At 42.4% G+C, this 57,671-nt stretch carries 45 protein-coding genes, 1 tRNA gene and 1 pseudogene (1 of these 47 running past the window's edge); 30 read left to right on the plus strand and 17 right to left on the minus strand.

All coding sequences use genetic code 11. The annotated features are described in order from the left end of the window. The 6 genes from NFR61_RS07090 to NFR61_RS07115 form a co-directional block, all read left to right on the plus strand. Positions 1-2,313: glycine-rich protein (locus tag NFR61_RS07090; protein WP_251622098.1), on the plus strand; the 2,313-nt coding region annotated here is incomplete at its 5' end. Positions 2,314-2,485: 172 nt separating this feature from the next. Next, the gene (locus tag NFR61_RS07095; protein WP_251622099.1) at positions 2,486-3,040 is read left to right on the plus strand and encodes an NUDIX hydrolase; all 555 of its coding nucleotides are present in this window, start codon (positions 2,486-2,488) and stop codon (positions 3,038-3,040) included. Positions 3,041-3,063: 23 nt separating this feature from the next. Continuing rightward, positions 3,064-4,398 (plus strand): ATP-binding protein, encoded by a 1,335-nt coding sequence (locus NFR61_RS07100; RefSeq protein WP_251622101.1) that lies wholly within the window; start codon positions 3,064-3,066, stop codon positions 4,396-4,398. Positions 4,399-4,515: 117 nt separating this feature from the next. Then, positions 4,516-5,193 carry a TrmH family RNA methyltransferase gene (locus NFR61_RS07105; protein ID WP_251622110.1) on the plus strand — a complete coding sequence of 226 codons (678 nt, stop codon included), beginning with the start codon at positions 4,516-4,518 and terminating at the stop codon, positions 5,191-5,193. Positions 5,194-5,207: 14 nt separating this feature from the next. Then, positions 5,208-5,966: a hypothetical protein gene (locus NFR61_RS07110; protein ID WP_251622111.1), complete on the plus strand. Its 759-nt coding sequence runs from the start codon at positions 5,208-5,210 to the stop codon at positions 5,964-5,966. A 24-nt stretch (positions 5,967-5,990) separates the two neighbouring features. Beyond that, entirely contained in the window at positions 5,991-7,883 is a 1,893-nt protein-coding gene (locus NFR61_RS07115) for a dipeptidyl peptidase 3 (RefSeq protein ID WP_251622112.1), read from the plus strand. Between the two features lie 39 nt (positions 7,884-7,922). Here the strand turns inward: NFR61_RS07115 and NFR61_RS07120 are convergent, their stop codons facing one another. The 6 genes from NFR61_RS07120 to NFR61_RS07145 form a co-directional block, all read right to left on the minus strand. Beyond that, a complete protein-coding gene (locus NFR61_RS07120; protein ID WP_251622113.1) occupies positions 7,923-8,984 on the minus strand; it encodes a hypothetical protein in 1,062 nt (353 codons plus the stop codon). A gap of 11 nt (positions 8,985-8,995) precedes the next feature. After that, a complete protein-coding gene (locus NFR61_RS07125) occupies positions 8,996-9,508 on the minus strand; it encodes a hypothetical protein (protein ID WP_251622114.1) in 513 nt (170 codons plus the stop codon). Beyond that, positions 9,489-10,046: an RNA polymerase sigma factor gene (locus NFR61_RS07130; RefSeq protein ID WP_251622115.1), complete on the minus strand. Its 558-nt coding sequence runs from the start codon at positions 10,044-10,046 to the stop codon at positions 9,489-9,491. The genes NFR61_RS07125 and NFR61_RS07130 overlap by 20 nt, the downstream gene beginning before the upstream one ends. A 138-nt stretch (positions 10,047-10,184) precedes the next feature. Further along, a complete protein-coding gene (gene tpiA / locus NFR61_RS07135; protein WP_251622116.1) occupies positions 10,185-10,949 on the minus strand; it encodes a triose-phosphate isomerase in 765 nt (254 codons plus the stop codon). A 25-nt stretch (positions 10,950-10,974) separates the two neighbouring features. After that, positions 10,975-12,222, minus strand: coding sequence for a BT_3928 family protein (locus NFR61_RS07140; protein ID WP_251622117.1), 1,248 nt, complete (start codon positions 12,220-12,222; stop codon positions 10,975-10,977). A gap of 12 nt (positions 12,223-12,234) precedes the next feature. Continuing rightward, entirely contained in the window at positions 12,235-12,789 is a 555-nt protein-coding gene (locus tag NFR61_RS07145; protein WP_251622179.1) for a DUF1599 domain-containing protein, read from the minus strand. A gap of 133 nt (positions 12,790-12,922) precedes the next feature. Here NFR61_RS07145 and folP point away from each other — a divergent pair, with 133 nt between their 5' ends. Further along, the gene (gene folP, locus NFR61_RS07150) at positions 12,923-13,774 is read left to right on the plus strand and encodes a dihydropteroate synthase (protein ID WP_251622118.1); all 852 of its coding nucleotides are present in this window, start codon (positions 12,923-12,925) and stop codon (positions 13,772-13,774) included. Here folP and NFR61_RS07155 read toward each other — a convergent pair. Genes NFR61_RS07155 through NFR61_RS07170 form a run of 4 tightly spaced genes read right to left on the minus strand, consistent with a single transcriptional unit; the run spans position 13,754 to position 18,671 of the window. Next, on the minus strand, positions 13,754-14,299 hold the full coding sequence (locus tag NFR61_RS07155) for an RNA methyltransferase (protein WP_251622119.1): 546 nt from the start codon (positions 14,297-14,299) through the stop codon (positions 13,754-13,756). The genes folP and NFR61_RS07155 overlap by 21 nt on opposite strands. Before the next feature lie 19 nt (positions 14,300-14,318). Continuing rightward, complete coding sequence (gene miaB / locus NFR61_RS07160) at positions 14,319-15,647, minus strand: tRNA (N6-isopentenyl adenosine(37)-C2)-methylthiotransferase MiaB (protein ID WP_251622125.1); 1,329 nt, start codon at positions 15,645-15,647, stop codon at positions 14,319-14,321. 28 nt (positions 15,648-15,675) lie between these two features. Next, positions 15,676-17,157 carry an OmpP1/FadL family transporter gene (locus NFR61_RS07165; protein WP_251622126.1) on the minus strand — a complete coding sequence of 494 codons (1,482 nt, stop codon included), beginning with the start codon at positions 17,155-17,157 and terminating at the stop codon, positions 15,676-15,678. Positions 17,158-17,183: 26 nt separating this feature from the next. Beyond that, a complete protein-coding gene (locus tag NFR61_RS07170; protein WP_251622127.1) occupies positions 17,184-18,671 on the minus strand; it encodes a hypothetical protein in 1,488 nt (495 codons plus the stop codon). Positions 18,672-18,830: 159 nt separating this feature from the next. Here NFR61_RS07170 and proS point away from each other — a divergent pair, with 159 nt between their 5' ends. The 4 genes from proS to NFR61_RS07190 all read left to right on the plus strand — a co-directional run bounded on the left by proS (position 18,831) and on the right by NFR61_RS07190 (position 23,745). Beyond that, positions 18,831-20,306, plus strand: coding sequence for a proline--tRNA ligase (proS, locus tag NFR61_RS07175; RefSeq protein ID WP_251622128.1), 1,476 nt, complete (start codon positions 18,831-18,833; stop codon positions 20,304-20,306). Between the two features lie 9 nt (positions 20,307-20,315). Further along, positions 20,316-21,377 (plus strand): A/G-specific adenine glycosylase, encoded by a 1,062-nt coding sequence (gene mutY / locus NFR61_RS07180; protein ID WP_251622130.1) that lies wholly within the window; start codon positions 20,316-20,318, stop codon positions 21,375-21,377. Between the two features lie 123 nt (positions 21,378-21,500). Beyond that, the gene (locus tag NFR61_RS07185; RefSeq protein ID WP_251622131.1) at positions 21,501-23,072 is read left to right on the plus strand and encodes a sulfatase family protein; all 1,572 of its coding nucleotides are present in this window, start codon (positions 21,501-21,503) and stop codon (positions 23,070-23,072) included. A gap of 7 nt (positions 23,073-23,079) precedes the next feature. Next, on the plus strand, positions 23,080-23,745 hold the full coding sequence (locus NFR61_RS07190) for a hypothetical protein (RefSeq protein WP_251622133.1): 666 nt from the start codon (positions 23,080-23,082) through the stop codon (positions 23,743-23,745). A gap of 10 nt (positions 23,746-23,755) precedes the next feature. Here NFR61_RS07190 and NFR61_RS07195 read toward each other — a convergent pair whose 3' ends face one another. After that, on the minus strand, positions 23,756-26,719 hold the full coding sequence (locus NFR61_RS07195) for a hypothetical protein (protein ID WP_251622135.1): 2,964 nt from the start codon (positions 26,717-26,719) through the stop codon (positions 23,756-23,758). Positions 26,720-26,856: 137 nt separating this feature from the next. Between NFR61_RS07195 and ligA the strand changes: the two are divergent. The 3 genes and pseudogenes from ligA to NFR61_RS07205 form a co-directional block, all read left to right on the plus strand. Continuing rightward, positions 26,857-28,438, plus strand: a pseudogene (gene ligA, locus NFR61_RS11275) (NAD-dependent DNA ligase LigA); the annotation flags it as partial. A gap of 101 nt (positions 28,439-28,539) precedes the next feature. After that, positions 28,540-29,379, plus strand: a complete 840-nt coding sequence (locus NFR61_RS11280) for a helix-hairpin-helix domain-containing protein (RefSeq protein WP_478354336.1) — start codon at positions 28,540-28,542, stop codon at positions 29,377-29,379. Further along, positions 29,366-31,858, plus strand: coding sequence for an ATP-dependent Clp protease ATP-binding subunit (locus tag NFR61_RS07205; RefSeq protein ID WP_251622144.1), 2,493 nt, complete (start codon positions 29,366-29,368; stop codon positions 31,856-31,858). The genes NFR61_RS11280 and NFR61_RS07205 overlap by 14 nt, the downstream gene beginning before the upstream one ends. Before the next feature lie 47 nt (positions 31,859-31,905). On the opposite strand, the gene NFR61_RS07210 is transcribed toward NFR61_RS07205, so the two are convergent. The 3 genes from NFR61_RS07210 to lolA1 form a co-directional block, all read right to left on the minus strand. Continuing rightward, positions 31,906-32,376, minus strand: coding sequence for an Lrp/AsnC ligand binding domain-containing protein (locus NFR61_RS07210; RefSeq protein WP_251622146.1), 471 nt, complete (start codon positions 32,374-32,376; stop codon positions 31,906-31,908). 21 nt (positions 32,377-32,397) lie between these two features. Beyond that, the gene (locus tag NFR61_RS07215) at positions 32,398-33,021 is read right to left on the minus strand and encodes a hypothetical protein (protein ID WP_251622148.1); all 624 of its coding nucleotides are present in this window, start codon (positions 33,019-33,021) and stop codon (positions 32,398-32,400) included. A 96-nt stretch (positions 33,022-33,117) separates the two neighbouring features. After that, positions 33,118-33,744: an outer membrane lipoprotein periplasmic chaperone LolA1 gene (gene lolA1 / locus NFR61_RS07220; RefSeq protein ID WP_251622150.1), complete on the minus strand. Its 627-nt coding sequence runs from the start codon at positions 33,742-33,744 to the stop codon at positions 33,118-33,120. An 80-nt stretch (positions 33,745-33,824) separates the two neighbouring features. Here lolA1 and cdaA point away from each other — a divergent pair, with 80 nt between their 5' ends. Both cdaA and NFR61_RS07230 read left to right on the plus strand, forming a co-directional pair. Continuing rightward, entirely contained in the window at positions 33,825-34,613 is a 789-nt protein-coding gene (gene cdaA / locus NFR61_RS07225; RefSeq protein WP_251622180.1) for a diadenylate cyclase CdaA, read from the plus strand. A 102-nt stretch (positions 34,614-34,715) separates the two neighbouring features. Next, positions 34,716-35,567, plus strand: a complete 852-nt coding sequence (locus NFR61_RS07230; protein ID WP_251622152.1) for a DUF1731 domain-containing protein — start codon at positions 34,716-34,718, stop codon at positions 35,565-35,567. Between the two features lie 66 nt (positions 35,568-35,633). Here the strand turns inward: NFR61_RS07230 and NFR61_RS07235 are convergent, their stop codons facing one another. Together NFR61_RS07235 and NFR61_RS07240 are read right to left on the minus strand one after the other, a co-directional pair. Beyond that, a complete protein-coding gene (locus NFR61_RS07235) occupies positions 35,634-36,584 on the minus strand; it encodes a phosphoribosylaminoimidazolesuccinocarboxamide synthase (RefSeq protein WP_251622154.1) in 951 nt (316 codons plus the stop codon). Positions 36,585-36,659: 75 nt separating this feature from the next. Then, the gene (locus NFR61_RS07240) at positions 36,660-37,622 is read right to left on the minus strand and encodes a PhoH family protein (protein WP_251622156.1); all 963 of its coding nucleotides are present in this window, start codon (positions 37,620-37,622) and stop codon (positions 36,660-36,662) included. A gap of 78 nt (positions 37,623-37,700) precedes the next feature. On the opposite strand from NFR61_RS07240, the gene mazG reads away from it, so the two are divergent. From mazG to NFR61_RS07280, 8 genes are all read left to right on the plus strand, one after another. Next, the gene (gene mazG / locus NFR61_RS07245; protein ID WP_251622158.1) at positions 37,701-38,486 is read left to right on the plus strand and encodes a nucleoside triphosphate pyrophosphohydrolase; all 786 of its coding nucleotides are present in this window, start codon (positions 37,701-37,703) and stop codon (positions 38,484-38,486) included. A 31-nt stretch (positions 38,487-38,517) separates the two neighbouring features. Beyond that, entirely contained in the window at positions 38,518-38,868 is a 351-nt protein-coding gene (locus tag NFR61_RS07250) for a hypothetical protein (RefSeq protein WP_251622160.1), read from the plus strand. Between the two features lie 104 nt (positions 38,869-38,972). Beyond that, positions 38,973-40,097, plus strand: a complete 1,125-nt coding sequence (dnaN, locus tag NFR61_RS07255; protein WP_251622162.1) for a DNA polymerase III subunit beta — start codon at positions 38,973-38,975, stop codon at positions 40,095-40,097. Between the two features lie 89 nt (positions 40,098-40,186). Continuing rightward, a complete protein-coding gene (locus NFR61_RS07260) occupies positions 40,187-40,963 on the plus strand; it encodes a 3'-5' exonuclease (RefSeq protein ID WP_251622181.1) in 777 nt (258 codons plus the stop codon). A 14-nt stretch (positions 40,964-40,977) separates the two neighbouring features. After that, positions 40,978-43,374: a gliding motility-associated ABC transporter substrate-binding protein GldG gene (gene gldG, locus NFR61_RS07265; protein ID WP_251622164.1), complete on the plus strand. Its 2,397-nt coding sequence runs from the start codon at positions 40,978-40,980 to the stop codon at positions 43,372-43,374. Between the two features lie 80 nt (positions 43,375-43,454). Next, a complete protein-coding gene (locus NFR61_RS07270) occupies positions 43,455-45,347 on the plus strand; it encodes a glycoside hydrolase family 35 protein (protein ID WP_251622166.1) in 1,893 nt (630 codons plus the stop codon). A gap of 40 nt (positions 45,348-45,387) precedes the next feature. Next, the gene (locus NFR61_RS07275) at positions 45,388-46,779 is read left to right on the plus strand and encodes a type III secretion system chaperone family protein (RefSeq protein WP_251622168.1); all 1,392 of its coding nucleotides are present in this window, start codon (positions 45,388-45,390) and stop codon (positions 46,777-46,779) included. A gap of 41 nt (positions 46,780-46,820) precedes the next feature. Next, positions 46,821-47,903 (plus strand): trypsin-like peptidase domain-containing protein, encoded by a 1,083-nt coding sequence (locus tag NFR61_RS07280; protein ID WP_251622170.1) that lies wholly within the window; start codon positions 46,821-46,823, stop codon positions 47,901-47,903. A gap of 369 nt (positions 47,904-48,272) precedes the next feature. Here NFR61_RS07280 and NFR61_RS07285 read toward each other — a convergent pair. After that, a tRNA-Arg gene (locus NFR61_RS07285) sits at positions 48,273-48,346 on the minus strand. 134 nt (positions 48,347-48,480) lie between these two features. Between NFR61_RS07285 and NFR61_RS07290 the strand changes: the two genes are divergently transcribed. The 6 genes from NFR61_RS07290 to NFR61_RS07315 all read left to right on the plus strand — a co-directional run. Next, on the plus strand, positions 48,481-50,703 hold the full coding sequence (locus NFR61_RS07290) for a heavy metal translocating P-type ATPase (protein ID WP_251622172.1): 2,223 nt from the start codon (positions 48,481-48,483) through the stop codon (positions 50,701-50,703). A 63-nt stretch (positions 50,704-50,766) separates the two neighbouring features. After that, the gene (locus NFR61_RS07295; RefSeq protein WP_251622174.1) at positions 50,767-50,919 is read left to right on the plus strand and encodes a hypothetical protein; all 153 of its coding nucleotides are present in this window, start codon (positions 50,767-50,769) and stop codon (positions 50,917-50,919) included. Between the two features lie 140 nt (positions 50,920-51,059). After that, positions 51,060-52,466: a Gfo/Idh/MocA family protein gene (locus tag NFR61_RS07300; RefSeq protein ID WP_420910110.1), complete on the plus strand. Its 1,407-nt coding sequence runs from the start codon at positions 51,060-51,062 to the stop codon at positions 52,464-52,466. A 115-nt stretch (positions 52,467-52,581) separates the two neighbouring features. Further along, positions 52,582-53,724, plus strand: coding sequence for an acyltransferase (locus tag NFR61_RS07305; protein ID WP_251622183.1), 1,143 nt, complete (start codon positions 52,582-52,584; stop codon positions 53,722-53,724). Positions 53,725-53,741: 17 nt separating this feature from the next. Continuing rightward, the gene (locus NFR61_RS07310) at positions 53,742-56,087 is read left to right on the plus strand and encodes a glycoside hydrolase family 95 protein (RefSeq protein ID WP_251622176.1); all 2,346 of its coding nucleotides are present in this window, start codon (positions 53,742-53,744) and stop codon (positions 56,085-56,087) included. A 154-nt stretch (positions 56,088-56,241) separates the two neighbouring features. Next, positions 56,242-57,671, plus strand: partial view of an ABC transporter permease gene (locus tag NFR61_RS07315; protein WP_251622178.1) — the 5' portion only. Its footprint extends 919 nt past the window's final position; the window shows 1,430 of its 2,349 coding nt (coding positions 1-1,430); it begins with the start codon at positions 56,242-56,244; the stop codon falls past the right edge of the window.

Genomic DNA, 57,671 nt, shown 5'->3' on the forward strand with positions numbered 1-57,671 from the left:
TATGTCGCCATCCATGCCATTGAGATGGCATATATCCCCTATGGCAGTTACTATCTTGGAGATAACTATTCCGCATACAGTTTTGCAAAATCGGGCATATCTCCCTGCCTTATTGACTCGGAGGATGCGGTAACCCTGAATACAGTTAATCCGACGTCTACTTCAGTCACACTACCCGCTGCTTTCCCCAAAGGGTATAATGGTTTCTATATCATGAAGTATGAGACGAGCCAGGAGCAGTATATGGAGTTTTTGAATTCCCTCACGTTGGAGCAGCAGAAGACACATGTGGCCAACAATGATTTTGCCAATATGCAACGTGGAGACTATGTTTTCGGGGATATTGCCACCCCTACGCGTCGGAATGGTATTGTCTTTATCGAGCAAAAAAAAGAAGGAGTGCCTGCTGTATTCGGCAACAACCTCAATCCGGCAAACGATCTCTTCTCCCCAGATGATGGGCAGACACTTGCTTGCAATTATCTCTCTCCCTATGACATGCTGGCCTATTGCGACTGGAGTGGACTGCGCCCCATGAGTGAACTGGAATATGAAAAGGCGTGCCGACGCCTTTATCCCCAGATTCCGGAAAAGGGAGAATACGCCTGGAACAGCAATAACGGCGTCAATCCCCTGACCGATGAAGACGACCTACTTTACCCTGGTGACGAACGGGAACAGTCCCTCAATGAAGATCACAATGTAAACAGCGATTATTTTCTCAATGGGCCTGTACGATGCGGACTGTTTGCCACTTCTTCCACCAGTCAAATCCAGGCTGGCGCTACTTGTTGGGGCGTCATGGAAATGAGTGGTAATTTAGCTGAACTATGCTATATCGCATCAACAGCCGCAAAGAATTTTGATTACAGTATTCCCTATTCCCACGGAGATGGAGAACTGACTGCCGACGGCTCGGCAGATACTGATGTAGACTATTGGCCGACCGCTGCTGGAGCTTTTGGAACTCGAGGCGGAGGCTATAATAACCCGGATAGCCTGCTGCGAGCTTCCAACCGCACAAAAGCTCAAGGAACTACTCTTTCTTCCATTACTTCAAGATCTGCTTTTCACGGATTTCGCGGAGTACGTTCTGTGGAAAAAGCTACAGGACTCGATGGTGGTACTATTTTGTGTCCCAATAATACAACCCGTGATACCATCTGTGCTAATGTGAGTGTAAAATTAACGGGTGTTCTGCCGAACAACAACGTCGGGAAACTTTCATACTCTTGGTACTACAGTTCCGATAACGGAAGTTCATGGACATTATTTTCAGGGAGTACAGGAGCCGACTTGCATGTTTCTTGCCCAAATACGACGACGACATACAAAATATATAAAATGAAGCGGAAAGTCACTTGCGCCGTAGGCGTGGCTGAAGCCATAGCTACCCTCTATGTCGCTCCTAATCCTTGGCCAAGTTCAGTGGAAACTATTACCAATAAGCCCCCATTATTCACGTCCTTCACGGTTGATTCCAGATGGGGTAATATGCCGCAAACGCATTGGAAATTGGATACACCTCCCGCAGGAATATCCATTTCTAACCAAGGGCTTGTTACGGGCTTGACCGCTAATTCTGTTTTCTGGACAAACGTAACGGTATCATCCGATAAGTGCCCGGGAATAGAATATACCAAGAAACTCGTCATACAACGTGAATTCTCCTCCGGCACCTCAACTTCCATCATGCTTGCACCAGGTGAATACGTCATGGAATGTTATGGTGCACAAGGAGGACGCGGTAGAACGAACTGGACGTTGAATCATTACGGAGGATACGGAGCCTATACCAAAGGCACAATACAATTATCCAGTAATCAAGTATTTTATGCCTACGTAGGGGAACAAGGACATAATGATGGTATATGTGCAGGGGGAGTGGGAGGTTGGAATGGCGGAGGAACTGGAGGACGTGATAAAAACTGTGACAATAACCAGGAACCTGGAGGCGGAGGTGGAGGTGTTTATAAGTATGATGGTTATTCAGGAGGAACCCTATCCGCTACAGGAGGAGCCAAACAGAATTCCGGTTATGCTTTCGGATATGGACAGGATGGTGCTACGTATAATGGTGGTTCCGGAGGAGGAGGATATTATGGAGGTTATTCTCAACAGTCCGATAGTGGTTACGGCTATGGCGGTTCTTCCTTTATTTCCGGTTACAGTGGATGCGACGCAGTAAATTCAAGTGGAAGCCACACGGGGCAATCCATACATTATTCCGGATTGCAATTTTACAATGCAAGCATGACGGCGGGTACAAGGTCCGGCGACGGTTTGGTCAGAATCAGCCCCGTTGTTCCTTAATTTAAAACAACGATTTCCTTATGGGTAAGGAAAAACATTGACGAAAACACGCTATCAGGAAAGCAAAGGGTACCGATATATTCGTATATCGGTACCCTTTTTCTTTTGTTGCTTGATTGGGGGTATTTTGTACCTTTGCATGAGAAATGAAAATTTAGCGTGGATAAATATTATGGAAGAAAAGGAAATAAAAAAGTGGAAGTTATTGTCGTCTGAATATCTTTTTCAGGAGCCGTGGCTGACGGTGAGGCGGCAGCGCATGGAACTGCCTAACGGGGCGATTGTGCCGTCTTATTTCGTGCTGGAATATCCGGCGTGGGTTTGTACGATAGCCCTGACAAAGGAGGGGAAGATGGTGATGGTTCGCCAGTATCGGGCGGGTATAGAGAAAGTGTTGTTGGAACTGTGTGCGGGTGTGGTCGATGCGGGGGATGCTTCTTTGACGGATGCGGCGAAAAGGGAGTTATTGGAGGAAACGGGATATGGCAACGGGACGTGGAAGCTGTTTATGACGACATCTGCGAATCCGGGAACGCATGCCAACCTGACCTACTGTTTTCTGGCGACGGATGTGGAGAAAGTCGAAGAGGCGCATCCGGAACGGACGGAGGATTTGTCCGTGGAATTGTGTGAACCGGAAGAGGTGTTGGAAATGTTGCAGAACGATGAAGTACTGCAATCCATGCATGCGGCTGTACTGTGGAAATACTTCTATAACCGGAAATAGTTTTTTGAAAGGAAAGGGAATATATGAATGAAAATCAGAATATAGAATGGAAAGAGAATTGGCGGGATGAATATTTGAAATGGATATGTGGTTTTGCCAATGCTATGGGCGGTAAGCTGTACATAGGTATGGACGATAGCGGGAAAGTTGTGGGGGTTGCCGATGCCTCAAAACTACTGGAAGATATTCCCAATAAAGTACGCGATGTGTTGGGTATCGTTGTGGATGTAAACCTGCTGGAAGAAAACGGACAGAAGTATCTTGAGATAGATGTGCCACCATATTCTAATCCGATTAATTATAAAGGTCAGTATCATTATCGCACTGGTAGTACAAAGCAAGAGTTGAAAGGAACTGCATTAAATCAATTCATTTTGCAGCGGACAGGTAAGCACTGGGATGAATTCCCTATAGAGAGAGCCCAAATAGAAGAATTGTCGGTAAATGCGTTAAATCGTTTTCGTAAAGAAGCTGCAAGAAGTGGACGTGTAGACAAGGGTGTCTTGAATGATACGACAGAACACTTGTTGAGTGATTTACGTTTGATTGATGATGATACCAGGCATTTGACGCGTGCAGCTTTGTTGCTGTTCCATCCCGAACCAGAAAGGTTTGTTAATGGTGCATATATTAAGATTGGTTTCTTTCGGGATGATAAAGGTAATTTGGAGTTTCAGGATGAAATTCACGGTCCTTTGATGGAACAAGTGGATAAAGCGATAGATTTGATAAAGACTAAATATTTAATTTATCGTATTTCTTATGAAGGTATTTCCCGGCGCGAAACTCCGCAGTTTCCGCTTGAAGCATTGCGGGAGTCGTTGATGAACAGCATTGCCCATAAAGACTATGCTAGTGCCGTACCTATACAGATAAGCGTATTCCCCGACCATATAACATTTTGGAATGCCGGGCAGCTGCCGGAAAATTGGACAATGGAAAGACTTTTTGAAAGTCACCCCTCCTCTCCGTATAATCCATTAATCGCCAATGCTTTTTTTAGAAGTGGGGATATTGAAAGTTGGGGACGTGGTTATAAACGTATTATGGATGCCATTGAGGAGTATAAACTCCTTCCGCCCATTTTAGAAATGCTCAATGGATTAATGATTACTTATTATACAGATGTGCGTTCACAGTTAGCGGCACAGAATGTGGAGGAAAAATATATACCTATTATCGAATATGCTGTAAAGAATGGAAGTGTAACCAATTCTGATGTACAGAATATTTTAGGGATAAGTAAGTCTACAGCCTCTCGTGTATTTCAACAATTAACGGATTGGTTAGATATACAAGGTACAACAGGGAAAGGGACTTATTACATCGTAAAGGGCTCACAAAGGGTTCATAAGTGAGACCGTTTTATTGGTGTATTCTTGTATTTATATGAAATACAAAGTATTGTAAAAGATACAAAGGGCTCACAAAGGGCTCATGGAAAGTGCGTGATTAGGAATATGAATGAGTAAAATATGAAGACAGAACGGGAGCAATTAGAGTATTTGCGGAATTTCGTGACGGACGAGAAGAATGCGCTTTTTGACCGGCTGATACGGGAGCGGACTGATTATGTGACGCTGGTGCTGGAGGATTTATACCAGTCGCACAATCAGAGCGCGGTAATGCGTACGGCGGATTGTATGGGAATACAACATGTGCATATTATAGAAAACCGGAATAAATATGATACTTCGTCTACGGTGTCGCAGGGTGCACGGGAATGGCTGACGCTGCACCGGTACCGCGGTGAAAAGAATAATACGCCTGCTGCTATCCGGCAACTTCGGGCGGAGGGGTATCGTATTATTGCAACGACGCCTCATACGAATGATGTGTTGATTGATGATTTGGATTTGGAAAAGGGAAAAATGGCCTTCTTTTTCGGTACGGAACTGACCGGCTTGTCTTCTGATGTATTGGAACAGGCAGATGAGTTTGTGAAAGTGCCGATGTATGGCTTTACGGAGAGCCTGAATGTGAGCGTATGTGCGGCGTTGCTGATGTACAGCGTGATGCAGCGATTGCACAAGGGAAAGCTGGCGTGGCGGATGGATGAGGAACAGAGAGTGAAAGTGGCGCTGCAATGGTACAAACACTCGATAAAGGCGTCCGGTGAGATTTTACAGCGTTTTGAGGAGACGGATAAATAAAATTACAGGAAAGTATGAGAGGATTTATTTTCGGGATATTGTTGTTTTGGTGGGGAGGAGCAGGGGGGCAAAATGCCGTGCAGGACAGTATGGCGGTATGTATGCAGAAGATTACCGAGGTATCCGGTGATAGTCTGCGATTGGCATATAGTGATAGGTTGGCGGAGTGGATTGGAAAGCTCGGTGTGGGAGAATACGACGCGACGCAGGGGATTAAATATTTGGGATACAAGCCCTGCCGGAATGCGAAAGCGGAATTGTTTTCCTGGAGTATACCTTTGTCCAAGGGAGCGGCTTATTACAATTATTTTCTTTTTGAGGATAAGAAAAAGAGTGTATTGCTGAAGTCATTACCGGGAGACGAGACGGGGGTACCTCCTTATCTTTTTTATGATTTTTGGGCATTTGATTCCAATAAGCGGGAGTATTTCGTTTTGCTGGGTTGGGGAGAGACGACAAAAATCAACAGGAAGGCCATTTTGATTGCCGAGTTCACGCCTTCCGGTAAGGTTAATTTTAACCGGCGTTTGCTGAAGCGGGGAAATTCCCGGAGTGCTGCTATGAGTTTCGAGTATGGCAAGGGAATGAGTATGATGTTGAAACAGGATAAGAACGGGAAACGTATTATTTTTGACCATCTTTCTCCCGGTGAGGAAAAATATGAGGGAGCCTGGATGTTTTACGGTCCCGACGGGACTGTGAATGCCTTTGAGTTGAAGAAGGGAGAATGGCAATGGAAAGAAAAGCTGAAGGACAGAGAACTGGTGAATTAAACGGATAGGAATCAAAAGAGATATATGCGGTTTGAGAATTACGTTGCGGAGCAATTCGACGATATTCGTATTTTGCGGTATCAGGTGCCGGCATTTGAACGGCTGGCGTTAAAGGAGAAATTGTTTGTTTACTACTTGAGCCGGGCGGCATCGGCGGGTCGGAATATTCTGTGGGATCAGAACAATAGGTATAATCTGGCGGTACGGGAGGTGTTGGAAAAAGTATTGCGGGAGTATAAGGGAAACCGTGATTGCGATGAATTCCGCGCTTTTACGGTATATGCGAAAAAGGTATTTTTTGCCAACGGCATACATCACCACTACTCAATGGACAAGTTTACGCCGCTTTTTTCACCGGATTATTTCCGTATGCTGTTGGAGGAAACGGGGCAGGCGGATAAATACGGGGCTCTGGAACGCGTATTGTTCGACGCTGGATACATGGCGAAGCGGGTGGTATTGGATGAGGGGAAGGACTTGGTGCAGGCTTCTGCGAATAATTATTATCAAGGGGTGACTCAAAAGGAGGCAGAACGTTTTTATGCGGGCAGGGAACAGCACGGCGATACTCCTGTGTCGTGGGGATTGAATTCGACGTTGGTGAAAGCGGAGGGCGAAATAAAAGAGGAGGTTTGGAAAGTTGGAGGAAAATACGGGGAGATTATAGAAAATATTGTCTATTGGCTGGAGCTGGCGAAAGCGTATGCTTACAATGAGCGGCAGGCTAAGATAATAGAGCTGTTGGTAGCGTATTACCGGACGGGAGATCTGGCGCTGTTCGATGCCTATTCGATAGAGTGGCTGCAAGAGAAAGAGGCTCCGGTGGATTTTATCAACGGATTTATCGAGGTTTACGGTGATCCTCTGGGACTGAAAGGCAGCTGGGAATCCGTGGTCGAGATTGTGGATGAGGAGGCCTGCAGGCGTACTGAGAAATTGGCGGAGAACGCGTTGTGGTTCGAGCGTCATGCGCCCGTGGAGGAACGCTTTAAAAAGTCGGTCGTATCGGGAATAACGGCGCGTGTCATGCAGGTGGCGCAGCTGGGAGGCGATTGTTACCCGGCGACTCCTATCGGCATCAACTTGCCCAATTCCGAATGGATACGGGAGCGTCATGGAAGCAAGTCGGTTACCTTTGATAATATTACCTATGCGTATGACAGGGCTTCCCTGAATTCGGGCGTGACGGATGAATTCGCCTATTCGGAGGAGGAAAAGGAATTGGCTCGCCGATACGGTTATCTGGCAGGCAACATACACACCGATTTGCATGAGTGTCTGGGACACGGTTCCGGCAAGATGCTGCCCGGCGTGACGACGGATGTCCTGAAAAACTATTACTCCACGCTGGAGGAGGCGAGGGCGGATTTATTCGCTTTGTACTACATGATGGACCCGAAACTGGTTGAATTGGGGATTATGCCTTCCGCCGAGGTCGGAAAGTGTGAATACAACAGTTACATCCGGAACGGACTGTTGGTCCAGCTGACAAGAATAAAACCGGGCGATAAGCTGGAAGAGGCGCACATGCGCAACCGGCAGCTGATAGCGAAATGGGCGTATGAACAGGGACAGGCGGCAGGTGTGATAGAGAAAATAAACGAGGAGGGGAAAACCTATTTCGTTGTGCGGGATTACGGCGCTCTGCGGGAGCTTTTCGGCAGATTGCTGGCAGAGGTGCAGCGTATCAAGTCGGAGGGGGATTATGAGGCTGCCAGAAAGCTGGTGGAAACGTACGGCGTGGAAGTGGACAGACGGTTGCATGAAGAAGTGCTGCGGCGTTACGGCAAACTGAATGTGCCTCCTTATGCCGGATTTATAAATCCCGAATACCGTTTGGTAAAAGAGAACGATCGCATCGTGGATGTCGCGATAGTTTATCCGGAGGATTACCTGCAACAGATGCTGGCGCAATAAAAAGAGACACCGGAAAAACCTCCGGTGTCCGCATGGTTTTTATCTTTCAAAGACAATATCCGCGAAATGATTGGAAATTGTAATTTTAGCCGAGGGAGAGGAGGAAGGACCTGCCACTGTCCCCGTAATGTTTTTGGCGAACCGGTCGTTTTCATCATTGAAGGTAATGTTATGAAATTTTAAATCGCCGCATTTTATATTTCCGTAGCGGGTATATAGTTTAGCCCAAAAACTGTGTTGAGGCGTGACAACCAGAGTTATGGGGGTATAAGAGGCTTGGATATTGATTTCAGAGAAATCAGGCGCTATTTTGTTAATTCTTAATTTCCCGTATTTGATATCGGAGGCAATGAAACTCTGTTTCAATTCCTCAATCGTGAAATTGGAATAACCCGTAGTCATTTTCAATGAGCCCAGACTCTTGATTTTAAAATTGTCGTATTTTGAGTCGAGTTGTATTTTATTGACACTGCCTATTTTGCTGTTGGAATAGCCGCTGGTTAATTTCAGGACATCCACTTTTGTAAGTGTTAAATTGCCGTATTTGATTTCCAGGTCGATTTCTTTGGCTTCGTCGATGTTGGCATTGCCGTATTTGACCTCGATGCTATTCGATTCACCCAGTAATTGATTGGCCGTCAGGTTTCCGTATTTCAAATCGCATTGGAAAGAGCGGTCGGTACGGTTTAAAGTGATGTTGCCGTATTTGTTGATTAAATTCAGATACACATCAGTCGGAACATTTATGGTGTAGTGGACTGTCGTTCCGCAGTTATTGCAGCTGCTGAAGCTTTTGTCTTTAAAAACGGTCGTCGCAGAGATTTTTTTCCCGTTTTTATTGAAATCGATGGATACTCTGTCTGCCAGTTCCTGGGCTATCTTGGCTTTTTCTCCCTTTCCCGTGATTTCGACAGTAAATGCAACTTTGTTTTTTCCCCATTCTGAGATGGTAAGATTCCCGTACTTGTTATTAACCATGACCTCGTCATTGGCGGAAACGGGAAATTCTTTGGTAATAGTCCGCTTTACTTCTTCGATAGCCCATACCGAGAAGGAGAGAAGCAAAAGGATTGCAGTGAGAATAACATGTTTTGTTTTCATGATTTTTTTATTTAAAGGTTATTATTTCTATGAGGTACATCTTCTATGATGGAATAAATGTGCTGCAATGTTTCCATTCGGCTCTGGTAATGCAAAACGATAAGGGAGATTTGCTCTTCCGTTGTCAGGGAACCATTGGCAGTCAGAGACTCGTCGCTGTCTTTGAGGATAGCGCACAGGTCTTCCATGACTTCCTGCCGGTTGGAAATATCCAGTTTATTCAGATTGTCCTGAATCTTATCGATTTCTTCTTTTAATTGGAGTTTATAATATCCTGCCACCTCTGCTACCGATTCTGTTTCGACAGGCGAGACGCTTTGCATGCGGGTGAATTGGAATATCAACGTAACGGCCAGCATAGCGGCGATGGAAGAAGTTGCTATCCACCGGTAAAACTGACGGGTACGCCGTTGCTCGTTACGGGCTAATTTTTCTTCAAAGCGTTCAAAGTGTCCGACAGGCGGGACGGCATGGTCGAATGCTTCCCGATTGCGGTTGATTTTATCAGTTAAGGAGATTTTCATGGTTGTAGTGTTCTTTAATGAGGTTAATCAATTTTTGTCTGGCTCGTACAAATTGAGAGCGGATAGTTGAAGCCGATAAATTCAGACGTTCTGCGATTTCTGCGTATTCCATGCCTTCAATCAGATGAAGCGATAGAATCATGCGGTAGCCTTCCGGAAGTAGTTGCATCATTTTTTCAATGGCTTCCAGGCGGATTTCGTCCTGTAAATACTCTTCCGTTTCCGATTCCAGTGTGGCGGAATATTTGTCATCCAACTCTATGAATTTGATTTTGCGTTTTCTGTAAAGGTCGATGGAGCTGTTGATGGCTATCCGTTTCAGAATCTTTTCCATACTCAAGGTATCTTCTTCTATGAGTTCTGGTTTATTCAGGACTTTTAGAAAGCTCTCCTGCATGATTTCTTCCGCTTCCTGTTGATTCCCTAAAATGCGGAGACAACTGTTGTATACGCTTTTGTAAAACATCATATAGAATTCCAGTTGCGCCCGTCGGTCTCTTTTACGGCATCGGTTTACTATGACTTTATAACTGTTCATCGTTCGTTCTTCTGTCTGTATGACGTAACAGTATGTCGTTTTGCTGCATGCAAGATTAAAAAAATGAAGTAATTTGAATAAAATAAATAATCCGGCAAATATCGACTTGCCGGATTATCTTTTAATTATTTGAAAGTCTTAGTGTTTTGAACGGGCAGCAACAATAAGGCTGAAGTCTTCGGCTTTCAGGGATGCTCCGCCGATTAATCCGCCGTCTACGTCCGGATTGGTGAAAAGTTCGTCAGCATTTTTGGCATTACAGCTTCCGCCGTACAGGATGGATGTATTTTCGGCAGTTTCTTTGCCGTATTTCTCTGCCACCGTTTTACGGATGAAAGCATGCATTTCCTGTGCTTGAGCAGAGGTGGCCGTTTTACCCGTACCGATAGCCCATACCGGTTCGTAAGCGATAATCACATGAGCGAATTCTTCATTGGAAAGATTGAATATACCGTTTACCAATTGTGATTTTACCACTTCAAAATGTTTTTCGGTTTCTCTTTCTTCCAATACCTCGCCTACACAGAAAATAACATCCAATTTATTTTCCAACGCACGAGCCACTTTTTTTACCAGAATAGCATCCGTTTCTCCGTAATAACTTCTTCTTTCGGAATGTCCCAGGATAACATAGCGGCTTCCCGTAGAAGCAACCATGGCTGCGGAAACCTCACCCGTGAAGGCACCGGATACTTCTGTCGCACAGTTTTGTGCAGATACGGCAATAACCGGGTCTACAACTTTGGCAACTTCAGCCAAATGAATAAAAGGAGTGCCTACGATTACTTGCACGTTTTGAGCATTCAGAGCTTTTACTTTGGCATTTACCTCTTTGGCGAGTTCGATACCCTCCTGAAGAGTTTTATTCATTTTCCAGTTTCCTGCAACAATTTTTTTTCTCATGATGATTATGTATTAATGTTAAATATTAAACTTTCGCTTTTTTGTACTTCCGTATCATATAGAGAAACAATACGGACAAATAAAGTAGAATCAAGGTATAGACAACATATTTGTCGGTAGTATTCCGGTGTTCGTTGAGACTGTATGCCAACAAGTCTTTATCTCTAAAAACATCCAGTTCAGGTATGTCGCGGTCGCCCCATTTATTGATAACGGAACCCTTTTTCAACAGCACCAGTCCCGGATTAGAGCGGACAATTGTCTTTAACTGTATTTCATCCATACTGCAAAACTCGTATGGAATATGATACAAAGATGCTAATTGTTGAATCTTATCACTGTTGGAAGCGGTCAAACCGTAGAAACGGTAACCCTTCTCACGGGCATAAGCAGATAATTCATTGAGTTTATCCAAATTGTCAGTGGAAACTTTATCCAGATTATATGCAACCACCAGGAAAGTATAATTTTCATCTTCAAGCACTTCATCGGTAATATCGCCGAGACTCGGGTGTTCCATGACAAAATCGTGAATCGGGGCTTTGAAACCTTCTTTGATTAACTTCTGCTCGGAACTGTGGAACTCCCAGTTAAGTGTGTCTTGCCACGGATAATTGGTTTCATCGAATTCCTTAACCTCGCCTGTATTTTTGTTTTTGTAATTGAGCGTAATTTTATATTCGTCGCGGGGAGCTCCCTCCGGAACAACCATACCTTCCGGAATGTTTTTGCCTATAGCGTAAGGGCGGAAATCAAGGATAGGCAGATGACGGTAACAATAGAATTCTATGCAAAGCATGAAAATAATTGTGCCTACCAGCAATACCGTCTGTTCCAAAAAGTTGAAAATGGATTTATACCGTTCGCGTTTGAAAAAGATAATCAGTACCATTGCCAGCAGGACAACGTTTTTCCAGAACGTTTCCCAATTGGACAAAACCCAAGCATCTCCGAAACAACCGCAGTCTGTCACGGGATTCTTAATTGCCAAGACTAGTGTTAGCGGAGTGAATATCGCCATAAAGAATAATGCGCCCCATGCTGCCCATTTCGTTTTGATATTGAGAAAAAGGCATATACCGATTAAAAATTCGGCCAGTGATAAAACGAAAGAAAAGAATAAAGCGGAAAAATTCATCCATCCCATGCCGAAAGCATTGAAATAATCAATGAATTTATAGTTTGAGCCTAGCGGATCAACTCCTTTTACAAAGCCGGAGAAAATAAAAACTATTCCGACAAGAATTCTGCAAATATTCATTAAAATCTTCATCTTTTTCGTTTTTTATTTATCTAATGTATTCTCTTTCTCAATAACAAGCCGGATTAAAGCAAATACGGCATAGTTTATCATATCATAATAATTCGCATCGATGCCTTCCGAAATCAGCGTATCTCCCTTAAGGTCTTCAATCTGCCGGGTACGGTTGATTTTCATGAGAATCAAATCCGTATACGAACTTACACGCATGCTTCTCCACGCCTCATCGTAGTCGTGGTTCTTATTCTCCATGAGCTTGCGGGCTTCATGGAAATAATGCAGATAACGTTCCGCGATGACCTGTTGGTTATCATCGGCATTGGCTCCCATTTCCAGTTGAATAAGCCCCATGATGGCATAATTGATAATACCGATAAACTCCGGAACGATGCCCTCGTTTACCTTCGTTATGCCTTTCTCCTCAATACAACGGATACGGTTTGCCTTGATAAAAATCTGGTCAGTAATGGAGGTCGGGCGCAAGATACGCCAGGCCGTTCCGTAATCGTGCATTTTCTGCATAAAGATGTTACGGCATACCTCAATAACCGCTTCGAATTCTTTAGGCGTTTCCGATATAGGCTTGGATTGGGTCATCTTTTGAACTTTTGAAACAAAGGAACTATGAAATATCAAAAACTAATATTTATTTTGAAGCCGTAAAAGTAGCAAAAAAGGAATCGCAAGTCAATATAAATCGCAAAATTTACGTATGATGAAAACGCCGCAATTGGGATCCCGTCTGTTGGATATCTCCAGGCCCGTCGTAATGGGTATATTAAACGTAACGTCCGATTCTTTTTTTGACGGGGGACGCTATGAAACGGAAACGGCAATCGTTGCACGTATTCATCAAATAGTGGAAGAAGGAGCGGGCATCATAGACATCGGTGCTTATTCCACTCGTCCCGGAGCGACGGATGTGGATGAGCGGGAAGAACTTACCCGTCTGGATGCCGCTGTGGAGTTGGTGAGGAAATACTTCCCGGAAGTGCCGGTATCCATAGACACCTTTCGTGCCGGGGTGGCCCGTGACATCAACCGTTGTTTGGGGCCTGTCATCGTAAACGACATATCGGGCGGGACTATGGATCCGGACATGTTTGGATTTATAGCGGAAACCGGTTTGCCTTACATCATGATGCACATACAGGGAACACCGCAGACAATGCAGAAAAATCCGGAGTATCGGGATGTTGTGGAAGATGTATATCATTTTTTCGAGAAACGCATACAAGTGCTCAATGCGGTCGGATTTGATAATATCATCATCGATCCCGGATTCGGGTTCGGAAAGAATTTGCAGCACAATTATGAGTTGATGAATCGGCTGGAGGTATTCGGAAAACTGGATTATCCGCTACTCGTCGGAATCTCTCGGAAATCCATGATATTCCGCTTGCTTGGAACATCGCCGGCAGAGGCCTTGAACGGGACAACCGTATTGAATACCGTCGCTCTGTTGAAAGGTGCTTCTATTTTGCGGGTGCATGATGTAAAAGAAGCCGTGGAAGCGGTAAAAATAGTTGCACAAATGGGGGATTTACCGTTTCAGCCGGTTTAACAATGGACGGGTAAGTTCCCACAGAACAATACCGACACTGACCGCAATATTAAACGAATGTTTCGTACCGAATTGGGGTATCTCCAGACAACCTTCCGAGCGGTCAATCACTTCTTGCTGCACGCCTTTTACCTCATTCCCGAAAACAATGGCATACTTGTCGGAATCATTTATCCTGAACTGCTCGAGCGAGCAGCTGTTCTCCGTCTGTTCCGCAGCAAAGATTCGGAATCCTGCTGTTTTGAGTTTCTCAACAACTTCGGTTGTATTTTGAGCATATTCCCAGGCAACGGAATCCTCAGCACCTAAAGCTGTTTTATGAATTTCCCGGTTGGGCGGGGTAGCGGTAATGCCGCACAGATAAATCTTTTCAATGCGAAAAGCATCCGAAGTACGGAAAACAGAGCCTACATTATTCAGACTCCGTATATTATCCAGCACAATAACCAATGGTAACTTCTCAGCTTCTTTAAACTCCTCCGTACTAATCCGGTTTAATTCATTACTTTCTAACTTGCGGAACATTTTCGGTAATTTAAGGAATTTAGCTTTCTTCTTTTACTCCGAGCAGGGTAGCAGAGGTACAATCTACCACTTTCACACGCACGAATGTGCCCGGTTTAATATCTTTGGCAGGAAAAACAATAACCTTATTCTGACTGCTTCGTCCAAACATTTCTTCTGTATTTTTCTTAGAAATCCCCTCGACCATGACTTCAAAAGTTTTGCCAATATCCCGCTTGTTACTTTCCAGTGATAACCGGGTCTGTAATTCGATAAGCTCCTGTAATCTCCGTCCTTTGTCTGCTTCACTGACATTATCAGGGAGGCGTTTGGAAGCCGTTGTTCCGGGACGTTCCGAATATTTGAACATATAAGCCAAATCGAATTCTACTTCTTTCATTAAATCCAGTGTTTGCTGGTAATCGGCTTCACTCTCATTGTGGAAGCCTACAAATACATCGGTAGAGATACCACAATCCGGAATAATTCGACGGATTGCGGCAATTCGTTCCAGATACCACTCCCGCGTGTATTTTCGGTTCATATCTTTTAATACGGAATTGCTTCCGGATTGGACGGGTAAATGGATAGCTCTGCAAATATTGGGATGTTGGGCGATAGTTTCCAGAATTTTGTCACTCATATCTTTCGGGTGAGAGGTTGCAAAACGGATGCGCATTCCCGGAACGGTACGAGCCGTTAAATCCAATAAACCAGGGAAATCGACTTCCGTACCTTCCCCTTTGTATAAATAAGAATTGACATTCTGGCCTAACAGCGTTACTTCCTTATAACCTTTGGACTGCAAATCGATAACTTCATTGATAATGCTTTTGGGACTCCTGCTGCGTTCCCGGCCACGAGTATAAGGCACGATACAGTAAGTGCAGAAATTATTACACCCCCTCATGATAGAAACGAAACCCGAAATCGCGGTCTCGTCAATGCGAGACGGGCAAATATCCTTGTAAGTTTCCGTCTCGGAAAGGGTAATGTTAATGGCTTTTTCGCCCCGTTCGGCTTTCTCGATAAGCAACGGTAAATCCATATAGGCATCCGGACCGACAACAAGATTTACATTCTTCTCTTCTTCAAACAACTTTTCTCCCAATCGTTCCGCCATACAGCCCATAATGCCGATTAACAAATCCGGCTTTCTTTTCTTGATTTCCATAAAGCCTTCGATTCTTCCGCGCACTCGTTGTTCCGCATTTTCCCGCACGGAACACGTATTTACGAGAATCACATCCGCTTCATTTTTTTCCTGGGTATGAACAAATCCCTGGTCTTTCAGGATAGCCGCCACCACCTCACTGTCCGCCACATTCATCTGGCAACCGTAGGTCTCGATATAAAATTTTTTTGCCATAATCTCTTTTTACGGCTACAAAAATAATCTAAAATCTTATACCAAGTGTAATGCGGGCTTCATGATTATTATATTTATTGCTTACAGCCTCCGAGACAACATCATATTGGGCGTCATCCGGATCGAGGTAACTGTAAAACAACGTCGTATCTTTAGAGAACTTATACAGATAAGCCACATCGCAATAGAACTGGCCGAAATTCAGACCGAAACCGGCGGAAACCGTCTGTAATTTATGTAGGTCCTTATCGTATTTATACGGACTGGCATAACAGGAATAGCCGCCCCGCAGGCTGAACAGGCTGTTATAGCGGTACTCGGCACCGATTCGGACATTGTGTGTACTTCTCAGATACCGTTTAATATCATTATTTGTACCTGTACCGGCTTCCGAATCATAGAAATCGTAATTCCCGTCTCCGTTGCTTAACTTGGCGGAAGTGTAATCGATATACTCATAATCGACGCTGAGAATCGCTTTCTGCTGAATAACTGTTGCGATGCTTAACAAAGCCCTCCACGGCGTACGCAACTCATAATCGAATTTGTATTCGTAAGGTTCACTTAAATAATTGTAATAACCTTCTGCATCCGGTGTCTTATAGGATGAAAACATGTCGCAATAAAACCGGTCGGTCATCGAATAATAAGTCGGAGTATGTATAGCTGCTCCTAAACGCAATTCGGGAATAGGACGGTAGATAACGCCGAATTTTACATTGGTACCGACACCGGTCGTCTTTAATTGCTCCATGTAGTCAAAATAATTGAGTTCATAGGGATTGTCTTTATCTGGTGTTTCCGTATACATCGATTTGGATTTGTAATAAATGGATTGCAGACCGATAGACAAGCCGAGATACAATTTATCCTTGTAGTTGGTACCGACCGAAAAAGTATATTCTCCCTGGTAGCCGTCTTCCTTAATGGTTTTCCATTGGTTGGCACCGATAAAGGCGGGAGAATAAAAACCGGTGGCATCGTCCATCAGAATAACATTCGATTGGGAAGCGATGTCCTCCATGATACTGGGTGCAAAATCATATTCAATATCATAATTGGCTCGATGCGCGATAGCCTGCGAAAATGAAGAAAGGGAGTGGGCGACATACTGGTCTGTATGCCGGTTGAAATTATTCATATTCGTATAATTAATACCGAAATTGAATCCCCGCCAGTCGAAATCGGGACTGTAAAAAACGATAGCGGCACCCAAATCTCCCAATTGAAACGAATTATCGGTCGCAGACCGACCGTCCGATTTCGTATTTGAAAGCAAAGAAGAAAGCGTAAGGCTTATTTCTGATTTCCGGAAAACACCGATACCGGCTGGATTGGAAGAAAGTACGGACAAATCACCGCCTAACGCTCCGAAAGCACCGCTCATCGCAGTGGAACGTGCCGTACCGAAATTCGTGGATTGTGAAAATCGCACCACATCCGTTGTCGTTTGGGCAAATCCCCCGATAACAAGGAACAATAAAATCGTCAGGAAATATAGCGTTTTCATATCTTTATATATTAAAACCATACATTTTATCTTCTGCCACCGGAACGGTTCGTCGTACGGGCTGGAGTTGTTGCGCGTGAGCCACCCGAATTAGACGGAGAATACACCTTCGGTGCGGAATAAGTACTCCGGCTCTGATTATAAGAACGGGTAGAATTCCGATTATAGAAACTATTAGTACCATTGTTTCCCGAACTGCTGTTATTGTATGTCGGACGGGTATTCGTTGTCGGGCGTTGGTAAGTTTTTATATTTCCGTTTTGATTGGTCGCGGCCTTATTATTGGTAGTCGCGGGGCGGGTATAACGGCTGGCGTTATTCGTCGAGCCTGTCGTACTGCTGTTGGGACGGGTTACGGTCGGACGACTGTTGCTGTTAGTAGGTCGGGTCGTTCCGGGACGTACTGTTTGGGTATTCGGGCGTACAGTGCCGGTACCCGGTCTGCCATTATTATAATTCGGTCGGGTAACGGTCGTATTATTCGGTCGGGTTGTTTGGCTACCGGGATGAACATTACTACCGGGACGGCTGTTGTTATAATCGGGACGTGTAGTATTGCCGGGACGATTGACACCGGGGCGCAATCCCACGGAACTGTTGCCGTAACTCGGACGGAGATTACCCGGCCTATTCGGGCGGTTATTGGCGGGCGGAGCCCAATTTGGGTGATGGCCTGCATAATGCGGGTAATACGGGTGCGGATGATGCCAATGAGGATAATAATGGGAACCCCACCAGGGACGGTTCCAGTTGTTCCAATAGGGTGAGTAACCGTACCAACCGTCATACCACGGACGATAAAATCCCGAATTCCAGCCGAAACCGAAACTCCAGCCGGGACGGCTCCAACCGAAACTCAAACCGACATTGAAATGGCTGTCGAAAGCCCAACTGTCATAAAACGGTTCATTCCATACCACCGTCCAGATATATTTCGGGTAAGTGCCGAACAAAAAAGTATTGTATAGCTGGACATTACTTGAAGTGGGAAACCACCAGTAACGGCCGTTATCAGTATAAACATTCCATTCCGGACTGAACGACAGATTCATGGCAATATCCTGACCGTTGGCCACAAAACCGAAACCTTCCGGATATTGGCTGATAATGCGCGCAGCCTCCTGCAAATCGCTATTGGTGCCATTGAAGCCACCAATCCAATAGCCCGTATTCTCATACAAAATTGTCGTTTGTGCCGACATCGGGTCCAGGAGAACACTTTCCGCATGAGCGGCGAGCTCGGAAGTACTTATCTGTTCCGTCCTCACTCGCTGTCGGTTGATGACAACAGCGCTGTTATCTTCCGGATAACGCTCGGAATAACTTTCCCGATTGGCTTGGGCATACATATCGATATTCTGCCCTGTAACACTTTCCACCTCTTTAACCATCAAAGGTTTTTTATTCGGAGCATAATAGATGTCATCTTCAATAGATGTACTCATGGTTTGCATGGAAGAACAAGACCAGGCAAAAAACAGTGTTAATACGGATACATAACAACGTGTTCTCATACGCAATAGATTTTATTCAATAAATAATATATCAAAAACCGTACCACAATATGTAACGATAGCTGATACATTGCATTGTTCTGATAAAATTAGCTATTTAAGAATTAGAATCATATTTTTTTGCCTAAATTTGCACCTGTTTTATCAAAAAATAAGAAGATGGCTAAGTTTTTAACATCAAGAAACGAAGATTATTCGCAGTGGTATAATGAATTAGTGACGAAAGCCGGATTGGCGGAACCCGCAGCCGTAAGAGGATGTATGGTCATCAAACCCTATGGCTATGCAATTTGGGAAAAGATGCAACGGCAACTGGACCAGATGTTTAAGGATACGGGACACGTAAATGCCTATTTCCCGCTGTTGATACCGAAATCTTTCTTTGCTAAAGAAGCTGACCATGTAGAAGGATTTGCAAAAGAGTGTGCGGTCGTAACCCATTACCGTTTGAAAAATGACCCAAACGGGGGAGGGGTTATCGTAGACCCGGATGCGAAACTTGAAGAAGAATATATCATCCGTCCCACATCGGAGACAATTATATGGAATACATATAAAAATTGGATACAATCATATCGTGATTTACCTATCTTGTGCAACCAATGGGCAAACGTAATGCGTTGGGAAATGCGTACACGCATGTTTTTGCGTACGGCGGAATTCCTTTGGCAGGAAGGCCATACTGCTCATGCAACACGGGAAGAGGCCTTGGCGGAAGCAAACAAAATGGTGAGAGTATATGCCGAATTTGCCGAAAAATGGATGGCTGTGCCCGTCATCATGGGGAGCAAGAGTGAAAATGAACGCTTCGCGGGCGCTTTGGAAACTTTTACTATCGAAGCATTGATGCAGGACGGAAAGGCATTGCAGGCCGGGACATCCCATTTCCTCGGACAAAACTTTGCCAAAGCCTTTGACGTCATGTTTACCGACCAGACCGGAAACCGGGATTACGTATGGGCGACTTCTTGGGGAGTATCCACCCGTTTGATGGGAGCCCTGATCATGGCACACTCCGATGACAACGGACTGGTATTGCCTCCGAAACTGGCACCGATACAGGTTGTGATAGTGCCCATTTACAAGAGCGAAGAAGGATTGCAGCGCATTACGGCAAAAGTGGAGGGTATTGTGCAGGCACTGAAAGCAAAAGGAATCAGTGTAAAATATGATGACCGCGATACGCAGAAACCGGGCTGGAAATTTGCCGATTACGAATTGAAAGGTGTACCCGTGCGTTTGGCTATCGGGGAACGCGATTTGCAGAACGACACGGTAGAGGTGGCAAGAAGGGATACATTGACCAAAGAAACCGTAGCTGTTGCCGGTATAGAGGAATATGTAGTTAAGTTATTGGAAGACATACAACAGAACATCTATAAAAAAGCCGTAGCTTTTCGGGATTCCAAAATCACCAAAGTAGACTCCTACGAAGAGTTTAAATCCTTGTTGGAAACCAAAACCGGATTCTTCTTGTGTCATTGGGACGGAACACCCGAAACGGAAGAACGCATCAAAGCGGAAACCAAAGCGACCATTCGCTGCATCCCGTTTGATTCACCGGAAGAAGAAGGAAAATGTATGGTTACGGGCAAACCTTCCCGCCGGAGAGTATTGATAGCAAAAGCATACTAAACTCGGTTTGTGAAAAACTTCTTTTCCGGTATATTGCTCCAATGGTATGAGGAAAATCGTCGGGACTTACCGTGGCGGAATACCACAGACCCTTATTTGATTTGGATTTCGGAAATAATCCTGCAACAAACCCGAGTGGTGCAGGGAATGGACTACTACTTCCGTTTCGTAGAGCGTTTCCCCGATATACAATCGCTGGCGGAAGCCGACGAAGACGAAGTGTTGAAATACTGGCAAGGCTTGGGCTATTACAGCAGGGCGCGGAATCTGCATGCCGCGGCGCGGGATTTGATGACCCGTTTCGGCGGGTGCTTCCCTGAATCTTACGACGAAGTCAGGTCACTGAAAGGAATAGGAGCTTATACGGCGGCCGCAGTTTGTTCCTTTGCATGGCGTTTACCGTATGCCGTCGTAGACGGGAACGTATATCGCGTATTATCCAGAGTATTCGGCATTGACACCCCGATTGACAGCCACGAAGGACAAAAACGTTTTGCCGAATTGGCCTCCTCCTTATTGGATAAAACGCATCCCGATTTATATAACCAGGCAATCATGGACTTCGGCGCTATCCAGTGCCTGCCGCAGTCACCCGATTGTCTTTTTTGTCCCTTTCGGGACAAATGTGAGGCTTACCTGCAAGGAAAAGTGGCGCAACTGCCTGTAAAAGCCGGAAAAACCACCGTCAAGCCCCGTTACTTCAACTATTTGGACATACGCTGCGGCGACCGCTTATTGCTTTCCCGCCGTTCTGCCAAAGATATCTGGCAAAACTTGTATGAATTTCCCCTCATAGAGACCGAACGGGATATGGAGTGGCAGGAATTGGTGAAAGAACAGCAGTTTCTAGAACTATTTCAACATATTCCGGAAGTAAAAGTGCAGCGGCAATACCCCGTTTTCAAACATGTACTTTCCCACCGGATTATTTATGCCCGATTTTATACAATTGAAGTGTCGAAATTTACCTCTGCCTTTTCTGCTTATCTCGAAATCTCTGAATCTGATTTGGAGAAATATGCTTTTCCCCGTTTGATTACACTTTATTTGGAAAAATCTGATCGGCAATAAATAATAGAAACTTGATGTTTTTTTGAAATCCGTAGGTAACTTGGGGGATAAATTTTGTTGATTTTGAATATTATTATATTTTATTAATTTTGTCCGTAATCTATTTAAATAACACATAAGCTAATGGCATTGAATTATTCTTACCTTTTACCGGTAGCAGGATTGGTTACCTTGAGCGGTTGTACACAGAAGAAGGCTGCGGAGAGGAAACCTTTGAACATCGTCTATATCATGACGGATGATCATTCGTATCAAACGATGAGTTGTTACGATAAACGCTATGCCTATACGCCCAATCTAGACAGAATTGCGAATGAAGGCGTGAAATTTACTAATAGTTTCGTCTGTAATTCATTGTCGGGACCAAGCCGTGCGGTTTTATTGACCGGAAAGCACAGCCACAAGAACGGCTATACGGACAACGAAGGAGGAAAGATTTTCAACGGCGAACAACAGACTGTACAGCAACTATTGCAGCAAGGCGGCTATCAGACGGCAATGATCGGTAAGTGGCATCTGGGAGGAACGCCGACATGCTTCGACTACTGGACGATTCTGCCCGCGCAGGGAGACTATTACAATCCGGACTTCATCACGCCGGAGGGAACGGTAAGACACGAGGGGTATGTGACGAATATTATCACGGACTTGAGTATTGATTGGTTGAGGAATAAGCGTGATACGACGAAACCGTTTTGCATGTTTGTCCACCACAAGGCGATCCACCGCAATTGGATGGGGGATACTGCCGATTTGGCCCTTTTCGAGGACAGGACTTTCGAGATGCCGGAGAATTTTTGGGATGATTACAAGGGACGTGTGGCGGCTGCGAAGCAGGAGATGAACATCGACAAGGATATGACGATGATTTATGATTTGAAGATGTTGGATGACAAGGTGGAGGATCATTACCGTTCGCTGTATATCCGGGATAACGGTACGCAGGGAACGTACGGACGGATGAACGCAGCACAGCGGGCAGCCTGGGACAAGCATTACAAACCCATTATCAATGAATTCAAAAAAGCCGGTTTGAAGGGAAAAGCTTTGGCGGAATGGAAATATCAGCGTTACATGCGTGATTATCTGAAGACGGTAAAGTCGCTGGATGACAATGTAGGCCGTTTGTTGAAAGAGTTGGAAGAGGAAGGATTGTTGGAAAATACGTTAATTGTATATGCTTCCGACCAAGGATTTTATATGGGAGAGCACGGATGGTTTGACAAACGCTTTATGTACGAGGAATCCATGCGTACGCCTTTGATTATGCGTTTGCCGGAAGGATTTGAAGGAAGAGGAGAAATACCGCAGATGGTGCAGAATATTGACTATACGCCGACGTTCCTGGATTTGGCCGGACTTCCCATCCCGAAAGATATTCAAGGCGTGTCGTTGGTACCGCTGTTGAAAGGTGAGAAGGCGGCCAACTGGAGAAAATCGTTGTATTACCATTTTTACGAATATCCCGCGGAGCACATGGTATGTCGCCATTACGGCGTGAGAACGGAGCGTTATAAACTGATACATTTTTATAATGACGTAGACAAGTGGGAGTTATACGATTTGCAGGAAGATCCAATGGAAATGAATAATCTGTACGGTAAACCCGGAACGGAAGAATTGACCAAAGAACTGAAAGCGGAATTGGAAAGACTTCAGGTATTCTATGATGATCCGATAAGGAATATAAAGTAGAGTGAATGTGTATGAGATAATCGCTTTTTACAGGGAGACGGAACGGGAGGTGCAGATACAGGCGGAAAGATTTGCCGGCTTGTATGGTTTTCATGTGAGATATGAAAAGTATCCTTCCGTAGCCTCTCAAGTATCAGTGTTGGTGGGAGAAGATACGGTCGTATGTTTATTTGAGCGGGGAAGACTGAATTTTCATAAGCTGTTGAAGTATGTATATAGCGTGAAGAGACCGGCGTTGATTTATAGTGGGGAAGAAATGGGAGAGGTATATAATTGCTTGAGATTGCCGGTGGGCTATCTGACGGAAAATAAGGAGAAAGCGGCATGGGCTAATTTTTTTCTTCATAATAATCGTCAGGCCAGAGTGGAGGTATGGGTTCCGCGAGAAAGAGATGAACGGATTGCCGGAATGGTAGAGGATAATTTGATTTTTATCGAGAAGGTGTTTACAGATTCTGGTGTCGTTTATAAAACAGAAATGGCAGGTGTCTCTTTTGAAAAGTTGGTGAAATCTTTGTTTCAGACATCCGAGAAGGCAATGATTTTTTTAATGTTGCCTTTTCGGGTGTTTTCATTTTTTGTGCCTTATTATCTGCGATTATACAAGCGTTATGCCCGTACGCCTATATTGTTGATTCCACGGGATGAGACGCTTTATATTCCGTGTCATTAGCAGTTTGAGACTATATACTGAAGTTTAAAGTAAAAAGAAAGTCGGCGAAAATAGCTTTCGTTTGGGTTTCGTATCCGATTCTTACTCCCGTATTGACAGGAAAGGGCAGGCTGAGTACGTGGAGGGCTGCCGTTAGTTCCGCTCCGTAAGAGTAAAAGTTTTGTTTGTAGTTTCTTGTTTTCTCATGTGTCATGTCAAAAAACACGCCCCCGTTTATGGCTTTGATGTATAACAAAGAACCGATGTGCTGGTCGGGGTAGAAAAGCGGGAGTTTATAACCGCTTCGCAAGGTGGAAAATTCGTTCCCGTAGATTTTGATACCGCGGGGTGCCTGTATTTTTTTGCCGTAGGCAATGTTGTTCGGTCGCTTTTGGTAACCGGCATAAGTATATAAAGAATGATTGCGACGGAATCCGGGAAAATAGAAGTTGCCTGAAATCCACCATTCATGTCCTAAGTTCGTTTTTTTCAGCGGTGTATGTGCGAATCCGCCTTGTAGCATTTGTCCCCAGTGGGGATTGAGTTCTTGTGCGGTCATGCGGGTCTGGTTGCTGAACAATAGCCCGTATTCCAGTATCTGATAATAGTTTGCCGGTGTGGAGTACTGATAGTTTGCTGGATTTGCCGGGTATAGGTAGCCGATATTGTCTTGAACGCGGACTTGATAAAGTTTGCGTGTATCGGTATTGTGTAGGGCTTCTATTTTGTATCGGACGTATGGTGTGAGGTAACGATTGTAGTTTTGGGCAGAAATGTTGAACGGGAATTGTATGCTTAAACTTCCTTGTGTGTAGTTGGAGCGGTTGTATAAATAGAGGGTGTCTGTTTGTTGTGTTTGAAGATTGGGAGTGTTAAAGAGAAAGGTGTAATAGTCGTATTTCCCCGTTTTGAAGTCCAGATTGAAAACGGGCCACAAGGCTTTGTAATCGGCGTTCAGCATCCATGCTCCGTGATTGTAGTCAGAGTCGGAGATGTAGCCTGTGGCAAGAGAAAGGGTACTTAGTTTGTTTTGTGAGTACACGACTAATCCGATATTGGCTTCCAGTTCCTGCGTATTGATGTAAAGCGGTCCCCAGCTGTGCGGGTTTATCAGGTGGGTGAATTTGTTGTATTTCCGTGTGGTGAAGGTTGAGTCGTAGGTGCAGTTGAGCCGCCAGCCTTCTTGTAGGAAGAGAGTGTCGGCTAAACGGTAATCGGAGTAATGAGGGTTTTGTCTGTTTAATTGTCTTAGAGAAATGCTGCCCGGTTTGTATCCGTTTGCGGTATAGAATGAGAAGTATAATGTGTTTTGTTGTAAGTTTACAGCCGGGAAGCGGATGCCGAAGGGAGCATTTAGGATATTTTGTACCTTGCCTGTGTACAGATTTTTTTCGTAGAGGGCATTGTTACCGTTGTAAGAAGCGCGGTATACGAGGAGACTGTCATACAGTACCGGGTTGTCGAGTTCGTACCATTGAGGTTCGGTTAATTTTTTGCGTGCACCTGTTTCGGGATGAATGCTTTCGATGTGTACGCCCTGCGGACTTTGCACGATGGTAATGATTTGGTTGTCGTGAAAGGACGGATGGATGAATAGTTCGTTTTCTCCAGCATTGATTCGTCGGATTTCTTTTTGCAGGTCGGAGGTAAGTAGGATGATGGATGCCCGGTTTGCGTTATCCGCTTCGACGACACCGATATATTCTCCGGCGATAAAGGGTGAGAAGCGGTTGTTTGGGCTTTTGTGATAACGGTATTTTTTGTGTTTAATATCGTAACTGCAAAGGGTATTGCGCCCGCCATTCGCCCAACGGGTATGGGGTTTATATTCTGTCCATAACAGTTGGTGTTTGTGGTAAGTGAATTTGTTGTCGTTTAAATTACCGGTGGGTGTAAGCTGTTTTTCTGTTCCGTTGTTCAAAAGGACAAATGCTCCTGTTTGTTGCATACCTTTTTTGTAAACGACCAGTCCTCCGTCTTCAGTCGGGATGGGATAATAGTAGTTGGTATAATCGGCATCCGTTGTGGGGATGGTGTCGAAACGGTCGGTGATGTGCTGTGTTTCGTTTTTCCATATTTGTTGCAGCTCCGAGAAATTGTCGTGATACAGTGTGCGTTTGGCGTTGCGATAAGTGTTGGCTTGTTTGACTTCTTCGGGATGAATGAACAGGGAGTAGAAAGTGGAATCCTGCCATAATTCGTCTCGATGATTTTTTAGCGTTTTTTTCAGGCTAGTGGCAAAAGAGGTGATGCCTAAGGGGTATTGTCCGATGCGGGTAAGGGCATTCGACCAGATGTCGGGTCCGTAGTTGGCACGGGAGTTAGCTACCATGAAATATCCTAAGTTATATCGGTTGGGAACATAGTCTTTATAAGAACCCAAGGTAGCTTTGTAATAGGAATATATGCCTTTTTCCACAATTTGGGCTTTCATTTCGTTGAGAAACTCAGGGGAGCGTCCCCTTCCCAATTGCCCCAGGGCGGTTTCATAAGTGACGGCATCGCCTTCCATGAACCATAGAGGCAGATATAAGCCGGCGACGGCGATAGTGACTTGTTCACCAAAGATGTAGTATAGAATCTTTGTTAGGTCTTGATTTATTTTGTCAATCTGAACGACATGCCGAAATTCATGAATGCACAGATGTTCCAGCCATGTGTCTGAGGGAACTTGTGAAGGCATTGTGTAAAGTTCTGTGCGTTTGGGTGCCCAGGCAACTGTTCCGTTGGATATTCCACCGTTGGGGTGAAGAATCATTGATACTTTTGCCGGTTTGTGTGCAAGGCTGTTACTATGTGTGTACAATGCCTGATAGATATTGGCTATTTTTTGTGCATTGGTTTCAAAATAATCGGGATAGATGATTTGAAAATCGATGGTTTTTATTTGTTTCCAGCGTAAAGAAGCAGGATCTTGTCCAAAGTTTGTAAATTGCGTTTTTCCGCAAAGACTGAGAAGTAACAATAATACGGATACCGTAATTTTTTTTCCCATAACGATATGGTTTGTTTCGTAAGATGTTTCAAAGGTATGATTATTTTTTTTATAGGTGTGAGGGAAAGTATAGTTTTTACAAGATTGATTTTTTATTAACTTTGCGATAACTGTGTGAGAAGAGAATAATTTTACGAATGATGCAAGCAGAGGTTGAAAAGATTTTGGCATTAAGAAAAGCATTGGAATACCATAATTACAGGTATTATATAGAAAATGCTCCGGAGATTTCCGATATAGAATTCGATGGGATGATGCGGGAATTGGAAGTGTTGGAAGAACGTTATCCGGATATGTATGATCCAAATTCTCCGACTCAACGAGTGGGGCAGGATTTAAACAGGGAGTTTACTCAAGTGGCGCATAAATATCCGATGCTGTCGCTGGGGAATACGTATAGTGAAGAGGAGTTGAGGGAGTTTGACAATCGGGTGCGTAAGATTGTGGGAGAGGTGGATTATGTATGCGAGTTGAAATATGACGGTACTTCCATTAGTCTTACTTATCGGGATGGGGAGTTGTTGAGGGCGGTGACTCGAGGGGATGGAGTGAAAGGAGATGATGTGACGGCAAATGTGCGGACTATTCGTACGATTCCGTTGAAATTACAGGGGAATTATCCTGCGGAGTTTGAAATAAGAGGGGAAATTTTGATGCCTTTTACCGTTTTTAATCATTTAAACCGAGAAAAAGCGGAAGCAAATGAACCATTGTTTGCCAATCCGAGGAATGCTGCTGCCGGGACGTTGAAGTTGCAGAATTCGGCGCAAGTGGCGAAACGCCGTTTGGATTGTTTTCTTTATTATTTGCCGGGGGAGGAATCGGTTGCTGCGACTCATTACGGGAATTTAATGAAGGCGAAAGAGTGGGGATTTCATATTCCTCCGTATGTTGAACTATGTAAATCGATTGATGAGGTTTGGGGATTTATTGAGAAGTGGGATAAAGAACGGGTAAATTTGTCCGTCCCTATTGACGGAATTGTGGTGAAGGTGAATGAGCTGGAGAAGCAACGGATGTTGGGATATACGGCAAAGTCTCCGCGTTGGGCGATTGCTTATAAGTTTCGGGCGGAGCGGGAAGCAACAACATTGATGAGTGTGAGCTATCAGGTCGGGCGTACGGGAAGTATTACGCCCGTTGCCAATTTGGAACCGGTACATTTGGCCGGTACGACAGTGAAAAGAGCTTCGTTGCATAATGCGGATATTATTGCCGAACTTGATTTACATGAGCACGATACGGTATTTGTGGAGAAGGGGGGGGAGATTATCCCTAAAATAGTGGGGGTGGATGTTAGTCGTCGTGAAGAAAGTGCTTTGCCTGTATGTTTTATTACTCATTGTCCGGAGTGCGGGACGGAGTTGGTAAGGGTAGAGGGCGAAGCGAATCATTATTGCCCGAATGAGGATAAGTGTCCGCCACAGATTGCGGGGAAGATAGAGCATTTTGTAAGTAGGAAGGCTATGGATATAGAGGGAATGGGGGAAGAGACGATAGATTTACTGTTGAGTAAACATATTATACGGGATGTGAGCGACATTTACCGGCTTCCAGAGAAAAGGGAGGAGTTGATAGGGTTGGAGAAGATTGTTTATCCGGATAGTTTTGAAGTGACGAGTATTCCTCTTGCTAAGGTGATTTATGGGTTTGAAATAGGGTTAAAGAATATTTCTTCTAGAACGGCAGTGATGTTGGCAGAACATTTTGATTCATTGACGGAGCTGGGGGAGGCGGATAAGGCTGTGTTGTTGGCATTGCCGTGGGGGGAAAAGGAGGATAAAGAGAAATCGGTGAACCGGATATTGGAGTATTTCAGTATGCCTTTTAATGATACGTTGGAGCGCTTGAAGGAAGCGGGGAGAGTGTCAGATATACCTTTGGATTATGTGATTTATGCACTGAATATACCGGGTATAGATTGGCATAAGGCTGATTTATTGGCTTCTAGTTTTGATTATGTTTATGAGTTGGCGGTGGCTTCGGAAGAGGCAATTGGGGCTGTGAATGGAATAAGTGAAGAAGATGCCCGGCAGGTTGCCCGTTTTTTTGCAGGTCATGATAAATTGGTCAGGAAATTGAATACGCTGAATGTTTATCGGATGCAGGAAAAGTCGGTGGATAATTTGATGATGGGGATTGAGAAATCGAAAAATGCCGGTTTTTCCGCATTGTTGTATGGGTTGGGAATTCGTTATGTAGGGGAGACCGCTTCCCGTAATTTGGCGAAAAGTTTTAAGAATATGCGTAACCTCATGGAGGCGGATTACGAACAATTGACGGAAGTGGAAGATGTCGGGGAGCAAATGGCCAATAGTATTTTAAAATATTTTGCGAAGGAAGAGAATCAGCATTTGTTGGAGCGATTGCTATCTTCGGGACTTAAAGCAGAAGTGGAGGAACAGGTCGGCGGAAATAATGTTTTGGAAGGTAGGACGTTTGTTATTACGGGAACATTAAGTCGTCCCCGGGAATATTTTAAAGAGTTGATTTTGAATAATGGAGGTAAGGTAAGTGATTCGGTATCCTCCAAGACAAGTTTTTTATTGGCAGGTGAAAATGCCGGCAGTAAGTTGAAAAAAGCGGAGAAGTTAGGTATAACAGTAATTTCAGAGGCTGAATTTTATTTGATACAAGGAGGAGAAAATGGGAACAAGTGATACGAAAAGGTTAAAGCAGATAGTGACCAGTGCCGGAGAGGAGGCAAAAAGATTGGGAAATTCAAAAGTTTATCCGGAGCATTTATTTTTAGGTTTGTTGCGGTTGTGTCACGGTAAGGCTATTGATATTTTGGAGTCTTTGGGAGTAGATTTTTATGAGGTGAAAGAACGTATAGAAGAAAAGTTGCAGAAGAAAGGTGTGAAGATTGAATCTTTGACTGAGATTGATTTTACAGTGGCTGTAAATGGTGTATTGAAGCGGGGGATGGAAGAAGCTGAGAAATTGGGAGATGAACACGTGGATTCAGAACATGTGATGTTGGCTATTTTACGTAATAAAACGCTTTTTATTACGAAGTTGTTTAGGGATATGGGGGTCGATTATAATAATTTTTGGGAGCAGTTGTTGAGGCAGAAAACGACGATGGAGTTGGATTATAATGAGAATTCGGATGATGACGATGGGGCAGAGGATGAAAACTCGTTGTTTAATCCATATCATCGGGAGATGGAAAGTAAGTCGGGAACGCCCGTATTGGATAATTTCGGTATTGATATAACGAAGGCCGCTGAAGAGGGAACGCTTGACCCGGTTGTCGGACGGGAGAATGAGATTGAACGTTTGGCGCAGATATTGAGTCGTCGCAAAAAGAACAATCCTGTTTTGATAGGGGAGCCAGGTGTAGGTAAGTCGGCAATAGCAGAAGGATTAGCGATACGGATTGTGCAAAAAAGAGTATCCCGGGTGTTGTTTGGTAAGCGGGTGATTGCATTGGATATAGCGGCGATTGTGGCCGGAACGAAGTATCGCGGACAGTTTGAGGAGCGCATGAAGGCTATTTTAAATGAATTGGCTAAGAATAGGAATATAATTTTGTTTATTGATGAGATTCATACGATTGTCGGTGCCGGTGGTTCGGGAGGAAGCTTGGATGCGGCGAATATGTTAAAACCGGCGTTGGCACGGGGAGAGATACAATGTATCGGAGCGACGACATTGGATGAATACAGGCAGAATATAGAGAAGGACGGTGCTTTAGAGCGTCGCTTCCAAAAGGTGTTGGTCGAGCCGACTTCTTTTAATGAGACGGTAGAGATTTTGAATAATATCAAGTCCCGGTATGAAGAACATCATAATGTGTATTATACAGAGGCAGCGATTAGGGCGTGTGTAAAATTGACAAATCGTTACATATCGGACAGGGCTTTGCCGGATAAGGCGATTGATGCTATGGATGAAGCCGGTTCGCGGGCTCATATAAAGAATATTCATGTTCCTCAGATTATTGAAGAATTAGAGGCTTCTGTAGAGGAGATTAAGGTAAAAAAGAAGGAAGCAGTTGTTCAGCAAAATTTTGAGGTGGCAGCGGCGTTTCGGGATCAGGAACGGAAACAGTTGTCTCGTTTGGAGGAGGAGAAGGAGAAGTGGCAGAAGGAATTGAGTGATAATCCTATTGTTGTGGATGAAGAACATGTGGCGGAAGTGGTGGCTATGATGACTGGTGTACCTGTGAGACGAATTGCCAGAACGGAAGGAATGAAGTTGTTGCAGATGCATGATGAATTGGCGGGGAGCGTGATAGGTCAGGATGAGGCGATAGAGAAATTGGTACGGGCAATTCAGCGTAACAGGGCTGGTTTAAAAGATCCGAATCGTCCGATTGGTTCGTTTATCTTTTTGGGACCGACGGGTGTAGGTAAGACGCAATTGGCTAAGGTTTTGGCGCAATATTTGTTTGATTCTCCGGATGCTTTGATTCGGATTGATATGAGTGAATATATGGAGAAGTTTGCCGTATCGCGTCTGGTGGGGGCGCCTCCGGGATATGTCGGATATGAGGAGGGGGGACAATTGACTGAGAAAGTAAGGAGAAAACCTTATTCCGTTGTGTTGCTGGATGAGATTGAAAAAGCGCATCCTGATGTGTTTAATATTTTGTTACAGTTGCTTGATGACGGTCAATTGACGGATAGTTTGGGACGGAAAGTGGATTTTAAGAATACGATTATTATAATGACTTCCAATATAGGCAGCCGTCAGTTAAAGGATTTCGGGCGAGGTATCGGTTTCGGAATGGGGAATAGAGGTGAGGATAGTGAGTATGCTAAAAGTGTAGTACAAAAGGCGTTGAAAAATACGTTTGCTCCCGAATTTTTGAACCGAATAGACGATGTGATCATATTTAATTCTTTGAAGAAAGAAGATTTATATAGAATTATTGATATTGAATTGACCGGTTTGATAAAGCGGATGAAAGATTTGGGATATACAGTGAAGGTTTCCGATGCTGCTAAAGAGTTTTTGACGGAGAAGGGGTATGATCCACAATTGGGCGCGAGACCTTTGAAACGAGCTATTCAGAAGTATTTGGAGGATGTGTTGGCGGAGGTTATTATAAAGGGGAATTTATCCGAAGGGGAGGTCGTGGAGATTGATTGCGATAAAGAACATGAAAAGGTTATAATTGTGGAGAATTAAAATAAAAACCGGAACGTTTTTACCGTTCCGGTTTTTTATGGTTGGTTCTATTTTTCTTCAGGAAGAGGTTCGACTTCTTTTTCAATAATTTGGTCAAGCGAGATAAATGATTCGGTTTTCGCTATGCCTGGAATATTTTGCAGTGTGTTTATCAATACGTCCATCAGGTGTTGATGATTGTTGCATCGTAGTTTCAGTAAAAATGCATAATGTCCCGTTATGAAATGACATTCTGTGATTTCAGGGATTTTTTCCAGCTCTTTGACTACGGATTTGTATTGATGTGCAGTATCAAGAACGACACCGATAAAAGCGCATATTTTAAGTCCCAGTGCTTTGGGTTTTACGATGAAACGGGAACCTTCTATAACTTCGGCATCTTCCATTTTTTTTACTCGTTGATGAATGGCAGCTCCGGAGATACCACATTCCCTTGCTATTTCCAAAAAGGGTATTCTGGCATTTTTTACTAAGTAAGAAAGAATTTTTCTATCTATGTCATCTATTTGATATTTCATGGGATGTGGGTTTATGAAGGTTTATCTGAAATTTAATATACTGTATAATTGTTTCCTTTGTTTATAATAGGCTTTTCCTTCTTCGTTCGTAATGGTTTTCGCTAAATTGTCGATAAGATTGGTGAAAATCGTATTAAAGGTGAAACCTTCGGGAGGATAAATTTCCGGATTATGTATGTCATTTAATTTAGCGATGAAAACTCTTGCCAGCATTTCACTGGAAATATCTTTTTTGTACATGCCTTGTTGCATGCCTTTTTCGATGTTGATTTTGATTTTTTCGTAGATGAAGTCAGCACGTAAGTTTTTGTGTTTTTCAAAAATTTCCGGATAGGCTTGTGCTAACGTCATGGTAATGGATGGGGTGACATCAAAAAAACGTTCATTGATTTCATTACTTACAAGTAATAGAATATCTATCGCGTTCCAACCATCAAAATTATATTCATTGAAGATTTTTTCAAAACAGACTCTTTCATGGGTGAATATTGTTTCTACGACTTCTTCTTTGCTTGAGAAGTTTTCTTTTAATTCGGTAAGTGTCAGACCTGTCTTGGCTAAATGCTCTTCTGTAAAGTCTTTTATTCCATAGCGCGAGATATAGGTTCTTAGTTTTTCTGCTAATTGAAATTTTTTCTTGTCCATCCTGTTATGAGGGAATTTAAGGTTTTGAAATGTTATCGGCTGCTGCCTTTAATGCAATGAGATACCGGATGAAAAGTTTTGACATGTTCTTAAGTTTTAGCGTAAGTCTATAATTTCAACATCAGGATATTGTGTGGCATCAAATGTGAAAAAGGTATTTTGGGGAATCGGATTAGCTTGTTTAAGATGCTTGATGGTGATGATTAGGTTATTGCCGTCTTTTCCGAAGGATTCAACTTTTTGTATGGAAGAATCAGACGTTTTAACCCAAATGCCTATTTTTATAAAGTTCTTTTCCAGGTTGTTAGGATAGAGTTCGATATAGGCGGTTCCATTTGTATTTGATAATAGTTTTTGTTTGAAGCCAATATTGTGAATGTTGAATATTTTGGTAGGATTTAGCATTTCTTCTTCTTCGTCAGAAGGGTTCTTGATGTTTACTTCCTGAGCTTCCGGTATATAGGTGAAAATATTTTTCCCGTCATAATAGTTAATAACATCCATGACTTCTAGTTTATATAAATTGCCTTTCATATAGGCTTTCCCTTTGTGTTCTTCACGGATGTTTTCTTCTTTGTTTTCCATGGTTAGACAGAAGTCAATCTCTACAGCAGAATAAGCTTTAATCTTGTTTGCCGACTTATCCAAAATATCTTTGGCTGTATCTTGAGCAAGAACAGGGGTAAGTATAAATGAAAAGAGAAGAATGATAAAATAACGCATAATCTTTAATTTTTAGACAAACAAAGATAGTTATTTTCCTGTTTTTTCTTTAGTTTTGTCATATAAAAGTAAGATGTTTGATGCTGTTGTTTTTTATTAAGTTCGGTTTTTTTGATGTATTGGATATATTGATTGTCGCTTTTATTTTTTATCAGATTTACAGGTTGGTAAAGGGAACGGTGGCAATTAATATTTTTGCTGGGATTTTTATTTTTTATTTGGCTTGGTTGTTGGTAAGGGCTTTCAATATGGAATTGATTTCGTCTATATTGGGGCAGTTTATTGGGATGGGAGTGATTGCTTTGTTGATTGTATTTCAGCAAGAGGTGAGGCGTTTTTTATTGTTGGTCGGAAGCAAGTATAATTTGCAGAATATTTTTAATTTGAATGGAATTCTTGCTAAACCGGAAATTAAGGAAGATGTTTCGGATGCTATTGTAGAGGCTTGTGAACGTTTTTCAGCATCCTATACGGGAGCGTTGATTGTTTTTGCCCAAAATACGGAGTTGTTTACTTATGCTCAGACTGGTGTTTTATTGAAAGCGCAGGTAACGGACGAATTGATTGAAAATATTTTCTTTAAGAATACGCCATTGCATGATGGAGCGGTGATAATAGCGGATAATAAGATTTTGGCTGCCCGTTGTATTCTTCCGGTATCGGATAGAATGGATATTCCGGGGAGCATGGGGTTACGGCACCGTGCCGCTTTGGGGCTGAGTGCGGTAAGTGATGCGATGATTGTCGTTGTGAGTGAGGAAACTGGAAAAATTACTTTTTTTAAAGACGGTAATTATAAAGTGCGAGTGACACCTGAAGAGTTGAAAAAGTTTTTGAGTAAAGATTTTGCAGGATTTGTCGTAAAATAGCTTGCGTGTGAAATAGCTTTTCTTTTATTTGTACAGAGTTTATGTTGTCTGATATAACTTTTGCTTTCTTTTGGCGTTAAAGAGGGACAAAAGTTAGATTGGATGAATGTTTTTGTTACCGGATTGCATGGCTTTGTAGGAAGTAAAGTGAAAGCAGAATTTGAACGGGGAGGGCATAAGGTATTTCCTGTACTGAGGGAAGATTTGTTATTGGGAGGGGAAAGGCTGGATAGAATTGCCAAATGGGCGGATGTTGTTGTGAATTTGGCGGGAGAAGCGGTGACAGGGAAATGGACTGAAAATAAAATGATTGATATTTTGGAATCCCGCAGGGTATCTACTCGTAATTTAGTAGATTCATTAAATAGATGTTCGAAAAGGTTGAAGTTGTTTATTAATGCTTCCGCTGTCGGAATTTATCAGGCAAATAGGTTTTGTGATGAAGACTCGTTGGATATTGGCAGTCATTTTTTGGCAAAGGTTGCAAATGCTTGGGAGGAGGAGTTGAATAAATTGGAAGGTGCTCGAAAAGTTGTGTTGCGTTTGGGACTTGTTATTGCATCAAATGGTGGTATATTGAAGAGATTGATTCCATGGATAAAGGGAAGAGTTGCTTTTGTTTTGGGGAGTGGAGATCAGGAATGTCCAATTATCCATGTCGAGGATGTGACGGGTTTTATGATGTATTTGCTGAAACATCAGGAGTTGGAGGGTGTTTATAATATGGTTATACCTAATAGTGTTAATTTTCGAGAGTTTGTTAAGGCTCTTACAGCAAGGAAAGGACTTGTTATTCGGGTGAAAATTCCTGAATGGCTGTTGTGTTTGATTGTGGGGAATGCTTCAACGGTATTGACTCGTTCTGCTCATGTAATTCCATGGCGGGTTATGGAATCGGGATATGAATATAAATGTCGTACGGTCAGGGAGGTGATAGAGGAATTAAAAAGTTAAAAGAGTGAAAAATGGAGGTATTCCTTATTTTTCAACTCTTTTACTCTTTTTAATTTGTTGTTTCTTTTAATTTTTCAATTTTTTTAAGCATTCTGCTACATTGTTTTCTATGCGTTGAAGAATGTTGGAACTTTCTCCTTTTATAAATTTCTGTCCGGTGATATTTTCATATAATTCAATATAACGGTCTGTAATCCCGGAGATGATTTCTGGTGTCATTTCCGGAACTTGTTGACCGCTCAGTCCTTGGAATCCGTTGTCCATTAACCATTCTCTGACAAATTCTTTGGAAAGTTGTTTTTGTTTTTCGCCTTTGTTAAAACGTTCTTGATAGCCTTCTGCATAAAAATAGCGGGAAGAGTCGGGAGTATGAATTTCATCAATGAGGTATATTTTACCGTCTTTTTTTCCGAATTCATATTTAGTATCTACTAAAATTAAGCCTTTTTCAGCGGCAATTTCAGAACCTCTTTTAAAGAGTGCTAATGTATATTTTTCTAATTGTTCGTAATCTTCTTTGTTTACCAAACCTTGAGCGATGATTTCCTCTTTGGAGATGTTTTCATCATGTCCCGCATCAGCTTTGGTCGTCGGCGTGATAAGCGGAACCAGAAATTTTTGGTTTTCTTTCATGCCTTCCGGTAGTGTATGACCACATAGGGTTCTGCCGCCTTCTTTATATAAGCGCCATGAACTTCCTGTTAAGTAACCTCGAATGACCATTTCTACTTTAAATGGTTCGCATTTATGTCCGATGGTAACCATGGGGTCTGGGGTTGCAATTTTCCAGTTGGGGACGATATCGGAGGTGGCGTCAAGGAATTTAGAGGCGATTTGGTTCAAAACTTGTCCTTTATAGGGGATGCCTTTAGGAAGAACGACATCGAAAGCAGAGATTCGGTCGGATACTAACATGACTAAATATTCGTCATTGATGTTGTATACGTCACGAACCTTTCCTTTGTATATACTCTTTTGACCGGGGAAATTAAAGTCGGTTTTTACAATAGCTTCCATGCTTAATTAGGATTACTTGTTAGAATGAATGGTCAAAATTAATAAATTTCCGTTTAAGAATAGAGGGTAACCGTTTTATTTTTCTTCTTCAGATGGTATGTCTAGTGCTTTTTCATAAGCGTTTACGATGTCTTTTACGAGGCGGTGTCTGATAATGTCTTTTTTGTTGAATTCAATAAAGGCGATTCCTTTGATTTTGCGAAGGATTTTAAATGCCTGAATGAGTCCGGATTCTGTACGTCGAGGCAAATCGATTTGGCTCATATCTCCCGTTACAATAAATTTGGCACTGGTTCCCATACGGGTAAGAAACATTTTAAGTTGGTTGCGGGAGGTATTTTGTGCTTCATCAAGAATAACAAAGGCGTCGTTTAAAGTGCGTCCGCGCATGTATGCCAAGGGTGCGATTTGTATGGTTTCGTTTTCTAAATACTCTTCTAGTTTTTTAGCTGGAATCATGTCTAATAGCGCATCGTAGAGCGGTTGAAGATAGGGGTCTACTTTTTCTTTGAGGTCACCTGGCAGGAATCCGAGGTTCTCACCTGCTTCTACAGCCGGACGGCTTAAAATAATTCGTTTTATTTCTCGGTTACGTAGAGCACGGACAGCTAAGGCGATGGCAGTGTACGTTTTTCCGGAACCTGCCGGGCCGGTAGCAAACAGAAGGTCGTTATTTTTTGAAAGCTCAACGAGTTTTCGTTGGTTTTCACTTCTGGCACGAATGGCTTTTCCTCCGTTGCCGAATAATATGATAGAATCTGCATCTTCAGGATCTTCAATAACATTGTCTTCCAATATAATTCTTTTTATATTGGCAATTGTCAGCATATTGTAACGATGATAGTGCTCGAGTAATGCTGTGATTTTACCGTAAAGAATTTCCTGATCTTTCTCTTCTCCCTGTATGACAATTTCGTCTCCTCTTGCTGTAATTTTCAGTTTGGGGAAATAGGCTCTCAGTAGATTGAATTTTGAGTTATTAACTCCATAAAAATCAAGAGGATCAATATTCCCTATACTAATTCTTTTTTCAATCATGAAACTTCAAATAAATCCTTTATTTTTGCAGGTGCAAATTAGTAAAAAAATGATATTTAACGAGGGGCTTTGTAGGTTATGAAGAATTTAGATCAAAAAAAAGAGGCTTTTGGTGAATTGCTTGATATTATTGCCATTTTGCGGGAAAAGTGTCCCTGGGATAGGAAGCAGACGATGGAATCTTTAAGAAGTTTAAGTATAGAGGAGGTATATGAGTTGGGGGAGGCTGTTTTGAATCATGATTTACTTGAAGTGAAAAAGGAGCTAGGAGATTTGATAATGCATGTGGTGTTTTATGCTCAATTGGCTGAGGAGCAGGGGGAATTTGATATGGCAGATGTGTTGAATGATATTTGTGAGAAGTTGAGATATAGGCATCCTCATATTTTCGGAAATATTCAAGTGGAAAATGAGGCAGATGTTTTGAGGAATTGGGAACAGTTGAAGTTAAAGGAAAAAGGACGTAAGCATCAAGTATTAGAGGGGGTACCTCGTTCTTTGCCTGCTTTGGTGAAAGCATATCGGATGCAGGATAAAGTGAGAGGAGTGGGGTTTGATTGGAAACAAAGAGAGGATGTATGGGATAAAGTGAGAGAAGAGTTGAAAGAACTGGAAGAAGAGATTAAACGGGGCGAGCAGGAAAGGATGGAAGAGGAGTTTGGGGATTTTATGTTTTCAATTATAAATGCAGCGCGATTATATGGTATTAATCCGGAAAATGCGTTGGAAAAGACTAATAATAAATTTTTAAGGCGGTTCTCTTATATTGAGAAACAGGCAAAAAAGACAGGTAAGAATTTGTCTGAAATGACGTTGGAAGAGATGGATTACTATTGGAATGAAGCCAAGAAAAGTGAGTCATAAATTTTGTTGAAAAGATAAAATATAGAAGCGTATGGATTTAACCGGGAAATGGAAATATAGAGAGGATTATGGGTATGGTACTGCAGAAGGAGAGTTGTTTCTGACACAGAATGAGGGACATTTATCTGGCAAGATTGTTTTTACGGATAATGTAGCTGATAACGATAAGTATATGATTCAGGAATTTGTAGAGGGAAAGCTTGAGGATATGAAAGTGCGTTTGGATGCGTATGAATTTGATATAATTCATTCCGAACATGATATCCGTTATGAATTGGATCGCTGGTTCGGTGTTTTGGTGGATGAAAAAACAATAAAGGGAATCAGTGAGGATGAGCAAGGTATCGGAGGTGTTTTTTTGTTTGAGAAATTGGATGTTTAGATGGTTAGGGTTTAAAAAAACGGGTTAAAATTTCAGCAGGAGAAAAAAATACATTAATTTAGGCGTTTGTTTCAATAGAATATAATAATGTTAAAATATAACGTATGAAATTTGTTGTATCAAGTAATGCAATGCTTACGCGTTTACAGGCGGTAAGTAAGGTGATAGGTGGAAAATCGGTACAGCCGATATTGGATAATATTCTTTTGGTAGCTGCCAATGGTCTGTTATATGCTACGGCATCGGATAAAGAAACGACGATGGAGGCAAAGATTGAGTTGGAGAACTTAGAGGAGGAAGGCAGAATAACTATTCCAGCCAAAATTTTGTTGGATATGTTGAAAGAGTTTCCGGAACAGCCACTTACGTTTGATATAAATGAATCGACGAATGAGGTAAAGATTATTTCCGAGAAAGGAGAATTTTCTGTAAGAGGAGAAAGTGCAGAAGATTATCCGGTACAAGGAGGTGCAGAAGGGGAGAATATTTCATTTTCAACGAAATGCGGTTTGATGTTGGATGGTATTGTGAAATCTATTTTTGCAACGGCTAATGATGATTTGCGTCCCGTAATGAATTGCATCTTGATTGAAATGAACGATGACAATTTTACTTTTGTGGCGTCAGATGCTCATAAGCTCGTCAGATATAAGCGTTTTGATGCCAAAAGCGATAACGGTCAGCATGTTTTAATACTTCCGAAAAAACCGGCATTAATGCTTAAGAATATTTTGCCGAAAGATGATGCGGAACTGGAACTTTCTTTTAATGAAAAGATGGTTTGTTTTGTTTTCGGTGATTACCGGATGACTTCAACTTTGGTAGAAGGACGTTTCCCCAATTATAATTCGGTTATTCCGCAAAATAATTCAAAGAAAGTAATTATAGAAAAGAAAGAATTGTATAATTCTTTGCGGCGGGTTTCGGTCATGGCTAATCAAGCGAGTAATCTGGTGAAGTTTGATTTATCGGGGGGAAAACTTATTATTTCCGCGCAGGATGTGGATTACTCTATGTCAGGTCATGAAACGTTGACTTGTCAATATGAAGGCGAGGAAATAGCAATTGGTTTTAAATCTCCGTTTGTGTTGGAGATTTTGTCAAATATAGAATCGGAGAATGTAGTCTTGGAATTATCGGATCCTACTCGTCCCGGTTTGTTTTTGCCTTTTGAAAATGAGGACAAGGACGAAGATTTATTGATGCTATTAATGCCGATGATGGTATAATTTATATTGAAAGTTTGAAAAGTCGGGAAGATCATGGTATTGTGCTCTTTCCGGCTTTTTGAGTTTGAAGGAATTTATTATTGAATGCAATGAAATTAAGTTTAGCTAATCCGATTATATTTTTTGATCTGGAGACGACAGGAGTAAATGTCGCTAAAGATCGTATTGTTGAAATTTCTCTTTTAAAAGTATATCCTAATGGTAAGGAGGAACAAAGAACGCTTCGTGTGAATCCGGAAATGCCTATACCCAAAGCAGCTTCTGAAGTACATGGTATTTATGATGAGGATGTAAAAGATTGCCCTTTTTTTAAGGAGATTGCTAAAGATTTGGCCCATTTTATGGAAGGATGTGATCTGGGTGGTTATAATTCCAATCGTTTTGATATCCCCTTATTAGCGGAAGAGTTTCTTCGGGTTGGTGTGGATTTTGATATGCGTAAGCGCAAGTTTGTAGATGTTCAGACTATTTTCCATAAGATGGAACAGCGAACCCTTTCTGCTGCTTATCGTTTTTATTGTGAGAAATGTTTGGAAGATGCTCATTCTGCCGCCGCCGATACAATGGCTACTTATGAGGTATTAAAAGCCCAGTTGGAAAGATATGGAGATAAACTTGAAAATAATGTCGAGTTTTTGAGTAAATTCTCTACTCAAAACAATACTGTTGATTTTGCAGGCTTCATTGTCTATAATGAAAAAGGGGAGGAAGTTTTTAATTTTGGAAAAAATAAAGGTGTTACAGTTGAGAAAGTATTAAAAGAACAACCCGGGTATTTTGCTTGGATATTGAATAGTGATTTCCCATTGTATACGAAAAAGGTATTGACAGAGATAAAGTTGAGGGGGAGCGGTTTGTTAAAATAAGAAAGACGAATAATATGGGAGAATTGATAAGAAAAGAACTGAAGAGTTTTTTTGCTGCGTTGTCCGGATATGTGGTATTAGGGTTCTTTTTAGTGGTAAATGGTTTGTTTTTATGGGTAATACCGGGAATGTATAATATTCCTGAAAGTGGGATGGCAGATTTGCAACCGTTCTTTTCTTTGGCTCCGATGCTTTATTTGTTTTTAGTGCCGGTAGTTTGTATGCGGCTTTTTGCAGAAGAGAAACGTGCTGGTACATTGGAACTTTTGTTTACCCGTCCAGTTTCAATAGCTAAGATTGTATGGGCAAAGTATTTGGCTGGTTTCTTTTTGGTTATATTGTCTATCTTACCGACATTGATTTATCCGATTAGTTTGTATTTTTTATCTCAGCCGGAGGGGAATATTGATACGGGAGGAATTATTGGTTCTTATATCGGATTAATTTTTTTATCGGGAATTTATGTGGCAGCAGGAGTTTGGGCTTCTGCAGTAACGGATAATCAGATTGTAGCTTTTCTTTATGCTATGGTTTGTTCTTTTTTGTTGTTTGCCGGATTTGATTTTATTAGTGAGGTTGGTTGGTTTGAGAATTATCAAAATTTATTGCAGCAGATAGGGATTCATTATCATTACGAACCGATGTCTCGGGGGGTAATAGCTTTGAGTGATATAGTTTATTTTATTTCGGTTATTCTTTTCTTTCTTTGGCTGACAATTCGCCGTTTTCATACGACTCGTTGGAGGTGGATATATGTTTTGCCATTGCTAATTATTGTGAATATTATTGCGAGTGGATTGTATTGGCGAGTGGATATTACGAATGATAAGCGTTATACACTATCTGATAATACAAAACAGTTGTTAAGGCAACTGGATAGAGGAGTAGGTGTGGATATTTTTTTGGCGGGTAATCTGCCGGCTGGAATACAGAAGTTACAGTATGCAACAACTCGAATGCTGGAAGAGTTCAGAAGAATTACTGGAAATAAATTGCGTTATACATTGGTGGATCCAGCTGATATACGCGATGTAGAGGAGAAAAAACAATTGGTGCAATATTTGGCAAGCAGGGGTATTATGCCTGTGAACCTAAATAGAACAACAACGGATGAGCGTTTACAGCAACAGATTATTTTTCCTGGATTGATTGTTTATGATGATAGCACAGAGGTAAGTATCAGTTTACTTCAAAATGTTCCGGGATATGCTCCGAATGATAATATCAATCATTCTATTGAAGCTTTGGAATATGAATTGACTAAGGCTTTGCGTCTTCTTACTCGTACAGAGAAAAAATCGGTTGCATTTCTTACCGGGCATGGGGAATTGCCTTATGAGGAGATTGTGGATATGGCAAAAACTTTGCTGTATTATTACAATGTGGATATTGTGAGTGCTGATTCATTGGCGTTGGATTTAGAGCGTTATAAAGCATTGATTATTGCAAAACCTACCAAAGATTTCTCTGAAAAAGATAAATATGTAATAGACCAATATATTATGCGGGGAGGCCGGGTTTTGTGGTGTGTGGATGAGGTGGACGTACATGATGATGTGTTGATGAAACAAGAGACGTCCTATGCTGTATATCGTCCTTTGAATATTGAGGATATGTTGTTTAAGTATGGGATAAGGATTAATCCCGATATTTTATTGGATGGAAATTGTGTATTGGTACCGGTGATAACAGGTATGAATGGTACGGAGCCTCAATATACTCCGGGACCTTGGTATTATTCGCCTTTGCTGCTTCCTTCGTCTTTGCATCCGGTGACGGCTGGACTTCAGCCTGTTCGGATGAATTATGCCAATACAATTGATACAGTAGGAGGGAAAGATGGTTTGAAGAAGACAATATTGTTAGCCTCTTCCAAATATTCGGCCTCGATGAAAACTCCTTGCCCGATAACTTTGTCAATTACGGAAGAAAAAATGACAGAAGAGCGATTTAATAAAAGCTATTTGCCTGTAGCGGTAATGATAGAAGGGGAATTTTCTTCGTTGTTTCGTTATTCCCATCGGGTAGATAATGTGTTGGAAGATACTTTTCTTCCTCGTAGTGTGTATAATAAGATGATTGTTATTTCCGATGGGGATGTTATTGCCAATCGACAGCATGGTATTGGCAAAAATGCACGTGTTGTTCCGTTGGGATACGATGAATATAGTGGAAGGGTATATGGAAATAAGGATTTTCTTTTGAATTGTGTGAATATGTTGTGTGATGATGAAGGATGGATGCAATTGCGGGGACGTAGCTTAACAATGTATTTAATCGACAAAACTCGGTTGAAGTCTGAACTTTTAGAATGGCAGATAATCAATTTGTTTGTTCCCTTACTTTGTGTGCTGACAGGGGGAGGACTTTTATTTTTCTTCCGTCGAAGAAAATATCGTGCTTCTGTTTAAAAGCTGAAGTAATTGTTTCCGAATAGGGGAAAATAGTATTATGTTTGTGGGTAATATTAAGCTTTTGAAATTTTAGTTATATGAGAAAAAGAATTATTGCTGTGTGCATCTCGTTGTTATTGTGCTCAGTTTTTGGGTTTTCACAGGAGAAATTTACCTTTGAAATTAAAGATGGACATTTTTATCGTAATGGTGAAATTATTCCGATTTTATCGGGAGAGATGCATTATCCCCGGATTCCTCATCAATATTGGCGTCATCGTTTACAGATGATGAAAGCAATGGGATTGAATACGGTGGCTACGTATGTATTTTGGAATTTACATGAGCCGGAACCGGGTAAATGGGAGTTTGATGGAGATAAAAATTTGGCGGAATATATCAGGATTGCCGGAGAAGAGGGCTTGATGGTCATACTTCGTCCGGGACCTTATGTTTGTGCGGAATGGGAATTCGGCGGTTATCCCTGGTGGCTTCAAAATATTGAAGGCATGGAAATTCGCCGGGATAATCCGGAATTTTTGAAGCGGACGAAACTATATATAGACCGGCTTTATCAAGAAGTAGGTTCATTGTTGGTAAGTAAAGGGGGACCCATAATAATGGTGCAGGCAGAAAATGAGTTCGGTTCTTATGTAGCACAGCGGAAAGATATACCTTTAGAAGAACATCGTAGATATAATGCTAAGATTAAACAGCAATTGGCAGATGCCGGTTTTGACGTACCGCTTTTTACCTCTGATGGCAGCTGGTTGTTTGAAGGTGGAGCTACTCCCGGTGCATTACCCACAGCAAATGGAGAGGGAAATGTTGAGAACTTAAAAAAAGTTGTGAATGAATATCATGGCGGTCAAGGTCCTTATATGGTTGCCGAGTTTTATCCGGGATGGCTGGACCATTGGGCAGAACCTTTCCCGTTAGTTAGTGCGACACGGATTGCCAGACAGACGGAAAAATATTTGCAGAATGATGTCTCTTTCAACTTTTATATGGTACATGGGGGAACTAATTTCGGTTTCTCTAGTGGGGCTAATTATGATAAAAAGCATGATATCCAGCCCGATATGACCAGTTATGATTATGATGCGCCGATTAGTGAAGCTGGTTGGGTGACTCCTAAATTCGATTCGATAAGGAATGTAATACAGCGTTATGTGAAATATGAAATCCCCGCAGCCCCGAAAGCATATTCTGTGATTGAAATACCATCGATTCGTTTGACAAAAGTAGCGGATGTTCTGGAAATACTCAAAAAGCAGTCACCGATAGAGGCAGTGTCTCCTTTGACGTTTGAACAATTGAACCAAGGATATGGTTATGTGTTATATTCCCGTCGTTTTAATCAACCGTTAAGCGGTAAGCTGGAAATACCGGGCTTGAGAGATTATGCTGTAGTATATGTCAATGGGGAAAAAGTTGGAGAATTGAACAGATATTACAAGAATTATTCCATAGATGTAGATATTCCTTTTAATGCTACCTTGGATATCTTGGTAGAGAATATGGGGCGTATTAATTATGGAGAAGAAATCGTGCGGAATACCAAGGGTATTATAAGTGCGGTAAAGATTGCAGATAATGAAATTACGGACAGTTGGGAAATGTATAAACTACCTTTGGATAAAATGCCGGAATTAGAGCGTTTGGATAAAGAAGATGTTTATGCGAATAAGCCACAGACGGAACAGAATTTAAAAGGCAAACCGCTTTTTTATGAAGGTTCTTTTGTTCTGGATAAAGTTGGTGATACCTTTATTGATATGGAAGGGTGGGGAAAAGGACTCATTTTTGTTAATGGAAAAAATATTGGTCGTTATTGGGGAGTAGGACCTCAACATACATTGTATATTCCGGGTGTGTGGCTAAAAGAGGGAACTAATCAGTTGGTTATTTTTGAGCAGTTGAACAATGATTGGAAGACGGAAGTAAAAACCGTGAAAGTACCGGTTTTGACGAAATTAAAGAATAATTAAAAGATAACTTATTGTAGTCTTATAAATTAGGTGTAATGCTATGAAAAAAACTTTAACTTTTACATCTCCGATTATTGCGTCAACGGAGAGTAAATTTAATGTTGAAGCTTTTGACGTTAGTGTTGAAGCTTTTGAAAATCATGAATATCTCAAATCATTTTACGCACTGTTGGATTATATCAACGGAGAGTTTCGTACAAAGTATGGCAATGTGCAGGGAAATGAGTTTAAGATACCTCATGGTTCTATAGTTGTGAATATTAAATTGGACGACGAAAAACTTTTGATTACGGCTCCTTTTGTTGCATTGCCGGAAAAAGGGCGGATTCCGTTATTGCGTCAGGTGGCGGGATTAAATTTTAATGGTATGGATTTGGCAATGATTTACTTGCGTGGAGAGCACCTATCTTTTGAATACAGTTGTCCCATTCAGTTGATAAATCCTTACAAAATTTATGGTGTGCTGGATGAAATTTGTCATACGGGAGATAAATACGATGATGAGTTTGAAACGAAATTCGGGGCTAAACGGATTTACGAGCCGAAAATTACTCCTTATGGTAAAAAAGAGGTAGATCGTATATATGAGGCTTTACAATTGAGTTGTAAAGAGTGTTTGGATGCTGTGAAATATTTTGAGCCGGCAAGAAAATACGGCTACATCTGGAATATCATAGATACGACCTTGATGAAGTTTATATACTTTGCACAGCCGCAAGGACAATTGTTGAATGATATACAAAAAGCAATCTTTAATATGGACAGGGATGACATTCCTTTGCCTGAAATTACGGAACAAGGGAAAGCGTTTGTGGAAAAATTGCAGGGAATGACAAAAGAGGAGTTGGCAAAAGACTTGTATTTTGTAGAGACATTCATTTCTCCGAAGCGCTCGTCTAATTTGCAAAACATCCGGGATAATTTTGAAAGCAGCTATAAGAGAATTTCTGCTTATATGGATGAGGGCGATTATATGACAGCTTGCATCATGATGTTGTATAAATTCTATGAAATGTATTATTACAACGATCTTCAGGAAGATGTCAACCGAGTTGTTGTAAGTGCTTTGAAGAAAACATCGGCATTACCTTGGGAAGAAGCTGCGGAAGAGCTGTATAAAGCAATGGAAGCGATTATGGAAGATGAGTTGGATGAATATGATGAGGATGAGGACGACGAAGATGATGACGAGGAGGAGGAAGAAGATGACAATGATTCCGATGGTTTGGATATGGAGACGTATATGAAAAACGTTCAGGCAATGCAACAGCAAATAATGCAGAATATGCAGCAGGCAATGCAGGGAGAGGGAATGCAGGAATATTTGCAAAAAGTACAGGAATTGCAGCAACAGATGCTAAAGGGAGAAATCAGTACGGAAGAGTATACGCTTAAAGTGCAGAAACTGGCAGCCAAGCAATTCGGTAAGTAAAATTCAGAATATATAAATGATTTACGTTAAATTATAGGATAATGGATCAGAACTTATTTCGAACAGTATATAAAGTCAATCATGCCGGAGGATCGGGAAGTTGTTTTTATCTGAAAAAATATGATTTGTTTATGACGAATTACCACGTCGTAGAGGGATTTCGTCAAGTGGCCTTGGAAGATAATGACAAAAACCGTTATTTGGCAAATGTTATATTGGTAAATCCTTTGCTTGATGTTGCGTTATTAACGGCGGAAGGTGATTTTTCTTCATTACCTGAAGTTGCTCTTGCAACGAAAGACGTCACATTAGGGCAGAAAATAAATGTTGCCGGCTATCCTTTCGGAATGCCTTTTGTTGTGACGGAAGGAACAGTGTCTTCTCCCAGGCAGTTGATAGAAGACAGATATTATATTCAGACCGATGCAGCTATTAATCCAGGCAATAGCGGAGGGCCGATGTTCAATCAGGAAGGGGAAATAGTAGCAATTACCACTTGTAAATTCAACAATGCCGATAATATAGGATTCGGAACTCCGGTTTCTTCATTAGGGGAAGTTTTGGAACAAATAGACGGGATAGACAGGAGTTGTTTTAATGTGCAGTGTCCGAGTTGTGAAGAATACGTAACGGATGAGGATGAATATTGTCCTTCTTGTGGAGAAAAACTTCCGGAAAATGTATTTCAACAAAGGGGACTCACGGACTTGGCGAAATTCTGTGAGAAAGCCATTGAAAAAATGGGAATTAATCCCGTGTTGGCACGTGTGGGATACGAAAACTGGGTATTTCATAAAGGAAGTTCCGAAATTCGGATATTTATTTTCCGGCGTTCTTATTTGATTTGTACTTCCCCTTTAAACAATCTGCCTAAAAAGAATCTGGAACCGGTATTGACTTACTTATTGACTTCCGAAGACATCAAACCTTATCAATTGGGCTTGGACGGTAGTCAGATTTATTTGTCTTACCGTATTCATATCTCGGACATCTTTTCGGAGTTTGCAGATGAAATCCAGAAAAATATAACCGAAATGGCTTTTAAAGCTGACGATATGGATAATTATCTTGCAGACAATTTTGGTTGTGAATTTTCCGAATATGCCAAAAAAGATGCTATTTGATAGAAAATACCTTGCGGTATTCGGATATATAAAAGCAAGCGACCTAATGGTCGCTTACTTTTTATCATAGATACCGTAATGATTTAGTAACGATTTCTGATTGTTTGTAAAAGAGCTTAAAATAGCGGTTTTAAAAAAGCTATCGTTTTTGTACCGAAAACCTATCGTTTTTGCATCAAAAACCTATCGTTTTTTATTCGGAATTGATATGTATGCAATTTACACGCTTTTTGAAGGCTTTTTCCACTCCATCGATTTTGCAGGTGAAAGATTCCTTATTTTGCCAAAAACAGAGGGATTGTCCTAAAACAAAAATCCCTAATAATCAATTATTATTAGGGATTTTCTTTTCTTTGCTTCTTCAAAAAGTGATCCAGGCGGGATTCGAACCCACGACCTACGGCTTAGAAGGCCGTTGCTCTATCCAGCTGAGCTACTGGACCGACACTTTTACGGTTTGGCGGTGCAAATATAGGGTATTTTTGCCGGAATGCAAATTTTTGTTTTGATTTCACGTATAAAATTATTGATTAATTTTGCGAGAAAAGGATTGTGATAATAATATAAAGAATAGTTCATGGAAGGAAATACAGAAGCAAAAAAGATATTTTATGTGACCGGCATGATGTGTGCCGGTTGTGCAACGACAGTGGAAAACACTGTGGCGGCTCAAAAAGGGGTAAAAGAAGCACGGGTTAATTTTGCAGCTTCAAATATAGCAGTGGATTATGATGCAACTATAGTCTCTCCGGAAAAATTGCGGGAGGCGGTACGTGAGGCAGGGTATGATTTATTGATAGAGGAAGAAGACAATGATAGAATGCGTGACATACAGGAACGAGAGTATCGTCAATTAAAAAAAAGAACCATCGGAGCGATATTGTTGGCATTCCCAGTATTTATTATCGGGATGTTTTTTATGCATCGGCCTTATGCTAATTGGATTATGTTGGTATGTACGTTGCCGGTACTGGTGATTTTCGGACGTGACTTTTTTATCAATGCGTGGTCGCAATTAAAGCACGGACGGGCGAATATGGATACATTGGTCGCTGTGAGTACGGGAATAGCTTTTCTTTTTAGCTTGTTTAATACGGTTTATCCGGAATATTGGACGAAGAGGGGATTAGAGGCGCATGTATATTATGAAGCCTCTGCAGTAATCATTGCTTTGATATTATTAGGCCGCTTATTGGAGAGCAAAGCGAAAAATAATACCTCCTCTGCCATTCGTAAATTAATGGGATTACAACCTAAAACGGTAATTCGGATTACAGACGACGGCAGTGAATTAGAAATACCGGTCAAGGCCGTACAACCGGGGGACATCTTATTGGTCAAACCGGGTGAACGTATACCAGTAGACGGAACGGTGACTACCGGAGAATCGTATGTAGATGAAAGCATGATAACGGGAGAATCTCTTCCGGTAGAAAAAATCAGCGGGGAAAAAGTATTTGCAGGAACTATGAATCAAAAAGGAAGTTTTCGTTTTACGGCAGAACGGGTCGGGAACGAAACAATATTGGCTCATATCATAAAAATGGTACAGGAAGCACAGGGAAGCAAAGCGCCGGTACAGCGTTTGGTGGATAAAATCGCCGGAATCTTTGTTCCGACGGTCATAGGTATTGCGATACTGACCTTTATCATTTGGATGCTTGTCGGGGGGAATTTTGCATTTACCCATGCGTTATTGACCTCCGTGACGGTATTGGTCATTGCTTGTCCATGCGCTTTGGGATTGGCAACGCCGACGGCAATTATGGTGGGTATCGGCAAAGGAGCGGAGAGGAATATTCTGATTAAAGATGCGGAAGGGTTGGAACTACTGTATAAAACGACAGCAATTGTTTTGGATAAAACAGGAACGATTACCGAAGGACGCCCTGAAGTAACGGCATTAGAATGGAAAGAAGGGATAGAAAATGAAAAATACGCTTCGGTATTATTGTATTTGGAAAGCCGGTCGGAACATCCATTGGCAGATGCGGTTGTTGCCTATTTATCGGAAAAAAGGATAGGGGTGTTGGTGGATGGCACCTTTGAAAGTGTAACAGGGCAAGGCGTGAAAGGCATTATAGAAGAGAAAGAATATTGGATAGGCAACAAGCGGTTGATGGAAGAAAACGGCATAACAATAACGGAAGAACAATTAAAACAAGCCGACGAATACCGAATGAAGGGAAACACAGTTGTTTACTTTGCCGGAGAACGGCAACTACTTGCTCTGATTGCCATTGCTGACCGGATAAAAGAAAGCTCTGTTGCCGCTATTCATAAACTCCGGCAATTGGGGATAAAAGTGTGTATGCTTACCGGTGATAACGAGTTGACCGCCCGAACTGTTGCCACCCGTTTGGGAATACAAGACTACAAAGCGGAAGTCATGCCGTCGGATAAAGCTGATTTCGTAAAAGCCTGGCAGGCGCAGGGAGAAATTGTCGCAATGGTCGGAGACGGAATCAACGACTCTCAGGCATTGGCCCAGGCGGACGTCAGCATTGCAATGGGGAGAGGATCGGACATCGCTATGGATGTAGCCAAAATAACGTTGATGACCTCTGATTTGAATGCTATACCGGAAGCCTTGAGACTTTCCCGCCGGACGGTAAAAACCATTCGGCAAAATCTGTTTTGGGCATTTATTTACAATATTATCGGCATACCGGTGGCAGCGGGGATATTATATCCGTGTTGCGGATTCTTGTTAAATCCGATGATTGCCGCCGCTGCTATGGCATTTAGTTCCGTATCGGTTGTTACCAACAGTTTGCGCCTGAAATCATCGAAAATGTAACATTCCGGAGAAAGATTGCGTTTCTTTGAAAAATACAAAGGCTAATATTAAAAATACGCAATCATGGAATCGGAAACTAACAAACGAAAAAGTCAGTCACTTCGGAAAGAAGTAACAGAAAATCATGCCATGGGAAATGATGTGGAACTTTTGCACTCGCAGGGAGACGAGCCCGATCTGAAAAAGTATTTGAGAGACAAAAGCGAAAAAGAGTAAAAATCCTTTTTAAAACTTACTCTTTGTAAAAAAATTTACATAGATGGAGCAATTGATGAAAAAATGATATATCTTTATCCCCGCAAACGGTTGAGATAAATACCCTTGTTTTTAATTCATCAATTTATAAATTACTATCTATGTTGAAAATTTTTAGTTTTTTCGTAGTCGCTTTAATGTTGGCTGCTTGTAATTGCGGTCAACAGGCGGATGCAGCTGGAAAAAAAGTTAAACCGTTAACGGTTGCCACACCCAAGCGTCCTGCCGGACAGACAGATGTTGTCGGACTTACCACCCCGAAACTTGATACGGTGAGAGTCGGATTTATCGGCTTGGGAATGAGAGGTCCGGGAGCAGTCAAACGTTTTACTCACATTCCGGGAACCAAAGTCGTTGCTTTGTGTGATATTCGTCCGGAACGGGTGGAATTTTGTCAGAATATATTGAAAGAAGCAGGACTTCCGGAAGCAGCTGCTTATTCAGGAGATGAAGACGCTTGGAAACAATTGTGTGAACGTGACGACATTGATTTGGTTTACATTGCTACCGATTGGAAGCACCATGCACCGATGGGGGTATATGCCATGGAACACGGAAAACACGTAGCAATAGAAGTGCCTGCAGCCATGACATTGGATGAAATCTGGTCTTTGATTAATACTTCCGAAAAAACTCGTAAACATTGCATGCAATTGGAAAACTGTGTGTATGACTTTTTCGAGCTGACCACACTTAATATGGCACAACAGGGACTGTTCGGAGAAGTACTTCATGTGGAAGGTTCTTATATCCACAATTTGGAAGAATTTTGGCCTGAATACTGGAACAACTGGCGTATGGATTACAACCAGAACAATCGGGGAGATGTTTACGCTACGCACGGTATGGGACCGGCTTGTCAATTGTTGGATATGCACCGCGGAGACCGTATGGACTACCTCGTTGCTATGGATACAAAACCGGTAAATGGTCCTGCTGTAGTGGAAAAAGCTACCGGTAAAAAAGTAGAAAACTTCCAGAACGGTGACCAGACTACCACAAGTATCCGTACGAAAAACGGAAAAACGATGTTGATTCAGCACAATGTAATGACTCCTCGTCCGTACAGCCGTATGTATCAGTTGGTGGGAACAGACGGATATGCCAGCAAATATCCGATACAGGAATATTGCTTGAGACCTGCCCAGGTAGATTCAAAAGATGTACCCAATCATGAAAATCTGAATGCGCACGGTTCTGTTCCGGCAGACGTAAGAAAGGCATTGATGAACAAATACAAACATCCGATACATAAAGAATTGGAAGAAACGGCTAAAAAAGTCGGTGGTCACGGTGGTATGGACTTTATCATGGATTACCGTTTGATATATTGCCTGCGCAACGGATTGCCTTTGGATATGGACGTTTATGATTTGGCAGAATGGTGCAGTATGGCAGAATTGACCCGTTTGTCTATTGAAAATAATAGTGCCGCTGTTGAAGTACCCGATTTCACCCGGGGCGGATGGCAAAAAGTGAATGGATATCGTCATGCTTTTGTAAAATAAATTTTTGCAAAAAACTTGACTATTGATTTTTAGGGGAAAGAGCCCGGCTATATGCCGGGCTCATTTTGTTTCTATAAATAAGTATGTTAATTTTAACCCCGTAAACTTCTAAAATATAATCATGGAGGCAAAAAATAATATCGGCTGGGTGGACCTCTTGCGGGTATTGGCTTGTTTTTTTGTGGTCTTTTCCCATTGTTGCGATGCTTTTGTTGCTCAATTTGATGTAAATCGTCCGGCGTTTCTGACGGGAGTATTTGCAGGGAGCTTCATGCGGCCGAGTGTACCGTTATTTGTCATGATGACCGGTGTACTGTTGCTGCCTTTAAAGCCCGGAACCACTCTTACCGGATTTTATCGTAAGCGCATCGGGCGCATATCGTTTCCTTTAGTGGGATGGTCGCTCCTCTTGCCGGTATTGACATACCTTTACTTCACTTGTCTTAATCCGGAAACGCAAAACCCTTTGATAACCATCGGTGATTATACTGCTTCCACCTTGTGGGTACGGTTGTATACTTTTATATTTAACTTCAACTTCGATACCGTCCCCTTATGGTATCTCTACATGCTTATCGGGCTGTATTTGTTCATGCCGTTGCTGAACAGCTGGTTAGTGCAGGCGACTCGCAAAGAATTGAAAACGGTATTGGTGATTTGGGGAGTGTCCTTATTGCTTCCTTATATCAAAATGTTTGCTCCCGTCTTGGGCTATCGCGGTAACTTTGGACACATGGGAATATGGGGTGAATGCGATTGGAATGCTTACGGCACATGTTATTACCTTTCCGGCTTTATGGGCTATTTGCTCTTAGCTTATTATTTGATGAAATACCCCTTAGACTGGAGTTGGCGAAAAACACTTCTGATAACCCTGCCGATGTTTGCGGTAGGCTATTTGATAACCTCTGTCGGTTACGTAATTACTCAGGAATATTTCCCCGGCAACTATGCATATCTGGAAATAATATGGTATTTTACGGGAATAAACGTATTCATGATGACCTTCGCACTCTTTGTCATTGTGCAGAAAATACGTGTACCCTCTTTGCCGTGGTTATCCCGGTTGGCAAGCCTCTGTTTCGGGATTTATCTGTGTCACTATATTTTTATATTTGTGGATTACGACTTGTTTAACCTTGCCGGCTGGCCTTATATAGTGCGCATCCTTTGTATGGCCTGTACAACCTTTGCGGTTAGCTCCTTACTTGCGTGGGTACTTTCTAAAGGTAAATTTACCGGACGTTTTGTAAAATAAATAACAGAACCTATAAGATGAAGAAACAAATTGAATGGATTGTGTACTTTCTCTTGCTCTCTAGCTTTTCCGCTGTAGCGCAAGATTGGGTACTGGAATATGACAAACCGGCTAGAAATTGGATGAATGAGGCATTGCCCATTGGAAATGGCTATATGGGAGCCATGTTTTTTGGCGGTCCGGTTACGGACGAAGTGCAGGTTTCGGAAGAAAGTTTCTGGGCGGGAGGTGTCGGAGCGAATAAGAAATACAGAGGAGGAAATAGGCGGGAGAGCTGGAGGTATTTGGATACAATCCGTGAATTGTTGAAACAGGGAGAAAAGGCGAAAGCGGCGGAGCTGGCGGAGCGTTATTTCATAGGTGAAACAACACCTACGGCAGCCGGAGACCAATTTGGGGATTTCGGAGGAAACCAAACCTTTGGGTCGCTTTTTGTCACGGTGGAAACATCTGACACCTTATATGGGAATTACCGGCGTATGCTGGATTTGTCCAAAGCGGAGGGGCGGGTGCGTTATATAATGGGAGGGATACGTTTTGAAAACACGTATTTTGCTTCTTATCCTGCCCGTTTGCTCGTGATGAAATACACAAATGACGCCCCCAAAGGAAAAGATTATGCGGTCGAATTTCGGACGCCTCACCTGCATTCAGTCAAAGCGGTGGGAAAAGACCTGTTGGAAATAAAAGGGACACTAGCCTCCAACGGGCTGCCGTTTGAGGGTAAAATCTTAGTGAAAACAGACGGAAAACCTGCCATAAAAGATGGGAAATACCGGATAAAGAGTGCTACCTGGCTGGAACTATACCTCACGGTGGCATCCGCTTACCGGAACAGTTATCCGGATTATACGGGTAATGATTACGAAGCAGTGAATAATCGGGCGATAACTTGGGCGCGCAATACGGATTTCGATGTGCTCAGACATGCCCATCAACAGGACTTCGGAGCTTTGTTCAACCGGGTGGAAATAAATTTGGGACATTCCGGTCAAGAGCAACTGACGACGGATAAACGGCAATTGCAGTATGCGCAGGGAGCCTATGACCCAGGATTGGAGGCTCTGTATTTTCAATACGGACGTTATCTGCTGATCAGCAGTTCGCGCGAGGGAACGATGCCCGCACACTTGCAAGGACGGTGGAATCATGAATTAAACGCACCGTGGGCATGCGATTACCACATGAACATCAATTTGCAGATGATATACTGGCCTGCCGAAGTAACCAACTTGAGCGAATGCCATTTGCCTTTAATTGAATATATTGACAAATTGCGTGAACCGGGACGGGTAACGGCAAAAGAATACTTCAATGCACGCGGCTGGTCCGTACATACGATGAATAATGCTTACGGATATACGGCTCCCGGCTGGAGCTTCTATTGGGGGTATGCGCCCAACAGTGCCGCCTGGTTATGCAGGCACCTGTGGGAACACTTTAACTATACGGGAGACGAACAGTATTTGAAAGAAAAAGCGTGGTCGATAATGAAGGAAGCCGGAGAATTCTGGCTGGATTATTTAAGCGAAGATACGGACGGGACACTGGTTTCTTCTCCATCCTATTCTCCCGAACACGGAGATATTGCCATCGGAGCGACGATTGACCAGGAGATAGCGTGGGATTTGTTTACCAATTTGTTGGCAGCCTATGAATATGTGAAAGAAGATACGGGTTTTATAGACAGCATCCGGGCAGCTCGGGAGCGGCTTTCTCCTTTAAAAATCGGGCGTTTCGGGCAGTTGCAGGAGTGGAAGGAGGATTTGGATGACCCTCGTAATCCTCACAGGCACGTTTCGCATCTGTACGCTTTATATCCCGGTTGTCAAATATCTCCTGCCCAAACTCCTCAAATGGCGGAAGCGGCGAAACGGACACTGGTCTATCGGGGAGAGGAGGGAACCGGCTGGTCGTTGGCATGGAAAATCAACTTTTGGGCTCGTTTGTTGGACGGGAATCAGTCGTATAAAATGTTACGGAATATTTTACGGCCTTCCCTCAGCCGGGGAGATTACCGCAACCCTTCCGGGAGCGGCTCGTATGCTAATTTACTGTGTGCCCATCCGCCTTTCCAGATTGACGGGAATATGGGAGCGGTAGCCGGTATTGCAGAACTGTTGTTGCAATCTTATGACGGGACGGTAAATCTGTTGCCGGCACTGCCTACGGCCTGGCCTACGGGTAGTGTAAAAGGATTGAAAGCCAGGGGAGGGTACACTGTGGATATGAGTTGGAAAGACGGATTGTTGAAAGAAGCAAGTGTCACAGCCTCCCAATCGGGAAGCTGTCGCGTAAAATACCGGGAAAAAGAAAAAGTGCTGACACTGCAAGCTGGAGAAACCGTACGGCTTGACTGGTAAATGTAAAGTGTCAATATATCATACGCCGATGTCTAAAAAATAGACATCGGCTTTATTTTTTGAAGTTATATAAAAAGCTGTCATTTAGTTGTTTAATGATATTGGCATATAATTTGTTAAAAAGAAAAGCAGAAAATAATTAAATCAAAATAGAATGAGTTTTTTACAGGCTTTTGTGCGGTTATACAGAACTGCTTTTCGGAACAAAGGATTGACGTTTATCAACATTTTCGGCTTGGGAACAGGATTGGCTGTTGCGCTTTTCCTGCTGGTTTATTTGCAGTTTGAGTTTTCCTACGACAGGCATTTCAAGGATGCCGACCGGATTTACCGGATGTTAAGCGTATGGAAAGAAAGTGGTGAAAATGCGAATTATCCCATCAATCTAGGAGTATTGGCATCGACCTTGGTAAAAGAGGTTCCGGAAGTGGAAACGGCTTCCCGGCTATATACCTGGGGAACGATGGATTTGAAATATGAAAACGGAGAGAAGGCACCGGTGAAAAGCTATATGGTGGATTCATCCTTTCTGGATATTTTTTCTTTTACTCCCGTATATGGAAATCTGGAGGGAGCGTTGAATATGCCGAATACCTGTGTCATTACGAGGAGTACGGCCGACCGTTTTTTCGGGGTCGGGAGTAACCCCGTCGGAAAAAGTTTACAGTATGAAGCCAGAAGAACATCGCTTGAGGTAAAAGCGGTCATTGAGGATATTCCGCAAAATACGCACTTCCAGTTTGACTTGCTGACAAAATTACCCGAATTCGGGTGGGGAGGACTGGAATATTTTACCTATCTAAAATTGCGTCCAGGAGTAGACCCGGCGGTAGCCATAGCGAAATGCGACCAAATCAATGCAGAACTCCTGACAAATCGTTTCGGAAAATATGGTGCTGCTTTTGAAAGTATAACCGAACCATTGACGGAACTTCATACGGCGACCCGTTCCTCTTCTTACGATTTGAGCGTGCCTGCCAGTAAAACCAATCTGATATTCATTATTGTCGTGACGCTCTTTATTTTGGCGATAGCTTTGTCTAATTTTATCTCATTGTATCTCATTCAGGGAGAAAAGCGGTCCATGGAAATAAGTGTACGTAAAACAAACGGAGCGGAAAGGAAAACAATCATGGGTATGCTATTTTCCGAAACAACATTGGTTACGTCGGTCGCTTTTGTATTGGCTATTGCACTGTATTATGCGTTTGCCGGAATATTTGCCGGATTGATAGACTTCAACATGCCCGAAGAGGTAGGTGTGACGGGAACCATGTGGGGATGCTTCGTCTTGCTCTTCATATTGGTATCGCTCATTGCGGGCGGCTATCCGGCCTACTATCTTTCTCGTTTTGCACCGGTGGAATTGGTACGGAAAACGGTAGTCAGAAAATACAAACTGACGGCCGCTTCGGTGGTAATACAATTCTCGGTGGTTATTTTTTGTATATCCGCGCTTTTGGTAGTGTGGCGTCAATTGGACTACATGAAAAAAATGCCGTTGGGATTCAATCCTGATAACGTATTGACAGTGGGTGTGGGATGCAACATGCATGCGTATGAAGGTATTCGTTCCGACTTGAT

Source organism: Odoribacter lunatus (assembly GCF_943193135.1).
Lineage (GTDB): Bacteria > Bacteroidota > Bacteroidia > Bacteroidales > Marinifilaceae > Culturomica > Culturomica lunata.

Bases quoted from the DNA above. Each gene is read 5' to 3' on its own strand.
- NFR61_RS07095 (WP_251622099.1), top strand. From the start codon at position 2,486: ATGGAAGAAAAGGAAATAAAAAAGTGGAAGTTATTGTCGTCTGAATAT.
- NFR61_RS07100 (WP_251622101.1), top strand. From the start codon at position 3,064: ATGAATGAAAATCAGAATATAGAATGGAAAGAGAATTGGCGGGATGAA.
- NFR61_RS07105 (WP_251622110.1), top strand. From the start codon at position 4,516: ATGAAGACAGAACGGGAGCAATTAGAGTATTTGCGGAATTTCGTGACG.
- NFR61_RS07110 (WP_251622111.1), top strand. From the start codon at position 5,208: ATGAGAGGATTTATTTTCGGGATATTGTTGTTTTGGTGGGGAGGAGCA.
- NFR61_RS07115 (WP_251622112.1), top strand. From the start codon at position 5,991: ATGCGGTTTGAGAATTACGTTGCGGAGCAATTCGACGATATTCGTATT.
- NFR61_RS07120 (WP_251622113.1), bottom strand. From the start codon at position 8,984: ATGAAAACAAAACATGTTATTCTCACTGCAATCCTTTTGCTTCTCTCC.
- NFR61_RS07125 (WP_251622114.1), bottom strand. From the start codon at position 9,508: ATGAAAATCTCCTTAACTGATAAAATCAACCGCAATCGGGAAGCATTC.
- NFR61_RS07130 (WP_251622115.1), bottom strand. From the start codon at position 10,046: ATGAACAGTTATAAAGTCATAGTAAACCGATGCCGTAAAAGAGACCGA.
- tpiA (WP_251622116.1), bottom strand. From the start codon at position 10,949: ATGAGAAAAAAAATTGTTGCAGGAAACTGGAAAATGAATAAAACTCTT.
- NFR61_RS07140 (WP_251622117.1), bottom strand. From the start codon at position 12,222: ATGAAGATTTTAATGAATATTTGCAGAATTCTTGTCGGAATAGTTTTT.
- folP (WP_251622118.1), top strand. From the start codon at position 12,923: ATGATGAAAACGCCGCAATTGGGATCCCGTCTGTTGGATATCTCCAGG.
- NFR61_RS07155 (WP_251622119.1), bottom strand. From the start codon at position 14,299: ATGTTCCGCAAGTTAGAAAGTAATGAATTAAACCGGATTAGTACGGAG.
- miaB (WP_251622125.1), bottom strand. From the start codon at position 15,647: ATGGCAAAAAAATTTTATATCGAGACCTACGGTTGCCAGATGAATGTG.
- NFR61_RS07165 (WP_251622126.1), bottom strand. From the start codon at position 17,157: ATGAAAACGCTATATTTCCTGACGATTTTATTGTTCCTTGTTATCGGG.
- NFR61_RS07170 (WP_251622127.1), bottom strand. From the start codon at position 18,671: ATGAGAACACGTTGTTATGTATCCGTATTAACACTGTTTTTTGCCTGG.
- proS (WP_251622128.1), top strand. From the start codon at position 18,831: ATGGCTAAGTTTTTAACATCAAGAAACGAAGATTATTCGCAGTGGTAT.
- NFR61_RS07185 (WP_251622131.1), top strand. From the start codon at position 21,501: ATGGCATTGAATTATTCTTACCTTTTACCGGTAGCAGGATTGGTTACC.
- NFR61_RS07195 (WP_251622135.1), bottom strand. From the start codon at position 26,719: ATGGGAAAAAAAATTACGGTATCCGTATTATTGTTACTTCTCAGTCTT.
- NFR61_RS11280 (WP_478354336.1), top strand. From the start codon at position 28,540: ATGCCTTTTAATGATACGTTGGAGCGCTTGAAGGAAGCGGGGAGAGTG.
- NFR61_RS07205 (WP_251622144.1), top strand. From the start codon at position 29,366: ATGGGAACAAGTGATACGAAAAGGTTAAAGCAGATAGTGACCAGTGCC.
- NFR61_RS07210 (WP_251622146.1), bottom strand. From the start codon at position 32,376: ATGAAATATCAAATAGATGACATAGATAGAAAAATTCTTTCTTACTTA.
- NFR61_RS07215 (WP_251622148.1), bottom strand. From the start codon at position 33,021: ATGGACAAGAAAAAATTTCAATTAGCAGAAAAACTAAGAACCTATATC.
- lolA1 (WP_251622150.1), bottom strand. From the start codon at position 33,744: ATGCGTTATTTTATCATTCTTCTCTTTTCATTTATACTTACCCCTGTT.
- cdaA (WP_251622180.1), top strand. From the start codon at position 33,825: ATGCTGTTGTTTTTTATTAAGTTCGGTTTTTTTGATGTATTGGATATA.
- NFR61_RS07230 (WP_251622152.1), top strand. From the start codon at position 34,716: ATGAATGTTTTTGTTACCGGATTGCATGGCTTTGTAGGAAGTAAAGTG.
- NFR61_RS07235 (WP_251622154.1), bottom strand. From the start codon at position 36,584: ATGGAAGCTATTGTAAAAACCGACTTTAATTTCCCCGGTCAAAAGAGT.
- NFR61_RS07240 (WP_251622156.1), bottom strand. From the start codon at position 37,622: ATGATTGAAAAAAGAATTAGTATAGGGAATATTGATCCTCTTGATTTT.
- mazG (WP_251622158.1), top strand. From the start codon at position 37,701: ATGAAGAATTTAGATCAAAAAAAAGAGGCTTTTGGTGAATTGCTTGAT.
- NFR61_RS07250 (WP_251622160.1), top strand. From the start codon at position 38,518: ATGGATTTAACCGGGAAATGGAAATATAGAGAGGATTATGGGTATGGT.
- dnaN (WP_251622162.1), top strand. From the start codon at position 38,973: ATGAAATTTGTTGTATCAAGTAATGCAATGCTTACGCGTTTACAGGCG.
- NFR61_RS07260 (WP_251622181.1), top strand. From the start codon at position 40,187: ATGAAATTAAGTTTAGCTAATCCGATTATATTTTTTGATCTGGAGACG.
- gldG (WP_251622164.1), top strand. From the start codon at position 40,978: ATGGGAGAATTGATAAGAAAAGAACTGAAGAGTTTTTTTGCTGCGTTG.
- NFR61_RS07270 (WP_251622166.1), top strand. From the start codon at position 43,455: ATGAGAAAAAGAATTATTGCTGTGTGCATCTCGTTGTTATTGTGCTCA.
- NFR61_RS07275 (WP_251622168.1), top strand. From the start codon at position 45,388: ATGAAAAAAACTTTAACTTTTACATCTCCGATTATTGCGTCAACGGAG.
- NFR61_RS07280 (WP_251622170.1), top strand. From the start codon at position 46,821: ATGGATCAGAACTTATTTCGAACAGTATATAAAGTCAATCATGCCGGA.
- NFR61_RS07290 (WP_251622172.1), top strand. From the start codon at position 48,481: ATGGAAGGAAATACAGAAGCAAAAAAGATATTTTATGTGACCGGCATG.
- NFR61_RS07295 (WP_251622174.1), top strand. From the start codon at position 50,767: ATGGAATCGGAAACTAACAAACGAAAAAGTCAGTCACTTCGGAAAGAA.
- NFR61_RS07300 (WP_420910110.1), top strand. From the start codon at position 51,060: ATGTTGAAAATTTTTAGTTTTTTCGTAGTCGCTTTAATGTTGGCTGCT.
- NFR61_RS07310 (WP_251622176.1), top strand. From the start codon at position 53,742: ATGAAGAAACAAATTGAATGGATTGTGTACTTTCTCTTGCTCTCTAGC.